Genomic DNA, 57,671 nt, shown 5'->3' with positions numbered 1-57,671 from the left:
CTCACATCTTCAACCCGGCGAGGGGCTGAAGGTTCGCCTGGCGGCCCCTGAAACGGCCGGCCGGATTGGCATCACCACCGCCGCGCCACTCCCCGTCGGCGAAGAAGGCGCCGCCTGGCCGGGGCAGGTCGCCTTCAATCGCGACCGCCTGGCCCGCCTCTCGGCGCTGGCCGGCGGCGCCGTGCGGAAGGTGCATGCAGGGCTGGGGGAGAGGGTCGCCGAAGGGCAGGCCCTGGCCGAGATCGCCGCTCCCGAAGCGGCGGGACTGCGGGCCGAGTTGTCGGCCGCGGAAAGCCGCCGGGGCCTCGCCGAAGCGGTCTACCGGCGCGAAAAGGACCTGCTGGAGAAGGGGATCACCTCCCGGCACGAATTCCAGCAGGCTGAAGCCGAATTCCATCAGGCCGAAAGCGCTGTCGTCCGGATTCGGCGACAGATGCACGATTTCGGCCTTGTCGACGGGGCCAGGGGGGCGGGGCTGCCGATCCGCGCCCCCTTCGCCGGCACCGTCATCGAGAGAACGGCGGTCGTCGGTGAGACGGTTGCCCCGGGGACGCCGCTCTTCGTCCTAGCCGACCTCAGTACCGTGTGGGTCGAGACCTCGGTCCCCGAGGAGGAGCAGCTTTCCGTTCGCCCCGGCATGGAGATCGTCGCCTCCTTCTCCGGGCTTCCCGGACGGGCATTCACGGGAGAGATCTTCTGGGTCGCCCCCGCCCTCGATGAGCAGACGCGCATGCTCAAAGTCCTGGCGCAGGTGGACAACGGCGAGGGGCTGCTGCGCAGCGGCCTTTTCGGCCAGGTGCGTCCGGCGGCGAAGACGGCCGGCGGAACCCTCGCCGTCCCCGCCGATGCCGTACAGACGGTGGACGGCAATCCCTTTGTCTTCGTGCGCCTGGAGGAAGATCTCTTCGAGTTGCGCCGGGTGACGACCGGGCGTCGGATTCGGGGGGCGGTGACGATTCAATCGGGTCTCCAGGCCGATGACCGGGTCGCCATGAGCCAATCCTTCTCTCTTAAGTCGGAGGTGCTGAGGGCACGTCTGGGGGCGTCATGCGCGGACCATTGATCCCGGGCCGCTCCGTAGAGCCGTCGGTCCTGTAAAAACCCTTGGGAAGAAGGATTTGCCATGCTTGAACGCCTGATCGATGTTGTGCTGAGGAACCGCCTGCTGACGGTTCTCCTCTTTGCTTTCGCCCTGAGCTTCGGCACCTGGGCACTGGCTAACCTGCCGGTGGACGCCTTCCCGGACACGACTCCCGTGCAGGTGCAGATCAATACCGTCGCGCCCAACCTGGGACCCGAGGAAATCGAGCGCCAGATCACCTTGGGCGTCGAACTCGCCATCGCCGGTCTGCCGGAGCTGCAGAGCGTTCGATCGATTTCCAAGTTCGGTCTCTCCCAGGTGGTCGCCACCTTCTCCGACGCCATGCCGGTCTACGATTCGCGTCAGCTCATCATGGAGCGGCTGGCGAGCGTCACGCTGCCGCCGGGGATTGACCGGCCGGAGATGGGGCCGATTTCCACCGGGCTCGGAGAGGTTTTTCATTATGTCCTGCGCTCGAAGGACCGCTCTCTCGATGAACTGCGCACCCTGCACGACTGGGTCGTCAAGCCCGAGATGCGAAAGGCCGCCGGCGTGGCCGAAGTCAATTCATGGGGTGGATTGGAGCGTCAGTATCAGGTGATTGTCTCCCCCGAACTGCTGGTCAAGTACGGCCTCACTCTCAAGGATGTTTTTTCCGCCCTGGAGGAAAACAACGCCAATGTCGGTGGTGGGCAGGTCACCTCCGGCGGCCAGACGATGCTGGTGCAAGGCCTGGGGCAGGTGACGGGTCTTGCCGAAGTCGGCAACATCGTCATCGCCGCTTTCGGCGGCGCGCCGGTGCGCATCCAGGATGTCGCCGAAGTTCGCTTCGGACACGAACTGCGCCTTGGCGCGGTGACGGCGCAAGGGGAAGGGGAGGTCGTTCTCGGTCTCGGTTTCATGCTCATGGGGGAGAACAGCCGAGCCGTGACCACCGCCCTCAAGGAGCGGCTGGAGATGGTACGGTCGGCCTTGCCCGCCGACGTGACGCTGGAAACCGTCTATGACCGCACCGATCTGATCGAGCAAGTCATCGACACGGTCAAGCATAACCTCCTTCTCGGCGCCCTGCTGGTCATCGCCATCCTCTTCCTGCTGCTGGGGAACCTGCGCGCAGGGCTCATCGTCGCCGCCGCAATCCCCCTGTCGATGGTCTTCGCCGCCCTGGGCATGCACGGCATGGGGATCGCCGCCAGCCTGTTGTCGCTGGGGGCCATCGATTTCGGCATTCTGGTCGACGGGTCCGTGGTCATGACCGAGGCCAACCTGCGTCGCCTCACCGAGCGACAGACCGAACTCGGCCGATCGCTGACGGCCGCCGAACGGACGGCCTGCATCGCCCAGGCGAGCAAGGAGGTGGTGCGCCCCATCTTCTTCGGCATGCTGATCATTCTCCTCGTTTTCCTGCCGGTGCTGACCCTTCAGGGGGTCGAGGGGAAGATGTTCAAGCCGATGGCCTGGGCTTTCATCTTCGCCCTGATAGGGGCGATGCTGGTGGCTATTTTTCTCACTCCGATTCTGTCCGAGCGTTTTTTACCGAAACGCCTGCGCGAGCGGGAAGGGCGTGTTGAAGGGGCGCTGCAAAAGAGTTATGGGGCGCTGCTGCTGCCGGTGCTGCGACGCAAGGGGGCGCTCTTCGCCGTCGTCCTCATTCTGGTCGCCGGCTCCGGAGGGCTCGCCCTGCGCCTCGGCGGCGAGTTCCTGCCTCGCATGGGGGAGGGGTCGCTGGTCGCCAGCGTGGTGCGCCTGGCAGGGGTCTCCGTCGACGAGTCGATCGCCTACAACACGCGGCTTGAAAAACTGCTGCGCGAGGAATTCCCTGACGAAATCAAGTACGTGTGGAGCCGCATCGGCAGCGCCGAGGTGGCCACCGACCCGATGGGGACCGAGCTGACCGATCTCTTCATGGCCCTGCATCCGCGCGACCGATGGACCAGAGCCGCAAACCAGACGGAGCTTGAGAAGCTGGTGGAGAAAACGATGACAGGCTTGCCCGGCATCCGCACCGTCCTCACCCAGCCCATTGAACTGAGGACGAACGAGATGCTCTCGGGCATTCGCGCCGATGTGGGGATCAAGGTTTACGGAGAGGATTTCGGCAATCTGGTCGCGTTGGGCGGAGAAGTCGAGCACCTGCTCGGCGACATCCGCGGGGCGAGCGACGTTTCGGTCGAACAGATCACCGGCCAGCCGGCGCTGCAGGTGCGCATCGATCAGGCGGCCATCGCCCGTCACGGCGTCGCCGCCCGCGAGGTGCTCGACATGGTCGCCGCCGTCGGCTCGCTGAAGGTCGGAGAGGTCTTCGAGGGGGAGCGCTCCTTTCCCCTGGTGGTTCGGCTTCCCGATGCCCAGCGTTCCGACGTGACGGCCTTGCTGGAAACCCTCATCCCGACCCGCAGCGGCGCGGTGGTACCGCTGGGAACGCTGGCCGAAATCACAGAGGAGGACCGCCCCTCGACCATCAACCGCGAATGGGGGCGGCGCCTGATCAAGGTGCAGGCCAACGTCCGAGACCGCGACATCGCCTCCTTTGTCGACGAGGCGCGGAAAAAGATAGCCGCCGAGGTGAGGCTCCCCGACGGCTACCTCATCGAATGGGGCGGTCAGTTCGAGAGCCTGGAGCGATCACAGAAGCGCCTGGCGGCCGTCGTCCCCATCACTCTGGCGCTGATCTTTCTGCTCCTCTATCTCAGCCTCAAAAATCTGCGCCATGTCCTGATCATCTACACCGGCATCCCCTTCGCCGCCGTCGGCGGCGTGCTCGCCTTATGGTTGCGCGGCATCCCTTTCAGCGTCAGCGCCGCAGTCGGCTTCATCGCGCTCTCCGGCATCGCCGTCCTCAATGGACAGGTGCTGGTAAGTGCCATCCGCCAGGGGGTGGAGCGGGGGGAGGACCTCTTCGCGGCGGTCACCGACGGCGCCCGCCGCCGCCTGATTCCGGTGCTGGCCACCGCCATCACCGATGCCGCCGGCTTTCTCCCCATGGCGCTCTCCTCCGGGGTCGGGGCCGAGGTGCAGCGCCCCCTGGCGACGGCGGTCATCGGCGGAGTTCTGACCTCGACACTCCTCACACTTTTCGTTCTGCCGGCACTTTATCTTCTCGTGGCGCCGAAACATGCAAATCAACCTATTCCACTGGAGGACGCATGAAGATGAAGATTCAAGTCGCCGCGATTCTCGCCCTCTCTTTTTTTGCGGGAGGGTGCGCTGCCTCGCGGCCCCTGGTTGAACCTGAACAGCAAATCCCGGTGGAAATTCGGCCGGCATCCCCGGTCGTCGTTTCCGAGGCTCAGGCGTTCCGTCAGGAGGGTGAAGTGCTGGTCAGCGGCAGTTTGAAGCGCCCGGTCCGGGTTCGCATGCCCGGTCATGTGGATGTGCTTTTCCTCCGATCCGACGGTTCTCGGCTTGACGAGCGCCAGATTAAAGTGGTCGGCCTGAATTCCCATCGCCACGGCCTGCAGGAGGTCCGCTTCCGAGCATCCTTGGACCTGGAGCTGCCGGCAGGTTCAAGCGCGGGTTTCTCCTATCACCGTTTTCCCCTGCCGCCGTTTTCCCCCTAATTCGGTTCCCGTCCGAGCCTTTCTCAACCAGGCGGCCAGCAGGGTGGTGTCGGCGGTGGTACATTCCAGGGTGAGTCCGAAATCCTTGCAGAAGGCCAAGGCCTTGTCCAGGAAGACCTTTCGATCCCCGACGCCGGTGTCGATGAAGAGCCCCCGCCGGTAATGGGTGAAAAGACGGCGGGCCATCTCCATGGGATCGCGGCCGTAACGGATGGCCCTGTCCAGCTTGAGTTCCTTGATCACCATATGGGCTCCGATTTCCGTCCATCCGGGAGGCATGAACCAGGTGCCGACCTCCCGGCGGACCTCCTCGGCGTAGCGCTCAGGGGTCAGCAGCAAGGAGATGCAGTCATCCACCTGGGGGAGGATGACTGGGAAATCGAACTCCTCGTCAATCCCGCGCAGGGATTGGCAGAAGCCGTAGCCGAGAAAGACGGCGTCCACCCGTTCCCCCAGCAGGCGGATCTCCTCCCTCAGCCGCTCCAGCATTTTCTGCGGATAACAGTGCTGGGCGGCGTCGAGGTAGATCACCTCGGCGGCTTCCGGAATCGACTTCAGAAGATGGTCGAGCTCTGGTTTCAGGGCAGTGCAGGCAATGATTCCCAGTCGCATGGGCACGCTCTCCTTCAGTAGGCCGGAACGCCGCTGGCGGTGGCCGTCAGCTTGATTTCCAGAAACACCCGATCCCCCCAGCCGCTGGCCAGCGGCATCACCGATTCCTCCTTCTCCACGCTGATCTCGATCTGCCTTCCGCCCCTCTCTTCGGTTCGCCTTCTGGCCGTCTGCCGGGAATGTTCCTCGCCGGCAGACACGGCTTCGGCCAGGGTCTCGAATCGGCGCCGCTCATCCGCGGAAATCAGCAGGAAACCTTCCGGTTTGTCGGGGCGGATGGTCACCTCCGCCCGCTCCACGACCCGGCCGGTGATGGCGCCGAAGGCGTTGGCGACCTCGGCGTGTTCGGGGACGATCAATCGTGTCCCCAGTCGGGCGGCAGCTTCGGGCAGAAAATCCTTGGCCGGCGCCCCGACGCCGATTACCGGGCGGTCCAGGCGAACCCCCATGCCGATCCCCGAGCCAGCCGGCAGCCGCAGCAACCTGTCGAGAAAATCAAGATTGCCGGAAGACCAGCAGCGGGCCAGGGGATCATGTTCATGAAGCGCCTTGGCCGTCATCTGCAGGCAAAGGGTCGCGATGATTTCACCCAGCATCCGATCGAGCAACTCTTCACACTCCATGCCCGCGCATTTCGCCAGAAAGTCCGCTCCCAGAGTGGAGGCTTCTTTATCCCAGAGATCGAGAGTCCCCCGGGCATGGAGGATATCCGTCGGGGTAAAGGCGACTTCGGCGAGAATGCCGAGGGCGGCCAGTCGGTCGAGGTCGATGAACGGTCCGATCTCTTCGGCAATCCGGTCGCGGTGCTGAAAGTTTCCGTCGAGGGCCTCGAATAGCGCTCTCTCATGGCGGGACAGGGAGTATCCGGGCCTTTTGACCAGGGTGAAAAAATCGAGAGCCATCGGTTTTTTTGCCCCATGGGGCTCATCGAGTTCCCTGATCCTCCGGAGAAACGGGGGCGAGGCCGTCGCCGCCGCGCAGAGCGGGATCGCTCGCCGCGGTCCGAGGCGTATCAGGCCGTCTCCCTGCACCACGATCCGGCTGTCTCCCCCCAATCCCACGGTCCACATATTCACTGCGCGAACCCGGGTCTTCCAACCGCCGACCACCGCCCCATCCATATCGACAGGGGTCCCGCCGCCTGTAACGACGGCGATATCGGTCGTGGTCCCACCCATGTCGACGACAACGGCATCCCGATGGCCGCTCAATCGGCAGGCCCCGGCAATGCTGGCCGCAGGGCCGGAGAGGACCGTCTCCACCGGCCGATCTTCGGCGGTCGCGGCACTGATCAGCGAGCCGTCCCCCCTGACGACCATGAGGGGGGCATGGATGCTGTTTTCTTCCAGCATCCGCCGCACGGCACAGAGAAGATCGCGAACGACGGGCATAAGCCGCGCATTGAGGGCCGCGGTGACCGCCCGCTCAACCATGCCGACCGACCCCGAGAGTTCATGACCGCACACCACGGGCAGGGAGCACCGCTGAGAGATCATCTCCTTCAGATGGAGTTCGTGCCGGGCATTGTAGATGCTGAAATAGCCGGAAACCGCGAAGGCGTCCACCTTCTCCGCCAACCGGGCGATGGCCTCCCCTGCGGCGTCGGCATCGAGATCCGTGGTAACTCTGCCCCGGCGGTCGTGGGCGCCGGCGATCACGACCGCCTCCTCGGCCGGGATGCCAGCCGGAAGGGAAAAACTGCCGGGGTTGGGGACGGCGGCGATCAAGCCCACCCGGGCCCCTTTCCCCTCGACGATGTTGTTGGTGGCCAGGGTGGTGGAAAGGGACACGAGTCTGACCCGGGAGAAGAGAGACCGCTCGAGGCCCTGAAGCGCATTGCCGATCCCCTGCCTGAGATCCTGCCGGGTGGTGGCGGACTTGGCCTTGGCGAGTATCCGGCCGGACGCCATATCGATGATGACGGCGTCGGTGAAGGTGCCGCCCGTATCGATGCCTATGCCGAGGTCCATGGAGATCGCCCTGATCGGTAGGAGGGGTTCAGAAGCCGAGGCAACGGACGAAGACTCTGTCGAAGTCCGGGAAGTTCGCCAGTTCGATGACCTCGACGTTTTTGACGACCGCGGCCATTTCGTCGCGTAAGCCGCGGTTGAGGAGAAAGGTCTGTCCCCCCGATTTGGACGTATTGCCGACGAAATCGACTTTCCCGGCAAATTCGCGCGGGAGGAGTCCGAGACTGAGGAGGCTTTTTTCCTGCAAGTGGTAACCGAAGGCTCCGGCGATCAGGACCTTGTCCACCTCGCCGGCCCCGATGCCGGAATCCTGAAGCAGGAATTCGATGCCGGCGCGAATCGCCCCCTTGGCCAGCTGCACCTGGCGGATATCCTTCTGCGAAAGGAACAGATCCTCCGTCACCCCAAAGGCCGTCTTTCCTTCGTGCTTGACCAGCCTTTCTTTCAGGAGGGACGGCAGAACCGATTTTTCGGCATCGACGAACCGGCCGTTGCCGCCGATCACGCCGTGATCGACAAGTTCTCCGACGATATCGAGCAGACCGCTGCCGCAGATACCTGCCGCCGGAGCGCCGCCGATGGTTTTGACCGATATTGCCCCGTCTTCGGCGATATCGAAAAATTCCACCGCACCACGGCTGGCCCGCATGCCGCAGGAGATGTTCATCCCTTCGAAGGCGGGGCCGGCGGCGGTAGAGGTCGCCCGGAGGCGACCGCTTCGGCCCAGGACCATTTCGCCGTTGGTGCCGATGTCGACCAGCAGGGTGGTGCCGTTATGACGGTGAAGTGCCGTGGCCAGGATGCCGGAGGTGATGTCCGCACCGACGTACCCGGAGATGACAGGCGGCAGATAGACGAGTCCGGAGCCTGCGATCGCCAGGCCGTGCAGGGCCGCGGAGAAGTGATTGCCCCCGGACAGGGCGGATGTATAGGGATATCTGCCCAGCGAGACGGGGTTCCGGCCGGTGGCCAGGTGCAGCATGCAGGTGTTGCCGCTCAGCACCACCTCGTAGATGGAACCGGCGGCGATGCCCGACTCTCCGACAAGCTCGCCGGTCAGCCGGTTGATCTCCCCGATCAGTTCCCCATGCAGGGTGTTCAGCCCGGCCGCTTCGGAAGCAAAGCGGATTCGGGAAAGGACATCCTGCGCATACCGGCTCTGAGGGTTGAGGGCTGAGGCCGCAGCGATCTCCCGCCCCGTGGAGAGATCGACCAGAGAAGCCACCAGGGTCGTGGTGCCGATATCGACCACGATGCCGAAGTTTGTACTCCGGGTGTCTCCCGGCTCTTTGGCCAGAAGCCGACCCAAAGCGAAAACGCCCGTTACATCTTCCGCTTCCGAATAGGTCTTGCTGATGCACGGATCCAGGTCGAGGACGCCCCTTTCGCCATGACTCAGAACCTGAAGGGTGTCGGTCTGCTCGGCGGCAGGGAGCTCCACGACGATGTCCCCCCGAATTTCGGCCTGGCAGGAGAGGACCTTTGCCGCTTTCAAATCTTCCGGCAGGTGAGACCGGCTCCCCTTCAAGGAGATATTCTTCAGGGACTCGAAATCCAGCCGCACGGTGCATTTAAAACAGGTGCCCACACAGTTGCAGGGAGATTCGAGCATGACTCCCGCCAGGCGGGCCGCTTGAAGGATGGTGGTGCCCTGGGCGACTTCGATCGACCGGAGGTCGGGGAAGAAATGGACGACGGCCATGACTCTACGCCATCGTCCGGTAACGGCAGGCCGTCTCGGAGACGGCCAGGATGTTGTTGATCGGTGTCCTGGGGCTGATGCCGCAGGCCGGGGCCAGGATGTCGACCCCTTGGCTCAGGCACTGCTCACTGACCCTGGCCAGCTTCTCGGGGTCGCCCAGCTCAAGGAGATAAGTGCTGATGTTCCCCATGGTCACCTTTCCGGAGGCCAGGGCTTTTAACAGGGGAATGCCCACGACCGCATCGACGCTGACCGACTCGGCGGTCAGTTGCTCCAAAACGGTTCCCAGACTCTTCACGTCCCCGCAGATATGGACGATGGACGGCTTTCCATGACGCTGCCGGAAATGTTCCGTCATCTCGTTGAGGTAGGGAAGGACGAATTCCTCGAAGGCCCTGCGCCCGATCAATTCTCCGGTGGCGCTCGGGTCGGCGATGCAGATCACGTCCGCACCGGCTTCAACCAGGGCATCCCCGAAGGCCAGAGCGTTTTTCATCGAAAGCCTGTTCAACCTGTGGGCGGCCTCCTTGCCCCGGTGCAGTGCTCGGTAATACAGGAGAGGGTCGACCAGGGATGTGGCCAGGCTGACCGGCCCGCTGAGGTTGGCGATGATCGGCACCTCGGGTGCCTGCTCCTTGAGAATGCGGACGGCATCGGTGCAGACCCTGGCTCGCCCTTTGGTCACGTCGATCGAAGTCAGTCGGTCGATATCCGCCAGGCTTTCCATGGCATAGGCGGTCACGTGAGGCTCGCTCTCCCTGCTGCCGAGCCCCACCTCGGCTCCCATGGCTTCGGCTTCCACCGTCATGCAGAAGGGAAGGCCGAGGTTTTCGATGCCGGTCAAACGGTTGGCCCCGAGGGTGAGTTCGGCCATTTTTCTAGCATCGGCATGGGCCTGGGGCCAGAAACACTCCACGGCGTCCATGACCTCGGTCACGATCATGGTCATCATCCCTCCCGGGCAGATGAAGGGAGGGCGGTCGACCGCTTTTCCGGCTAGTGCCTTCAGCAGGCGTTCTTTCTCGGTCATGCCGTTCCCCCGTTCGAGCCGAAAAATTCTCGCACCCGGTTGCCGTCCAGATCGCAGCCGATCAGGGTGAGCCGCGACTGAACCTCGTCGTGAAGAGGGGTCACGGTCAGGGTCCGGCCGACGATCTGAAGATTGATCCAACCCCCGCCCGGCAGCGGCAGAAATCCTTTGCCGCGAAAGACCCGACCGAATCTCCCTTCGGAGAGCGCGGAGGTGAGGTTATTCAGTTGCTGCTCGGAAAGGGGCATCCCGGGAACCACGCTGACGCACTCCATCGTCGGTCCGGTCCGGCCGAAAGAGCGGAGTTCCCGATCCCTGCCCGAAGGGAGGGGCTCTTCCATCCGGCAAAAAGCGGTCTGTACCTCCAGGGCGGCCGGGTTCAGCTCGAAAAGGCGTTTGGTCACCTGCTCAAGTTCCGCCGGAGAAACGATGTCGGCCTTGTTGACGACGACCAGATCGGCGTTGATCACCTGGTCGAGAAAGAAAGTGCCGAAGGCCTCCGGGTCGGAAAAATCGAGAAAGGTCGAGGCATCGAGGATGGTGACGACGGCATCGAGGCGGATGACCCCCGCCAGGGTTTCGTCCGCCAGCACCTTGAGAACTTCCGAGACCTCGGCAATGCCGCTCGGCTCGATGAGCAGCCGGTCCGGGCGAATTTCTTCCCTGATCGTCCTGATGCTCTCCTGAAGCCCGTCCTTCCGGCTGCAGCAGATGCAGCCGCCGGGCAGTTCTACAACATCGATCCCCTCGGCGCAGCGGATCAGCGATCCGTCGATGCCGAGGGTGCCGAACTCGTTGACCAGGACCGCGGTTCTGCCCCGGGCGCTCTTGAGCTGTTCGAGGATGAAGGTCGTCTTGCCCGCTCCGAGAAAACCGCAGACCAGGAGGGTATTCAGAGGTGGTGATGCGGTTTCGGTCATCGGAGGAATCATCCCTGCTGATCGAACCGTCCGTATCGGCGGGCGGCGTTGATCAGGGCATCGACGTTCTCCGGGGGAGTGTTGATCGGCACCTCGCAGCCCGAGCCGAGGATAAAGCCCCGGGGACTTCCCATGGCCTTCTCGCAGATCAGCTTCGCCTCGGCATCGATCTGCTCCGGGGTGTTTTTCAGCAGATTGGCCGGGACCAGGTTGCCGACGAGGGTCACCCGGTCTCCGGCGAAGGCCTTCGCTTCGGCCATGTCGACGCCGTCCAGGCTCCAGATATCCCAGTCTGCATCGCGCATCGGCCCCCAGTTCGGCTTGGTCTTGCCGCAGATGTGCAGAACCGCCGGAAGCCCACCGCCGCTGGCATGGATGTGGTCGGCCAGCCGTTTCAGATAGGGGGCGACGAATTCCTTGAACATCCGCGGACCCACCAGGCTCCCCGAACCGATGGGCTCGACCACGATGGGAAGAGAGTTCCTCTTCAGGATCTCGTCGATAAATTTCAGCCCTGCCTGACAGCAGAGCTCCAGCAGTTCATGCACCCATTCCTTGTTCTTGTAGAGGTCCTTGACGAAGACGTCGGCGCCGCGCAGGGCCGCGGCGGTGGTGAAGGGTCCGGCAAAAACGGTGCTGACGCAGACCTCCTTGCCGACCTCCGCCACTGCGTACTCGGTCGCCTGCAGGTAGATCGTAAGCCGACCGTCCCGGCTGAAATCGGGGATGTGCACCCGCTTGAGGTCATCGAGTTGCTGAAGCAGCGGCTCGGCGAGCTGCGGGGCGTCTTCCTCGATGAAGTTCATTTTCTGCCCCATCGCCTCGGCAAGGGTGGAGGTGGTGGACAAAAAGGTGATCAGGTCGTTTCCGTAACGGCGATAGGCGGCAACGTGGGCCTGGCCGAACAGCTCGGCGTTCTGAATGCACTGGGCCACCGGGACATCGATGGCCCGGGCCGCATGATTGAGGATCAGGGGGAAACAGGCAATCCGCTGTGGTTTGACTCCTTGCAGATAGCACAATACCCGCTCCAGGGAGGTCTGAGTGTCCTCGGGAACTTGCGTTTTAATCATCGAGCTTCTCCTCAAGCGGCCTTGGAACCGACGCAAAGCTGTTTGGCGACCCGCACGGCATTGGCGGCGTTGTCGGCATAACCGTCCGCCCCGATCCGATCGGCAAAGGCCTGTGAAATCGGCCCGCCTCCGACCAGCACCTTGAACCTATCCCGGATGCCCTCTTCCTTGAGCATTTCGACAACCGTGGACATCCCGTCCATGGTTGTCGTCATCAGGGTCGAAAGACAGATCATCTGCGCACCAACCTCCTTGGCCTTCTCGACAAAATCGGCAAGGGGGACGTTCCGACCGAGGTCATGAATCTCGAACCCGGCGACGTCCAGCATGATCTTGACCAGATTTTTGCCGATATCGTGTGTGTCCCCTTCGACGACACCTATCACGCATCCGATCTTTTCCTCGTCTTTCTGGAGCTTGATGTGCGGCTTGAGAATGTCCAGAGCGGCATACAGGGCGTCGGAACAGATGAGCAGCTCGGGAACGAAATATTCTTCCTCGTCATAGAGATTACCTGCTTTGTTCATACCTACGACCAGGCCGTTGGTGATGGCGTCAAAGGCATCCAATCCGGCATCTATCGCCTCCCGAGCCGCAGAGACGGCAAGGTCCTCGTCTAAATTGAGAACACCGTCCGCCAAGTCCTGCAGAATATCTTCCCTGTCTCTCGCCATTTACGAACTTCTCCTCAAGATAAATAAAAGCAAATTGTCAGGATAAAAAGACTGATCCATGATAGATAGGTGGAGCCGATGAGTCAAATTTGAAATTCCGATAAATTGCAAGGAACGGATTGATGATTCCAATCGGGTGTATTTACCCGGGAAGCTCAATCCTTTTGACCTGGGAAGCGGCCTGAGCTAAGCTCCTCCGTTTTGCCAGATACATCAAAATGTGGGGGGCAAGCACATGAAAAGGGGCGAATTTCTCTGGAGAAAATGATCGGAGAGGGAGGGGCGAACAGCACGCGCCCGTTAGGTGAGGCGTCGATTTTCTGCTCTTAATCCTTTTTTCCAGCATTCATCTGGTTGAGAAAGGCATCAAGAGCCTCGGCATGCTCCCTAGTTTCGTGGGCCAGGGCCTGGAAGGAGGCGGTCAGGTCGAGGAGGTCGGGCACATCCATGCGCTGGGCGGCCTTCATCAGCCTCTTGGTCAGGCGCAGAGCCTGGGGGGGCTTGGCGGCGATCTGCAGGGCGAAGCTACGGACCCGGTGGAGCAGTTCCCCGGGGGCGACCACGTCGAGGAAGATGCCGAGTTCGAGCGCCTCGTCAGCGCGCAATAACCGACCGGTGAAAGCGAGTTCGCAGGCCCGTTGGTATCCGACGGTGCGCTGCAGAAACCAGGCGCCTCCCGCCCCGGGGACGATGCCGAGGTTGAGGAAGGTTTCGCCAAGCATGGCGCTGGTCGAGCCGAAGCGCACATCGCACAAGCAGGCCAGGTTGAACCCGGCCCCGATCGCCGGACCGTTGACGGCGGCGATGATCGGCAGTTCGGCGCGATGAAGCGCGAGGGCCATGCTCTGGATGCCGCGGCGGTATTTGTCCTGCACCTCCACCGCCGACCCTTCGAAGATACCCGTACGTTCCTTCATCTCCTTGATGTTCCCGCCAGACGAAAAGGCTTTCCCCTCTCCGGTGAGGATCAAGACCGAAATGTCGGCACTGCTGTTCGCCCACTCGACGGCGGCCACGATGTCCTCCACCAGGGCCGTGCCGGTGAGAGCGTTGCGCACGTCATCCCGGCAGAAGGTGAGCAGGCCGACGCGGTCGTTGAGTTTCAGGGTGGAGTCGATCAGCTTGGGGAAAGATATATCCATACCTAAATTCATAATGGAAAAATCGTCGAAATCAAGCGAAGCGGCCGAATAGTGCGAGCCATCCGCAGCAGGCCAGGTAGCCCCCGGCGACCGGCAGCGCGTTCCAGCGCCAGACCCGGCCGATGGGGAAGCTGTAGCGCCCGGCGAGCAGCAGATGAATGCCCGAGATAGGGCTGATGAGAACCCCCAGTCCCCACCCCATGAGCAAACTCATGGCCAGGAGGTCGGGACGGATTGGCAAGGGATTGAGCATGGCTGCGACAGCCGTCGCCCCGGCCACGGGGTGGATGCCGGTGCTGGCAAGCAGGATGATAAAGGCTAATCCGAGAGCCACGGCAGTCACCTCGGAAGCGCCGGCGGGCAAGGGGATCAGCCCCTTGCGGATCATGGCCGAGCAGCCTGCGCCGGTCATGCCGGCGGCAAGAAAGAGAACCAGCTCGGGACCCATGCGCGTAAGGTCCTGTTGCACGTACCCGATGAGGCGCGACGGAATCCGATGAGGGCTGCGGGCGAGCAGACCATAAAGGGGGGCGGCTAAGGTGACAAAAGTCACCACGGGAACGACTGGGGAAAGGGTATGGGCGGTGAAGACGCTTGCGGCCAGAAACACCGGTCCGATGAGGGTGGCGGGAGTGAAAGGATACCCCGTAAATCCCTCCCCCAGACAGGAGGCCGACCGGGTCATGAACCAGGCGACGGCGGCCAGCATCAGCTGACTGAGGGGGAGTCCCCAGAGCACCAGGGTGTTGACATGAGCCCCCGGCACGAGGGTGAGTGCGACTCCCATGGCGACGAAAAACGGGGACCACAGGGCGGCCAAAGCGAAGCCCCGCGCCAGCGTCAGAGACTGCAGGGGGGAGAGGGGACGAATCGCCCCGGACGCCATCTGGTCACCGAACAGGACGATAGCCGATACGTTGGTCACCGATCCGAACCAGTGCACACCAAACAGGGTCTGCCAGACGCCGCGGCCGTTTTTAAGGGGCGGAACGGCCCCGGGAGAAACAGCGGCTAGCCGCAGGAACCCGACCGCCGCCAGCATGGCGATCATCCCCTGGTTCTGGGCCAGGGCCTCGAGCCATATCCCGTAATCGGCCCCCGCGGCCAGTAGCGCCAATGATCCGGCACACGCCAGAATGACGCTCTGGCGCAGAAGCCTCGGCGCCACCCGCCGCCAGAGCAGCAGAGCCGCCATCCATTGGAGGCAACCTGCGACCAGGGGGGGAAAGCCAAAAAAACCGGTTCCCAGGGCGGCCACGATGGAGGCGAAGAGCAGCCATCCGGCCAGGACCTCGGCTGTCTCTCGTAAGCGTCCCTTTGACACTTCTTTCCCGCTTATCACCGATTTTTATATGTGACTGAGAGCCGTTCTGACATTCCCGACCAGATTGAGCAGCCTCGGCCCGATATCCTCCTCCATGACCTGCTGCCGCAGCTGGAAGGAAGCGCCGCTGCAACTGAAGACCATGACTTCCGCCCCGTCTTCGGGAACCAGTGGCACGGCGATGGCGTGAACCTCTTTGCGCCAGTCTCCCAGGGAGAGGCAATACCCCTTTTCGTGGTATTCGGCAACTGCCCGATCGATCCCCTCCTTGACCTGGGGCCAGTTCTGCACGTCGCTCTCACGGATCTGCTCCATTAACGCCGCTCTCTCCTCCTCGGGAATGGCGGCCAGGTAGGCCCTGCCCATGGAAGAGGTCGCAATCGAAATCTGGGAGCCGACGTCCAGCTGTACCGAATAGGTCGAGGCGTTACGATAGGTATCTATGTAAACCATGCTCAACCGGTCCCGGACGCCGAAGTTGACGGCAGCCTGGGTATGTTCGGCCAGGGCCTGCATCAATGGGCGGGCGATGCGGCGAACATCCATCTGCCCCAGCAGGGAATAGCTGAGACTGAGAACGGCCGTCCCCAGACGATATTTATTGAGACTCGGCGAATAGTGCAAGTATCCCATTTCAGTGAGGGTATAGGTCAGTCTGGATACGGTCGACTTCGGCAGGCCGGTTCGTTCGGCAAGCTGATTGTTGCCGAGGAAACGATCGCCGGCATGGAAGCAGCTCAACATCTCAAGCCCTCGTGCCAGGGCAGTGACGAGACTTGCGTTCTTCTGCTGAAGATCCATGTTGTTTTCAGAATTCATGACTGTCCTGGCGAGGGTGAATGGTTATCCCGTGATAATGGCGGGGCGGAAGCATCTGGTGCAGCGGAATAATGGGTCACGCATGTCGCTACCGGGTATCAGCCAATGATGGCGAGGACATCTCCTTCATTGACCGCGTCGCCTTCCTTGACCCGCAGTTCGGTGATGGTGCCGCTGTCGTCGCTGAAGATGGGGGTTTCCATCTTCAGGGCCTCGAGGATGATCACTTCATCGTCCATCTCGACCTTGTCGCCGACGGCCACATGGATTTTCCAGACGTTTCCTGCGATCGGTGAAATCAGCTCTGCCATGGCGCATCTCCTGTTTGAAAGAATCGATTGAAAGAAATTATCATATGAATGAAGTTTTGCATTGCGAAAATTCTTTTCCACCGCCCGTTCGCTTTCGCTCACTCAAGGCGCAAAGCTCGCATAGAAAAAACCGCAATCGAATAGAGCTTTTCTTTGCGTCCTCTGCGCCTTTGCGGTGAATGACTTTGCTTCGAATTTCACCCCAGGTTCTTCAGCAGGATGGCCGCGGCCACCACGGTGCCGATGACGCCGGCGACGTTGGGGCCCATGGCGTGCATGAGTAGGTAGTTGCGCCGGTTGGCCTCGGAGCCGACCTTGTGCACGCAGCGCGCCGCCATCGGCACGGCGGAGACGCCGGCGGCGCCGATGAGCGGGTTGATCTTCTCCTTGAGGAACAGGTTCATGATCCGGGCCATGAGCAGCCCCGAGGCGGTGCTGACGACGAAGGCGAACAGCCCCAGGAAGAAGATGAACAGCACCTTGGGATCGAGGAAGGTCGAGGCGGTCATCGTGGCCCCCACGGAGAGCCCGAGGAAGATGGTGACGATGTTCATCAGCTCGTTGGAGGAGGCCTTGGTGAGGCGCTCGACCACGCCCGACTCCTTGAACAGGTTGCCCAGCATGAGCATGGAGATCAGCGGCGCCGCGGGCGGCACCACCAGCATGATGGTCATGGCGGTGATGATGGGGAAGCAGATCTTCTGCAGCCTGCTGACCGGACGCATCTTGCCCATGACGATCTTGCGCTCATCGCCGGTGGTGAGCAGCTTCATCATCGGCGGCTGAATGATCGGGACCAGGGCCATGTAGGCGTACGCCGAGACCGCCGTGGCGCCGAGCAGCTGCGGAGCGAGCTTGGACGTCAGATAGATGGTGGTGGGGCCGTCGGCTCCGCCGATGATGGCGATGGAGCCGGCCTCCTTCAGGTCGAAGCCGAAGAGGATGGCGGCGAAGAAAGTGACGTAGAGGCCGACCTGGGCACCGGCGCCGAGCAGCAGCGTCTTGGGGTTGGCGATCAGGGGGCCGAAGTCGATCATCGCCCCGAGCCCCAGGAAGATCAGCGGCGGGATGATGTCGAGTTCGATGCCGTAGCGGTAGAAGAACCAGATCAGCCCGTGTTCGGGCTCCATCAGGAAGGTGAGCGGCAGGTTGACCACCAGGATCCCGAAGGCGATCGGCAAAAGCAGCAGCGGTTCGTACTGCTTTTTGATGGCCAGATAGAGCAGAACGAAGGCGACCAGCCACATGACCAGGTTCCCTCCGGTCAGACTGAGCAGGCCGCTTGAAAAAATAAGGTCGTTGAGTATGTCGAACATGGGGGCTCCCTCAGGGCTTTTCTTTGGCTAGCGCGGCTTGCGACTTCGGTTCCGGCTGCTCATCCTTGTTCCAGTTTTTTTCGATCAGGTCGATGATCTTGGTGCTGAGCTGGGTCAGGAGCATCAGCAGGAACATGACCGTGAAGACGCCGATCACGCCGCTGCCGAAAACTTCAAAAACCTTGGACCAGTCGATGGCCATTTCCTCTACTCCTATGCGTTGACAAGTTCGTCATGAAAACCATGCAAACAGGGATGAAGGGGATAAAAGGGATAAAGCTTAAATCTCGAGCACTTGGTTCTTACTATCCCCTTCATCCCCTTTATCCCTGTAAAATTACCCTTGCGAGACCTCAGCGGTTGGGCACGTCCCCGAGGCTGAAGCCGGCGATGATGGTCTTCTGGATGTTGCTGGTCCCTTCGACGACCCGCAGGGAGTGGGCATCGCGCAGGAAGCGCTCGGCCGGATACTCGGTGCTGTAGCCGTAGCTGCCGAAGATCTTCATCGTTTCGCTGGCGGCGTGCACGGCGGCCTCGGAGGCGAAGAGCTTGGCCATCGAGGTCTGGTGCTGGTTGGGCAGCCCCTGATCCTTGAGCCAGGCGGCCCGGTAGACGAGAAGCTGGGCCGCCTCGTGCTCGGCGACCATCTCGGCGATCTGGGCCTGAACCATCTGGAAGGAGCCGATCTTCTTGCCGAACTGGGTCCGCTCGTTGGCGTAGCCGATGGCGGCCTCAATGGCGCCGCCGGCGATGCCGAGGGCCCCGGCCGAGCAGCTGATGCGGGTGTTGTTGAGCTGCCACATGCAGATCTGGAAACCCTGGCCGATCTCGCCCAAAACCGAATCCTTGGGGATCCGGGCATGGTTGAAGGCGATCTCCCCCGTGGGGGCGCAGTGCAGTCCGAGCTTGGTATGGATCGGGGCGGTGGCGATCCCCTCGTTGTCCTTGAGGTTGACGATGAAGCAGGTCATCCCCTTGTACTTCTGGCTCTTGTCCGTATAGGCGTAGACCAGCCCCCAGTCGCCGACATGGGCATTGGAGATCCACATCTTCTGGCCGTTGAGTTCCCAGTGGTCGCCGCAATCGGTCGCCGTGGTCCTCATGCCGGCCACGTCGGAGCCGGAGTTGGGCTCGGTGATGGCGAAGAAGCCGAAGGAGTCGGCGCTGATCCAGTCGGGAATGAAGCGGCGCTTCTGCTCCTCGGTGCCGAACTTGTTGACCGTGCAGGCGGGCCCGATGTTCTGCATGTTGAAGGGCAGACGCCAGGAGCCGCTGACCTTGGCGATCTGCTCGGCCAGAAGGACCGACTCGAGGAAACCGAAGCCGTTGCCGCCGTACTCCTCGGGCAGGGCGCAGCCGAAAAAGCCCAGATCGGCCATCTTCTTGACCCGCTCGGGGCGGTAATTATGATTGGCCTCATCCTCCTTGAGGGTGGGGAGGATTTCCTTCTGGGCGAAATCCTTGGCCATTTCCTGCATCATCTTCTGTTCGTCGGTCAGTCCGAATTGCATCTGCAGCCTCCAATGCGCTCTGTTTTTTATATAGTATTTTGCGCTTTCAAACACTGTTTTTTTTGCAGCGGAGTCAAGCTCGGCATCCCACTGCCCAGCCGCTCTCGGGAGTAAATAAGTACCACAATACCATTTTTCTGTCAAGGTAAAATTCACCGGAGGCTGTTTGTTCTCCCGAGCCTGAAGGACGATACCCCACCAAAAAATTCAGAAGATATCTGGGAAATCAATCGATGTTTTTGCTTAGAACAAGCCGTTGTGACGGTCCGAACCCGCACGCCAGCAGAAACCGTTGAAGGACGAAATCCTCCCACCGGACCAATGTACTCACGGTTTCGACTTGAAGTGTCGCGAGGTTGACCAACAGTTGGGACAGAAGGGCATGTCCGATGCCGGTCCCCCAGTAAGCGGGATGGACGCCTATCGCGTCGATCACCGCAGCTTTTTCGACCTTGCCGAATTCACCGAAATCGACCCGCGCCATGATGAACCCGGAGACCATTCCGTCATCCTCGGCTACCAGCGATACGCGGATTCCTGATTCAGTCAGCATTTCCTGGAACTTGGCGCCGTAATACGCCGAACGGTCAAAGCCGATGAGTTTTTCATCGATGCGGACAACGGCCGAAAGGTCGTTCTCCTTGAGGGAGCGGATCACCATGCGGTCCCTGCTCAGACTCTCATAATCGTTTCCCGTCCCTCGGTGGACCCGCCACATGCCGTCCATTTTCACTGATTTCACTTCAGCTATCTTCTCTCTCAGCGGTGAAGTGTCGCGCTCGATAATCTGAATGGGCGCCAGCTTCAAGCCGGCGGAAGAAAAGAAACCGGTCACCCTCTGATTACTCCAGACGGCCTGAGTTCTCAGGGTATGAATGTTCTTCCTTTTCATCCGCTGTTCAATTCCGGACAGGATGGCCTTGCCGATCCCCCTTCCCTGTGCGTCAGGATCCACCCCGACGGTATCAAGAACCGCGACCGCGGAGGGATTGCCGAAGTCTCCTTCATAGAGCCGGGCGATGCCGTATCCCATCAGTTTTTCGCCTTCCACCGCCGCACACGCAATGAAGTACTCCGGCGTTCCCGTGGCCATGGCGAGGCGTTTTTCCAGAAAGACTTTTCTCGGACGGCCGGTTATCCGGCTTTCAATTTCGGCAACCCGGTCAAAATCATCGGGACGGAGTGATCGAATCGTAATCTCTGGCATTGCTTTTTCTCCGTTCTGGTCGGGCGAGAGGGTTAAGACGCTTTCGGCAGCAGGCCGCGCTCCTTCAACTTCTCATACCGGAAGCCTCCCCACAGGGCCGCGCCGATGGCGCCGGCGAACAGAGAATCCGGGTGGGAGGCAATGGTAGCCGCCATTTTGTGCTTGGCCAGACTGTCCTGCATGGCTTTGACCAGGCCGGTGTCGAGCGCCAGTCCTCCGGTCATCATCACCACCCCTTGGGCGCCGATGGCCTTGAGCAGCTTGGCAAGGCGGTCGGCCATCGATTCGTGGATGCCGCGCAGGATGTCGCTGGGCGGTATCGAACGCGAGACCATGTTGATGACGTCGGTTTCGGCCAGGACGGCGCAAATGCTGCTGACCGGCTCGGGGTTGGTCGATTGCTGCGAGAGCTCACCGATCTCATCCTGAGAGATCCCCAGATAGCGGGCGATGTTCTCGAGGAATTGTCCGGAGCCCGAGGCGCACTGGCTGGTCATGCGGTAGTTGAGCACCTTGCCTCTCTCGTCCATGTTGATGGCTCGGCCGTTCAGAGCGCCGATGTCGAGCACGGCCCGGGCCTCGGGGTTGAGGTAGAGTGCGCCGCGGGCGTGGGTGGTCATGGAGTAGAAGTGCCCGGTAGCGCTCTTGACGTTCTCGCCCTCGCCGGTGGTGGCGATGTAGTGGATGTCGCCGCGCTTGAGTCCGGCCTGCCTTGTGACCTCGTCAATGGATTCTTCGACGAGCTGATAGGCGTCGCGCTGACGGATGCGGGCATCGTAGCGGGCCAGCCATTCGCTGTTCCCCTCTTCTTCTCGAAAGAGTGCGGTCTTGATGACGCCGCTGCCGACGTCGATGCCGATGGATAGGGTCATGAACTTTCTCCTTTTAGCCTGCAAGGTGCTAGTCAAAGCCTGGGATTGAACATCTTTCCACATCGCCTTCGGTGGCTGTGCTCAGGCGTTAAACCGCCCGGTACGCGAAAGCTGCTCCACCGAGGGCGCCGGTGTAGATCGATTCGTCGCTGATGTTGATGGTGAGCTCGCCGTAGTTCTCCCGGATCAGCTTACGAAGCTCATTGACAGCGGATTCGTTTTTTGCTACCCCGCCGGTGAAAGTGAACTGATCGGTAACCCCGCCGCTGCGGGAGAGGATCGACATGGCGCGCAGCATGATTGCGCGGTGCAGCCCGGCCAGAATATCGGCGCGGTTCTCGCCCAGCGCGAGCCGGTCGCGCAGCTCGGCGCCGGCGAACACGGTGCATGTGGAGTTGATGCGAGTAGTCTTGGTGGCCTTCATGGCTATGGGGCCGAGCTCGTGCAGGCCGATTTTCATCTCGTCGGCGATGTAGCCGAGATAGCGGCCGCAACCGGCGGCGCAGCGGTCATTCATCTGAAAGTTGACGACGATGCCGTTTTCGTCGACCTGAATGCCCTTGGTATCCTGGCCGCCGATGTCGAGCACGGTACGGGTGCCCGGGAACATCATATGGGCCCCTAACCCGTGGCAGAGGATCTCGGAGCGGATGTGTTCCTTGGGAAACGGCAGTCGCACCCGGCCGTAGCCGGTGCCGACGACGTAGGTTTCCTCGAGTTCGAGATCGATCACTTTTTTGAGTGCCGCCTGGGCGTCGGCTTCGCTGACCTCGACACCCTCAAGCTCCTTGAGCGCGCGAGAGAGCCCGTTCATAAGTTGGCGGGAGACGACCTCGTCGGAGTGCACCAGGCTCTCGACGTCGATGATCGACTTGTCGTAGATGTTGAGCAGGGACTCGAAGCTGATCCCGGACTCACGCCCGATGCGCTCGGCGATGTCCATGAAGCGCGAGCCGGCGATGTCGCGAAAGAAGTCCGACTTGCGGTCGGCCTCGGGGGCGTAGATCGCGGGCGCTTCGGTTTCGATCTGCCGGAATACCGCGCCAAGGGCTTCTCTGAGGGCGCTTTTCATGTCCTTGAAGCGCGGATGGTCAAGGTAGTTCTCGCAGGTCTGCTCGAGCTGGTTGAGTTCGGAGAGAAACTGCTCAAGGCGAAAGTTGCGCTCGAGGTCTTCGAGCAGGATCTCGGCGCCGCCGCCGGAGCCGAGCGCATTCTTGAAAAGCGTGAAGCGGGCGCCGATCTTGGCTTCCTGCTTACACACCGCCGCGGCCACGTCATAATTGGAGCGGGAGTTGGTGATACCCCGGCCGAGGACGGCTTGATTCTCATCCATGAGAACCGCCTTGGTGGTGGTTGATCCCAGGTCTATTCCGATAAATGTACGCATGAGGCTCTCTCCCTTAAGCGAGGGTGGTGGCTGAACCACCGGCCCGGCGCTTCTGATCGATCATCTGGAAATAGCTCTCCAGACGGTTCTTGACGTTGGCCGCGGAGAAGTAACGCGGATCCACCAGGTCGGTCTCGACAAAGGCGCCCGGCTTGCCGGTGAGCTTCTCGACTTCGCGCATCAGTACCAGCTGTCCGGCGGAAAAGCTGTTGCAGCTCTTGATGGAATTGATGAGCAGGCCGTCGGCCTCGTACTCCTTGATATTGCGCGCCAGCATATCGACTCGCGTCGGCAGGTTCCGGTTGGTGTAGACGCCCAGGCAGTAGTCAGCCAGGCTCTCCAGCGGATGGTCGGGGTCGTGACGGAAGTTGTCGTAATCGTAGACTCCGCCGACCTTCGTGTAGGAGCTGGCGACGACCACCGCCCCCGCCTCGTGGAACATCTTCCAGAATTCGCGGAACGAGGTCCAGTTGGGGGGACCTTCGACCACCAGGCGATATTTCTCCTCGCCCATCTCCCCTTCCGGGGTTTGCACGCCAAGACCCTTGTCGATGCGCTCCTGGATCTCTTCGCGCAGCATCTGATAGTACGTGATAGCCTCGTCTGTACCGCGAAAAGCCGTGAAGATCGGTCCCATATAGTATACACCGCCGAAGTAGCAGTCGATGGGAGAGGGCTTACGCTTGGACTGCTCAAGCATCCAGACCAGGTCGTCCTCGGCCTTGGCCGATTTGCGCAGATACTCCCTCAGGCGGTCGATGTCGAACTTGATCCCCGAGATCTTCTCCAGGGTCGGAATGACTTCTTCCTTGAGCTGCTTGACGATGTAGTCGCGATGGTTCTTCGTCGGCTGCCCATCGGCGGAATAGGGAACCTGCAGCATCACCGTAGGACACTTGTACTGCTCGCGCAGGAGTTCAAACCACTTCAGGAAGGTGAAGCACCCGGTGTAGGACAGAAGCAGCACGTCAGGATCGGGGAAGGGCTTGCCGTTGGGGGCGATGTTCCCCTTGGCCATCATGCCGATGTCCGCCTTGACGTAGGTGCACACATCCTCCGAGTGACCGCTGCGCTCGGCCTCCATGATCATCTCGCCCGACTTCTTGCGCATGGCGTTCTGGATGGCGTTGATCTCCGGCAGGTTGTTGGCGATATCGAAGCACATGAGAAGTTCGTTGAGGTTGCCCGGAACGAATGTCGACGAAACCTTGACCTCTCCGCTGGTGATCTTGTCGTAGTTGCGGGCGATCATCTCTTTCTGTAAGAGCATCGAACGAGATTTTATGACGTCTTGTTGGCTCATGCTACACTCCATAGTTTGATGGAATCGGCAAAGGTGCCGGATTGTTCGCGAATCGGCTGCATCTGTCCCGAGTTCTCGGCATACTGCATGGTGATATAGGGGATCTTGTGTGCCTCGAGACGGCTGACAAGCATCGGCTGGTCCAGCAGCGCCGGATCGCAGAAACTCGGGGCGGCGAAGATGACGCCGTCGGCGCGGCGCTTGCGGATGGTCTCCAGCAGATAGCTCCCCTTGCCTTCGACGGTGTCCTCGAACTTTGCCGCCGTCTCGGCGCTGTGGTGCAAAAACGCCTTCGAGAGATTCTCGATGGGATCACCGTCGGTGGGCACATCCTCCAGCAGCCAGCGGGTGACCAGCATGAAGTCGTCATCGACGATGTAGCAGCCCGAAAGCTCCAGTGACTTGATCAGGTTGAGCGGCGGCTGCTCGCAGAAGGCTCCGGTCAAGGCGATGCGGCAGTTGTCGCGCATCGGCCGGTCCTCTCTGTCGGCGGCGGCCAGATAGTCCTTCATCAACTGGGTATGTTCCTCGGGCGGCAGCACCATCCCCGCGCGCATCAGCAGGTAGACCTCCACCGACGGAGCCTTCCAGGGGGTTGCGGACCGGTAGTCATAGACCTTGTTCACCCACTGGCGGTTCTCGTTGTACACCTCCACGGAGTGGCGCAGAGCCTCTTCGGTGATTTCGCGGCCGCCCAGTTTCTCGAGACCTTCCTTGAGCTCCCGAAGTTCGTTGGCGTAGAAGACCCCGCCGACCTCATCCTTGAAGTTCTGGGGCACATCGAAGTAGCGCACGTACTTGTCCTTGAACAGCAGCTGCCAGATACCGGAGAGGTTGCGCATGACGTCGCAGATGGAGGGGAACATCATCCCGTCTACGAAGTCGAGCTTGCCGGTAATCGCCAGCTCGACGGTAGAGCGCGGAATGCGGCAGATGTAGCTCTGGTAAAAGGCGTCACCGTGGATCACCTCCAGGTCGGCTCCGCCGCCCAGGATACCCAGGGGCAGCATGCCGGCGGCGTGAATAATCTCGCGCGGGACATACACCGGCATGTAACCGATCACCTTGCGCCCGGGCTCGGCGTCCTTCCATTCACGCGCCTTTGTGAAATCGAGGTCCTCGAAGATTCCCTGACAGAAATCGACGATCTCTTTGACGGAATCAGCACTCATAATCAGTAGCTCTCCCCTATAGTTATGGTCGACGTGAGTGTCGACAGTCCGTACCTATTATTATAATTATAACCGCGAGGCGGCCACCGGCCTCCTCTTTTCTTCGATTTTTATGGTATAATCGTACCTTAATACTATAATTTGGTCAAGCAAAAAAGTGACCCCTTTGGTATTATTTTTAAAATATTCAATGATTGAGGCTATTTAGGTCGTCAGACGGGCAGTCTCTCAGCCCCGCGCCTCCTGCCTGGCGCGGCGCCGAGTGTTGTTGAGAGCGGTTTCCAGCGTGATCGTGTCCAGCACCGCCTTGGTAAGGTCGTCGATCTCATTGGCGATGCTCTGCAGCTCTTCCACCACGGGTGCGCCGTCCTGACTCCCCGTCGTCGGCATATCGAGCTCCGACTCCAGGGATTCGAACAGCTCGATGACATCGAGCAGCGTCGTTCGATTGACGATGCCTGCAAACCGATAACCGCCGCCGACTCCTCGCACTGCCTGCACCAGCCCGGCGTGGACCAGATTACGCATCACCTTTGCGAGATGGTGGGGGGAGATCCCGTATCTTTCAGCGATGTCGGTGGTGGAGAGTTGCCGGTCGGGATCACTGCTCAGCTCAAGAACGGCATAGAGGGCAAAGAGACTCGCCTTTTGCAGCTTCATAGCAAGATTCCTCGGAAGATTGGCAGGTTAAGTACGATGCACTCAGATGGTCAGATGGCTACGCCATCATTCGATCTGTTTCTCCAGTTCGATATACCGGCCGGTGCGCAGACCCTGCGTACGAAAGAACGATAACGTCAGTTTATCATCACGATCCATCATCGTCCTCACCGTGGTGACGCCGGCCTGTTTCAGACGCGCGCACATCTCCTCGAACATTCGCTGGCCTATACCCAACTCGCGCCTCTTCGGTGAAACCTCCACCGCGAACACCCAGCCGCAAGGCGCCGAGCCGAACTCCCAGGCGCGGACCTCCCCGACGATGAAGCCGGCGATCGTGCCCCCGGCTTCGGCGACCAGAAAATATCGATCTTTTCTCCCACCATTGACGTAGCGGTCGAAGACCCCGCTCCAATAAGCCGTCTTTCTCTCCCTGGTAACCACCTCATCCAGAGCGATCACCTCGTCGAGGTCGGCGGGTATCGCATCGCGGATAGAAACCTGGTCTGTCTTTTGGATATTCATCAGCCCTCATCAACCTTCATTGGTAACTCGGTACCAGAATACCTTAATTGTGGCGTAATTACAAGCCCTCGGAAGTCGTTTTTCTCCTGGAGGCCGCGGAGGCAAGCCCTGACCCCGACATCAGAGTGCAACAGACGGTAGTCTATCGGCGGTCGATGCTCAGATGTACTGGCCGGCATCGACCCGAATCACTTCCCCGGTGATCATACGCGCCCCATCGGAAAGCAGGAACAATACAGCATTGGCGATGTCTTCGGGGAGCGCCAGTTCAGGCAATACGCTCTCGGCTCTGGCCTTGGCAAGAAACTCTTCCGGGAGCGCCTTGGCCATTTCGGTCATCACCATGCCGGGGGCCACGGCATTGACGGTCACCCCCCTGGGTCCGAGTTCCCTCGCCAGGGTCTTGGTCAGCCCGATCAGCCCCGCCTTGGCTGCGCTGTAATTGGCCTGGCCGAACTTGCCGCGGATGCCGTTGATCGAGGTAATATTGACGATCCTTCCGTACCCGGCCTCCCGCATCGTCGGCGCCAGGGCGCGCACGACGTTGAATGCTCCGGTCAGGTTCACCGAGAGCACCGACTGCCATTCGTCGTCACTCATCTTGACGATGCTGCGATCGCGCGTAATGCCGGCGTTATTGACCAGCAGCGTAACGTCCTCCGGCAGACTGGCGACGGCCGCGTCAACACTCGAGGAGTCGGCAATGTCGACCTTGTGGAACTGGTGCAAAGCATGATCGGCCTGTTCTCCCGGAGCCACATCAAAGACATGTACCTTAGCGCCGTTTTCGATCAAGGCCTGGGCAATTGCCGCTCCGATGCCGCGCGCGCCGCCGGTAACCACGGCAGACCGCCCTTCGAAATTCAAAAAATTTTTCACGTCTCCTCCACTTTTGTCTGCATTTATGTTTTACCGATGGAGCGGACTTCTCTTGCAACATCCGATTGCAGAAAAATCATCGACACCCTTTACATGCTCCGCCCAATTAAGTATTGTAGTACCACATTTCATGTTTTCGGTCAAGATTTCCTTGAAATGAGGGATGTCTCGGACCGCATCGCGAGAAAGGGTCCCACTTGTTTCCATGGAAAAACCTTCAGATTTGAGAGCATCACCAGGGATCGGGCTCTCGGCGCGGCTTCCATTTCACTACGGTTGGGTGATCGTCTTTACCGGCGTACTGACTCTGTTTGCGTGCCTTGGCCTGGCCCGCTTCGCCTTCGGCATGCTGTTGCCAGGGATGCGCTCGGGGCTCTCCCTCGGCTACGACCAGATGGGCTACATCAGCACGGGTAATTTTGCCGGGTATCTGATCTCCGTCGCTTTGACCCCTCTGCTCCTCCGGCGGCTTCGCCCCAGCGTCCTGATCGTTTCCGCCCTGCTGCTGATCGCCGTTTGCATGCTCGGCATCTGCTACAGTCAGGGGTTTGCCACGGTCTGGATTCTGTATGCCTGCATCGGCCTGGGGAGTGGATTCGCCAACATCCCCATTATGGTCCTGGTATCCCACTGGTTTCGGCCGGAACGACGGGGGCGGGCTGCCGGCTTGATGGTCATGGGGAGCGCACTGGGCATCATTGTTTCGGGTTATCTCATCCCCCGGCTCGGCCCGGCGATGAGCCTCGAGGCGTGGCGTGTCGGTTGGCTGATCATCGGGCTGATCGCGTTGGGATGCGCAATTGCAGTGGCGCTCCTGATCAGCAACGACCCCGAAGACCTGGGCCTTGAGCCCCTGGGGCGCAAGTCGTCTCTGCCGCCGGCGGCGATGATGCCGCGTACCCCGCCGGGGAGCGCACGGACTCTGCTGGGACTCGGCGTGCTTTATCTGATATTCGGAGCCACCTACATGATTTACGGCACATTCATCGTGACCACGATGGTGGCCGAATTCGGCTTTTCCGAGACCAAGGCGGGCATGTACTGGTCATGGGTGGGATTTTTCGCCCTCTTCTCAGGGGTAATATTCGGTGCGCTCTCCGACCGCATCGGCCGCAAAAGAGGGTTGATGGTGGTGTTCGGGATTCAGACAGCCGCCTACCTGCTGGCCGGATCCGGACTGGGCGCCCTCGCCCTGATCTTTTCGGTGGCTCTTTACGGCCTGGCGGTCTTTTCGATTCCGACCATCATGGCGGCGGCCGTCGGCGACTACCTGGGGCTGTCCCGGGCCGCGGCGGCATTTTCCCTCATCACCTTTTTCTTCGCCATCGGCCAGACGATCGGACCCGCCACAGCCGGTGTCATCGCCGATGCGAGCGGAACATTTACCACAAGTTTTCTCGCCTCGGCGGCGCTGACCGGCCTCGCCATACTCCTCGCGGCCTTCCTGCCGAAGCCGGAAACCGGAAGCTGTAAGCTGTAAGCTGTAAGCTGTAAGCTGTAAGCTGTAAGCCATCAGAAAACACAAACACATGGAAAGGTATTCAGAAATGCGATTTACAGGAACGGACTCTTACATAGCAACCGAGGATTTGAACCTTGCGGTAAACGCCGCGGTCACCCTGGGCCGGCCCCTGCTCATCAAGGGGGAACCGGGAACGGGCAAGACCATGCTGGCCGAGGAAGTGGCCCGGGGGCTCGGCATGCCCCTGTTTCAATGGCATGTCAAATCGACCACCAAGGCCTGCCAGGGCCTCTATGAATACGATGCCGTATCGCGCCTGCGGGACTCTCAACTCGGTGACGAGCGCGTCCAGGACGTTTCCAACTACATCATCAAGGGAAAGATGTGGGAGGCCTTCGAGTCGGAGAAGAAGGCTGTCCTGCTGATCGACGAGATCGACAAGGCGGACATCGAGTTCCCCAACGACCTGCTTCAGGAACTCGACCGCATGGAGTTCTACGTCTACGAAACCCGGCAGCTGGTAACCGCCAGGCACCGGCCGGTGATCATCATCACCAGCAACAATGAGAAGGAACTCCCGGACGCCTTTTTGCGCCGCTGCTTCTTCCATTACATCCGCTTTCCGGATGCCGCCACGATGGAGCAGATCGTCGAGGTCCATTATCCCGGAATCAAAAAATCCCTTCTCAAGGGAGCCCTCGAAACCTTTTTCGACTTGCGTGATGTGGCCGGATTGAAGAAGAAGCCCTCTACCTCCGAACTGCTCGACTGGCTCAAGCTTCTGGTCGCCGAAGACATCCCCGCCGAGGCTCTTCACGGCGACCGTCGATCGATCCCCCCCCTGCACGGGGCTTTGCTGAAAAACGAGCAGGACCTGCATCTTTTCGACCGGTTGGTCGGCATGGCCGGCCGCGGCCGCAGGGGCTGAGCATGCTGGTCGATTTCTTCATGCAGCTGCGACAGGCCAAGGTCCCCGTAACCATCCGGGAGTACCTGAGCCTGATGGAAGCGATGGACAAACAGGTCGCCTGGGGACGCGTCGAGGACTTCTATTACCTGGCACGCCTCTGCCTGGTCAAGGATGAGAGCCATTTCGACAAGTTCGACCGGGTCTTCGCCCACTACTTCAAGGGGGTGACCGAGATCGACGAAGAACTCAAGGCGCACATCCCCGAGGAGTGGCTGCGCCGGCTTTCGGAACTGGTCCTGACCGAAGAGGAGAAAAACCAGATCGAGGCCCTTGGCGGGTTCGAAAAACTGATGGAGACCCTGAAGAAGCGCCTTGCCGAACAGAAAGAACGCCACCAGGGGGGGAGCAAGTGGATCGGCACCGGCGGCCGCTCGCCTTTCGGCGCCTACGGCTACAATCCTGAAGGGGTACGCATCGGTCAGGACCGCTCCCGGCACCGCCGCGCAGTCAAGGTCTGGGACCGCCGCGAGTTCAAAAACCTCGATGGTTCTGTGGAACTGGGCACCCGCAACATCAAGGTCGCCCTGCGCCGGTTGAGGCACTTCGCCCGCGAAGGGGCGCCCGATGTTCTGGATCTGCCCGGCACCATCCGCTCGACCGCCCGGAATGCCGGCTATCTAGACCTCAAAATGGTTCCCCAGCTCCACAACAAAATCAAGGTGCTGCTTTTCCTCGACGTCGGCGGCTCCATGGACGATCACATCAAAATCTGCGAGGAACTCTTTTCCGCCGCCCGCAGTGAATTCAAATACCTTGAACATTTTTATTTCCACAACTTCGTCTACGAAAGCCTCTGGCGGGACAACCAGCGTTTTCGCGCCGTGCGCAACGACCTCTGGGACGTGATCCACACCTATGGGCCCGACTACAAGCTGATCTTCGTCGGCGATGCGTCCATGAGCCCCTATGAAATCACCGAGATGGGCGGGAGCGTCGAGCACTACAACAAGGAGGCGGGATATGTCTGGGGACAGCGCCTTCTCGAAGCGTATAAACACGCTGTCTGGTTCAACCCCGTTCCGCAGGAGTTGTGGCCTTATACTCAATCGATCGGGATGGTGCGGCAGATCATGGGCGGACGTATGTTCCCCTTGACCCTTGAAGGTCTGGATGAGGGGATCCGGCTGCTCAGCAAGTGATTCAAGCCCCCTTGACCTGCATCAAGGCGGGGAGCTCCCCTTCCCTGCTACTCTTTCATCAGGTTGCATCGGAGACCGTGGGCGGTCTCTCAAAAGATGTCCCCCCGCAAAGATGAAAGGAGCAGACTCATAACTCTCCATCCCGAAATAAATATTGGCCGGCTCGCCGCGGAATATCCCCTCGCCACCAAGGTCTTTGCCCGGCACGGCATCGACTTCTGTTGCGGAGGCGGCAGACCGCTCCGTGAAGTCTGCCGGGAACAGGACCTGAACGCGGACGAAATCCTGGAAGAGATCGGCCGGGAAACGGCTCAAAAAACCGCCTCGGCAGAGCGCTGGGACCATGCTCCTCTGGGGGATCTGATCATCCACATCCTGGCCGCCTATCACCGGCCGCTCGATGAGGAGCTGCCGCGCCTGGAAGCCCTGTCCCGGAGGGTCCTCGAAGTCCACCGGGACAAGCAGCCGGAGATGCTCAGCGAGCTGGTCTCCGTCTATGCCGGCCTGAAGGCCGACCTGGAAGACCACATGGGCAAGGAAGAGGAGATCCTTTTCCCGATGATCCGGCAGGGGCAGGGAATGATGGCCGACGGCCCTATCGCGATGATGGAGGAGGAGCATGAATTGGCGGGGGCGGCGCTGAAGCGGCTGAGGGAACTGACCAATGGCTACCAGGTCCCAGAGGAGGCCTGCAACTCCTGGCGGGCGCTCTGGCAGGGCCTTGCCTGGCTGGAAGAGTCGCTTCACCAGCACATTCACCTGGAAAACAACATTCTCTTCCCCCGCGCCCTGGAGGAGTGATATCCGCCTGATCCGCAGACTCCCCCCGGCCACAGGAATGCGTGCCGGGGGGGGCGACGCGATCCGGCCAACATGAGACCTTTGATCCGCGAGGGTGTTAAATCAAAAGCTACGCCAGGGGTGACCACCCCGATGGGGGCGCCCACCTCTCTGCTATTCCCTTGCCAGAGTTACGGGGACAGTGCCAGAGTTACGGGGACAGTATACAGAACCATTGCCTGCTTGGTTACGGGGACAGTATACGGAACTATTCAGCCTGCTTTCTTTTCGGGCCGGGTTTCTGCGGGCGAAGGGTGCGGCTCAATTCCGTTTCCAAACGCTCCACGAAAGATTCCTTGCCCAGCGGTCGGCCACTGCGTTCATGCTGCCGCAGTCGGTCAGCATCAACGTCCTTCGGGACGTCCAAAAACGGCCGCCAGTCGCCCGCAATCTCCAGAAGTGGAGTAACCTTCACCAACGTATCGTCTTTACCCTCAATGTGGGCGCGGGCGCTACTCCAGCGGTACTCCTCCGGACTTTTTGCCAACCCAGCTTGGACAGGATTGAGTTCGACGTAGCGAGCCGCCGCGAGCAGATGGGTTTCGTCCATCGGAAAAGAAGCGAATCGTTCTTGCCACAGGTGCCCCCGCCAACCCTCCCGGAAGTTGATTCGGCGAGTATAGCGCCGATGGGCCTCACCGATAGCGCGGGCGAGCCCTTCTTCACTCTGCGGGACGGCGATCAGGTGAACGTGGTTAGGCATCAGACACCACGCCCAGATATCGACCCGGCATTTCCTGCACCATTCCGCCATCAGATCGAGATAGGCCTGGTAGTCCTCGTCACAGAAAAAAGTTTCCTGCCGGCGGTTGCCGCGCTGGGTAACGTGATGGGGGAAACCTGGAGCAATGACGCGAGCGATTCTGGCCATGACGGAGAAGTTAGGCAAATCGGGCGTGAATGTCAATAATTTAATATACTGTCCCCGGAACTCGGACAGGCTGACACAATCAAGTAGACATTTTTCGTGAACCTGCACTGTGGCAACCATCCGGCTCAGCGCCTGGTTAAATGTGCTTATTCAAATAGAAAAATTGAAGATATTCCAAGAGCGATAAGGCTTAAAAAACCTACCGTGAAAACAATGCCGCAGACCTTCGCTCTTTTAAGTGATTTTGCATATTTTGAGTTTGGGTTGGCGCCAACAATATCCCTGGCATATTCAACCTCCATTCCCATCAGGAGGGCGGGCCACTTGTCCCACCCCTTAATTTGTTTGTCTTTGAAAAACATGATTTTCATTGATACATAATTCGCCAATCCAACGATCAAGGACAGCACCGTTGGGATGACGACAATTAGAACGAAGGCTTGGTATAGACTTTCATTCATTTTCATTCATTTTTTTCACATTTAACGGATTTATTTAAGCGGCAGCGCAGAGACCTTTGAGTATCAGAGAATTGCTCGGGAAGCACCGCTGTTGACCTGTCCGCTTGAAATATGGGTTGGGCGATGTATTGGGCTTCATAAATTGTAAATAGCCTTTAGCTCTCGTTGTAGAACATGAAACCCAGCTTCTATATTGTCTTTTGGAAATGGGATATATGCTACCCCAGATAAATTGGAAGGTATATTCACTCCTTCTTCATGGAGTAATATAACTTTCTTCCTGCCGTAAGAGCCTTGAAAAAAGCCAATTTCATGCATGACGTTTTCTCTGACTCGAGCCTCTTCTTCTTTGGTAAAGTCATCTCCCGTCATTACAATAACGGCACTATCGCAACGGATTGAGTTATCGATAAGTTTTTCAATAATAGTACGTCCAGCGTTTGGTTCTTGCGCCAGCTCAATGGTTTGTAGTTTCACGTCTTTTTCAATAAAAGGCTGAACCTTTCGCCATTCATCTGACTGGCCATGTGAAATAAAAACTCTTCGCTGTGATTCTATCTTTGGTTGTTCCAATTCACTATTAGCGCGTAACTCAAATATTTGCTCAATATCTCGAACTAATTTTTCAGTCTGACGGCGAGAATAATGCCATACAACTTTTTGTTCTGGACCGCTAGGGGCCATTTCAGTCTCAGGCTCTGTGTTTATGGTTTGAAAATCCCCATATAAACCTGGCAATAGTTTTTTTAATTTATCAACTAGCGCTGCTGCTTGTGTGAAGTAGTGTTCTACCAGGTCTGGTTGAAAATTTGCTCGAGTTAGAACTTCACCTCTTCCCCTGGCGCGACTAACATTTTCATTCATGACAGATTCTACAGCTTTTTGGATGCCTGAAAGTTTTGCCATTGTTGTGGAGAGCTCAGTCATATGATTTCCTTGTTATGCCCAACGGATAGCATCACCGGCAGAGCACCGACCAACAATCAAGTAGGCAGCTTTCGGGGACCACTGCCATCTCCCTGTCCGGTGGATGCGCTGGTTAAGCCTTCATTTGATTCTTTATTCTCATAGATTACTTTTCGTTTGTGCATTATCACAGATCTTTCCGTGAATCTACCTCTGCCATAACCAAACACCATGGAAACTATCGCTAGGAGAACTCCAAGAGTCGAAAAAAGAACAAACCAGTTTACATGCCAATTCGTAAAATTAATGAGATCCTGCTGGACCATAAATTTTAAACCGAGAAGAAACCATATAATAGCGAATACAAAACTAACAATCTCATTTATTTTCGAAACTGAGTATGTAATTTCAGGGTTTACTATTTTATACAGAGGGCCGGTAAATTTATCTTCAAGCAAGTCAACGTGAGCTTCCCAATTTCTTTGCCATGCCTTGCTGCCTTTATTTGTAAGTATCCAGGCGACTGACAAGCAAAAACCAATACAAATCAGGAAATAAACTTCTACATGCCCAAATTTATCAGATTTGCTGTAGTGCTCTGAACTAATAAGAGCAAAATACCCGACAAAGGTACTTGCTATGAATGCCCAAAAATACGTCGCCCTCTTCCAATACATTTCGATTTCAAAATTTCGGATTGCCCATGCCTTCTCAAATGCCTCTTTTGCCACAGTTTCATCTATTTCAAGGAAAATTCTTCTATAATCTTCTTCCTTAAGTGGTTCCAAGGCGGACTGTTCTAGGTTGATGAAATATTTCATAAACTTCTTGAACTTCTTAATCATCTTCTTTCCCAATCTTTGAGGCTTAACCATTTAATTATGCGACTTGCGCAGTCAATTTTTTAATCCGCGATGTTTTCCTGAATTTTGCATCCAAAATGCTCAACAAATGGGCAAATTGCCCTATGCAACACAGGTTTTTGCAACTATAATCCGCGTACGGTATACTTATGCGGCGTGTCAACATAAGAACGGGGGGTAATTATGCTGAACGAATTCCAAGTGGAGTTGTCTACCGACAAGTCATTGAGTCCGAAGCATCTTCCGCATTATATCCGCTGGGTTAAAGATTGCTATAGTTTTCTTCGACTCCCTCCGACCGAACGCCTGTCTTACGAACAAACACGCCTGTTTCTGTCCAATCTCGAAAAGTCCCGCGAACCGTGGCAGGTAAAGCAGGCCGAGCAGGCTCTGAGACGTTTCGATTTCTTTCTCACTCGCGTCCTTCCCACCTCAACCCCCGCCAATGCCGATCACGATGCCTGGACGTCGGTCCTCGACAAAACCCGAGATGTCCTCCGCGTCAAGCAGATGGCCCTGAACACTGAGAAGACTTACCTCGGCTGGCTCCGCCAGTTTCAATCCTTCCTCGGTGCGAAGCCGCCGCAGGAGTTGTCCTTCGACGATATGCGTCGCTACTTGTCGCATCTGGCCGTCGATCGTGATGTCGCGGCGGCCACTCAAAACCAGGCGCTGAACGCCATCTCATGTACCGGCATGTGCTTGACATTGACACCGGGGAGGCGATCGATGCCGTTCGGGCCAAAAAACGGCAACGTCTGCCGGTCGTCCTGTCAAAGGGGGAGGTGCTAAGGGTCTTTGACGCTATGCGCAGTACCATGCGACTGATGGCGATGCTGACCTATGGATGCGGTCTTCGACTGAGCGAATGCCTGAACCTCAGGGTCAAGGATCTCGACCTCGAACGGGGGCTGCTAATCGTTCGTTCAGGAAAGGGTGATAAGGACCGGCGCACGGTTTTGCCGGAGAGCCTGCATAACGACCTGGTCGCGCACCTGGTGGAGGTCAGGGCACTTTTCGACTCCGACCGACAGCAGAACCTGAACGGGGTCTATCTTCCCAAGGCGTTGGAGCGCAAGTATCCCAATGCCGGAAAGGAGTGGGGGTGGTTCTGGGTTTTTCCCGCACGCGGTGTGTCGACAGACCCGCGCAGCGGCATGGTGCGCCGTCATTATCAGCATCCCTCCCTCTTTCAGCGCACCTTTCGCGAGGCGACGCAAACCGCCGCCATTGCCAAGCGGGTCACCGTTCATGCCTTGCGCCACTCCTTTGCCACGCACCTGCTGGAAAGCGGCACGGATATCCGCACCATCCAGGACCTGCTCGGACATGCCGACCTGCGCACCACCATGATCTATACCCATGTCGTCAGCAAGAACCCCCTCGGCGTGCGCAGCCCCCTCGACCTTGGCTGATTCCCGAAAAAAAGGGGCCGCTCCTTCTCCGGAAGCGGCCCGTAATGATGAATATTGTTCTTCTATTCTAAAATGGCTGGATTCGTCTCGACCCGCGCTTCACGCACCCGCGCCAAGGCCCCCATGGTTAACGCGATCGCGCCTGAAACAACTCTCAACCAGGATTGATGCGCTCGCAAAAACTCAGAGGATGGCTAAGCAAAAATTTCGTGTGGTTTTTCAGGGGCGAAGGCATACATCAGGTATGCCGAGGTACTGAAAAACCGCCGTAACGCCGTAGGGCGGACTTTTTGCGACGCCATCAGGATTAAAACAAAAGCCTGTGCCGCACCTGCTTCGGCGCATGAGCCCCGACCGAGGCGATGAGGAAAACCAGCAGCACCGTTTCCTGCAGCGGCAGAAAGCCATGGTAAGCGGCTCCCAGGAGGATGATTTTCGCCAGGGTGACCACCCCCGACAGCTCCCGGCAGACCTGGCGATGCCTCCACCACTCGGCGAGAAGGAGCAGGCCGCCGCTGATAAACGCAACAACAACGTATGCCGGCGGCGGCTCGGGGATGACATCGAGAAGATAGGCCGCAAGAAAGACAGCCGCCCCAACCTGGTGTACCGCTCTCATTGGAATGGAAAGAATGAAAATCCAATAGGGGCGGTCGCCAATCCTCCCCATATTTACGCTTTTCTCACATTTTTTTTCGATCACTTCCCCCTTGGGTCGCATCAAAGATTTTCTCCTATCACTGCCTATCACTGCTGTACGCCGGTCCTCCCTGTACCATAAAAATAATTTGAAACACAAGCCATTTTCCCTCCGTCACTCCCCCGGTTGTTGCAGCCGCACCTCCGGTCCAGTGATTTCAATAAGATCCCGGGAAGTGCCCAAAGATCGCATGGGTGCACGCCAAAACACCCCTCTCAATATTTGCTTGACACACAAAAAGCATTGTGGTACCAATTTACTTGAAATAGCATTTGGCAGGAGAGAGAGTGTTATTCGTCAACTAGGCGGGGCATCCAAAATTACAGCGATTTCGCCTCAACGGGGTTTTTCAATGCCCAGTGGTTTTCACACCTGGCGGGCAAAAGGTCCGACGAACTGCTAAAAGGGGTCAGAACATGAGATTTGCAGAGACTGGGTTTAATTTGGAGATTGATCTCTCCCGAGGAAATATCGAGAAGGTAGCAACCGATCCGAGGGATACCGAGCTTTATCTCGGGGGGCTGGGAACAAACGCCAAGATAATTTGGGACAGGGTCTCGCCTGAAGTCGAGCCCTTTTCCCCTGACAATCTTCTGATATTCGGCGCCGGTCTTTTGTGCGGCACGCCCGCTACCGGATGCAATCGTACCATCGTCTCCACGATTTCCCCTCAGACCGGCCTGTTGGCGTTTTCAATGATGGGGGGTTTTTGGGCGCCGGAGTTGAAGTATGCCGGTTATGACAAGGTGGTGCTCCGCGGCAAGTCGCCCAACCTGGTTTATCTGTACATCCACAATGATAAGGTGGAAATCCGTGATGCCTCTCACCTTGCGGGCAAAGGGTCGATCGAGACCGCGGAGATCATCAAAAAAGAGCTGAACGAGCCGAAGGCTCAGGTGGCCGCTATCGGACTCGCCGGGGAAAACCGGGTCTACTACGCTTCGATCGAGCAGGGGCGCTCAAGTGCCAGCCGAGGCGGCATCGGTGCCGTCATGGGGGACAAGGGGCTCAAGGCGATCGTCGTTCGCGGGACGAAGGATCTTAGCGTTGCGAAGCCGGAAGAGTTCATGGAGCTCTGCAACGACGTACTGAAATACATCAAGGTCCGCGAAGACAACCCGATTCCGGGGGTCATGCCGATTCTGGCCGGGCTCGGGTCGCCGCAGGAAATGAAAGTCCATGACGAGAAGTGGCATACCGAGAACTTCATGTGGGGCAACTCCCGCACCCGGAGGAAGGATTTCTGGAACGAGGAGATCGAAAAGGAGTGGACCGAGACCCTTGAGAATGCCCGGACCCGGCTGATCAGCTGCTTCAACTGTCCGATGAAATGCGGCGCGACCATCTCCATGCCGGGGATGCCGACCTACATGATGAAATGCTTCACCAAGCTCACCTATACCATGGGCGCCTATTCGGATCTGGACTTCGGTCTGAGGATCGCCCAGAAGGCCACCGAGTACGGCCTGGACGGATTCTCCGCTCCGCAGGTCATGGCCTTTGCCCTCGAGCTGCTTGAAAACGGCATTCTGACTGCCGATGATTTCCCGGGGATGCCCGAAGACAACGAAGGCCGATTCTACTACCTCCTCGACATGATCGTCCGGCGCGAAGGGGTCGGGGATGTGCTGGCCAAGGGGACCTACTGGGCGGCCAAGGAGATCGGCAACGGCGCGGAAGCCTACGCGCACAACAATATCAAGAAGCACGAGCAGCTGCCTTTGAAGCTTTCGATGCTGAACCCCGTCTACTTCCTGATGTATGCGACCGGCGAGAAGATGAACATCACCCAGATCGAAGGGCAGTTTCCCCAGGCGCCGTTTGCCACAAAAGAGGAGCGGGAAGCGTTTGTCTCGGACTGGATCCAGGTTCCCGACGAAAAATTCAAGCAGATTCTGCTGGACTGGGAATTCCGCGGGGAGAACTCGAACCCCTACTACCCGACGGTTGAAATGTCCTGTGACATCGTCGACTGGCAGGAGACGATGCACTACATCGATGACGCCCTCGGTCAGTGCGCCGGGCTGTCCTCCTTCCCCCTGAAGCCTCCCTACCACATTCACAACTATCCGAAATTCATCTCGGCGGGGGCCGGGATCGAAATGGATAAAGAGAAGCTGACCCAGGCAGCCAGGAGATACCGCACGCTGGTCAGGGCCATCAATATCGGCAGGGGGATGAGAAGAGAAGACGAGAAGCCGCCGGAGAACCACTGGAAGAAAAGGTTCCCCGAACTGGAAGAGCAGCTTCTGGATTCATATTACAAACTCAAGGGGTGGAACAACAACGGCATTCCTACCAAAGAATCCCTCGAGGCGCTGGGCTTGGGTTATGTGAGCGAAGATTTCCTCAAGAGGGGGATCTTGACGGACGGCGGTGAAACCCCTTCCGAAGTAGCTTTGGCGGCAGAAGAGAAAAACTAGAGTGGAGGGCGTGAACCTTGAAAGATAACAAGAAGACGACGAAAACAGTAAAAACCATCAATATCGATGTCGACAAGTGCAATGGCTGCCGGGCTTGCGAGGTGATCTGCTCCGCCTTCCATGCCGCGCCGCGGTACAGCAGCAATAACCCCGAGCGCTCGCGCGTTCGCGTGATCCGCGATCCGCTCAGGGATGTCTACGTTCCCGTGTACGCCGGGGAGTATGCCGAGGCCGAATGTTCCGGCAGGGACCGGTACACCATCAACGGCAAGGAATACGACGAGTGCGGCTTCTGCAGGGCCTCCTGCCCTTCCAGGGACCTGTTCAGGGAACCCGATTCCGGCCTCCCGCTGAAATGCGACATGTGTGAAGGCGAAGAGGAGCCTCTGTGCGTCAAATGGTGCCTGGTGGATGCCTTGACCGTCTCGGTACGGGAAGTGGAAGTGAAAACCGAAGAGGTCAAGCGGGAGGAGATGGAGATCGGCCTGGAAGCCCTGGTCAAGAGGCATGGGATAGACAAAGTCCTCGATACGGTCGCGCATTTGTCCAAAACCTTGAAACCCTAAATCGAGAAGAGGATAGGTGATATCGTGGAGACCGTAGCCCCCTTCAAGGAAATAATCGAGGTCATCAAAGAGAACGGCGGCGACTCGTTCAAATACTGCTACCAGTGCGGAAGGTGCGATGCCGTTTGCCCGTGGAACAGGGTCACTAAGTTCAGCATGCGCAAGATCATCCGCCAGGCGACCTTCGGCCTCACCGAGATCGAGAACGAAGGGATCTGGCGCTGCTCCACCTGCGGGACCTGCCCCACCAATTGTCCCCGGGGAGTGGATCAGATCGAGGCCGGAGTGGCCCTGCGCAAACTCGCCGCCGAGTACGATGTCTATCCGGGTCACGTCGCTCCGATTCGTAATGTCGTGGCCAGTCTCACCTCCGAGGGCAACTCCCTGGGCGGAGATCGCGACAAGCGGGCGGAATGGGCCAAGGGCCTGCCCGTAAAAACCTTCACCGAGGACATGGAGGTTCTGTACTTCACAGGCTGCTACCTGAGCTATGATCCGCGGATGAGACAAGTGGCCGCCGCCACCGCCAAGGTCCTGAACAAGGCGGGCGTGGATTTCGGGATCCTCGGCTCCAGGGAAAGCTGCTGCGGAGAAAGCATCCGCAAGACGGGGAACGAAGAGCTGTTCAAGCGGCTGGCCAAGGACAACATCAAGGCGTTCGTCGATGCCGGCGTGAAGAAGGTTATCGTCTCCTCGCCCCATTGCTACCACAGCTTCAAGAACGAATATCCCGAGTTCATGGTGAACTTCGAGGTGGTCTTCATCTCCGAATTCATCGCCGAGCTGGTCAACGAAGGGCGGCTGCAGCTCACCGGGGAGTACGGAAAGAAAGTCACCTATCACGATCCGTGCTACCTGGGTCGCCACAACGGCATCTACGACAAACCCCGCGAACTTCTGAACAAGGTTCCCGGTCTCGAGCTGAGCGAGATGGCCGATTCGCGCGAGAAGAGTCTGTGCTGCGGCGGCGGCGGAGGCAGGATCTGGATGGAAACGCCCAAGGAGGAGAGGTTCTCCGGCCTGCGCGTGAGACAAGCCGTCGATGCCGGAGCCGAGGTCCTGGTGACTTCCTGTCCCTACTGCATCACCAACTTCACGGACAGCAGCCTGGAACTGGACGAGGGTGCCCTGCAGATCATGGATATCACTGAAATCATCCAGGCAGTGATCTAGGGAAGTTGTTGGCCGGAAGAGCTGATTAAGGGAGAATAAAGTGGAAAACACTCCAGTCGCAAGACAACCGATTGATAAATCCGCGGGCAGAAACATGGGCGATGTGCTGGTTGTCGGTGGTGGGATAAGCGGCATTCAGGCCGCTTTGGACCTCGCTGCTTCCGGCTTCTATGTTTACCTGGTCGACAAGTCGCCCGCGCTCGGCGGAAAGATGGCCCAGCTGGACAAAACCTTCCCCACCGGTGACTGCTCCATGTGCATCGAGTCCCCCAAGTTCATCGAGTGCGCGAGGAATCCCAATATAGAGATCCTGACCTATACCGAAGTAGACAGAGTGGAGGGCGAGGCGGGGGACTTCAAGGTCACGCTCATAAAAAAGCCCAGGTACATCATCGAGGAGAAGTGCACGGGCTGCAACATCTGCGTGGACTACTGCCCGGTCAAGATCCCCGATGCGTTCAATCAGAACCTGTCTTCGAGCAAAGCCGTCCACATCCACTTTTCCCAGGCGGAGCCTCTGGTCACGTACGTGGATCCCGAGACCTGCCTGTACCTCAAAGAGGGGAAGTGTCAGGCTTGCGTGAACGTCTGCAAGGCAAAGGCCTTTGATTTCCATCAGAAGCCCGAGAAGGTGGAAGTGGAGGTCGGAGCGATTCTCCTCTCTCCCGGCTTCGACACCTTCGATCCGAAGCTTCGGAACGACTTCGGCTACGGCATCATGGAAAACGTCGTCACCAGTCTCGATTTCGAACGGATCCTGTGCGCGACCGGACCTTATGAGGGCGAGGTAAAGCGTCCCTCCGACAAGAAACACCCCCACAAGATCGCCTGGATTCAGTGCGTCGGCTCGCGGCAGGCCAACCTCGAGGGGGGCAACAGCTACTGCTCCGCGGTGTGCTGCGCCTATACCCAGAAGCAGGTGATCCTGGCCAAAGACCATGACGCCAGCCTCAACGCCACCATCTTCCATAACGATATCCGCGCTTTCAGCAAGGATTTCGAGCGCTTCTACCAGCGCGCGGAGAAGCTTTCGGACGTGCGCTTCATACGCAGCTACGTCCAGGTGGGCAGGGAGATCGAAGAATCCAAGAATGTCACCATCCGATACTCCACTCTCGATGACGGAGTCAAGGAAGAGGAATTCGACCTGGTGGTGCTCTCGGTCGGCTTGAATCCTCCGAAAGACTTCGAGGGACTGGCCCGGAAATTCGGCATCGAGCTCAATGACAAGGGATTCTGCAAGATCAATCCGAAAAATCCCATCCAGACCACCCGCGAGGGGGTTTTCGTCAGCGGGGCGTTCCAAGGACCTCTGGATATTCCCGAGTCCGTCGTCACCGCCAGCGGCGCCGATGCCCTGGTGGGAGAGCTTCTCAACTATCGACGCAACAGGTTGAGCAGGGAGAGGGTCTACCCGGAGGAGCGCGACGTCTCCGAGGAGGAACTCAAAATCGGGGTGGTCGTCTGCCACTGCGGCGCCAACATCGGCCGGACCGTCGACATCCCTGCCCTGGTGGAATACGCCTCCACCCTGAAGGGAGTTTCCTGGGCCGGTGAGAACCTTTTCGCCTGCTCCACGGAAAACGCCAAGCAGATATCGGACGCCATCGTTGAAAAAGGCCTCAATCGCGTGGTGCTGGCGGCCTGCACGCCCCGGACCCACGAACCGCTCTTCCGGGACACCTGTCGTGAAGCGGGCCTCAACCAATATTTCTTCGAGTTCGCCAATATCCGGGAACATTGCTCCTGGGTCCACTCGCGCGAGAAGGAAAACGCCACCCAGAAGGCCAAGGACATCGTCCGGATGTCTGTTGCCCGCGCCGCCCACCTGGAGCCTCTGGAGGAGTTCGAGCTGCCGGTCGACAAGACGGCGTTGGTGATCGGAGGCGGCCTGGCCGGCATGACCAGCGCCCTGAACATGGCGCAGCAGGGTTTCGAGGTTCACCTGATCGAAAAGGATGCGGACCTCGGAGGAATGGCCAGGAGAATCCATTCCACCCTGGAAGGGATGGATGTTCAGGAGCATTTGAACTCTCTGATCCGCAAGGTTTACCAGCATCCCCTGATCCGTGTGGCGACCGAGTCCACCATCACCAAAGTGAGCGGTTATGTCGGGAACTTCACGACCACGGTCGACACAAAGGGAAGGAAACCCCGGAAGATCCTCCATGGGATTGCCATTATCGCCACCGGCGCTCAGGAGTATCGGCCCACCGAATACCTTTATGGTCAGGACGACCGCGTCTTGACTCAGCTGGAACTGGAAGGCGGAATCTCCAGCCAGGACGAAAAAGTGCTCGGCGCCCAGAGCCTGGTGATGGTCCAGTGCGTCGGCTGCCGGCAGGAAGACAGAAATTACTGCAGCCGCGTCTGTTGCAGCCATGCCATAAAGAACGCCCTGAAGCTCAAGGAGATCAATCCCGAAATCGATATTCACATCCTCTTCAGGGACATGAGAACCTACGGCTTCAAGGAGGACTTTTACCGTGAGGCGGCGAGCAAGGACATCAAGTTCATCCGCTTCGAGCCGCAGGACAAGCCGCTGGTGGAAGCCGCGGGAGACGCTCTGCAGGTGACGGTGACCGATCCCGTTCTGGGGCAGAGGATTGAACTGGAGGCCGATCTGGTCGTGCTGTCCGCCGCGGTCCTTCCCGCCGAAACCACCCAGGACGTGGGCCGTCTGTTCAAGCTTTCGATGAATCCGGACGGCTTCTTCCAGGAGGCCCATGTGAAGCTGCGGCCCGTCGACTTTGCCGCAGACGGGGTCTTCCTGTGCGGTACGGCCCATTATCCGAAGCATATATCGGAAACGATCAGCCAGGCCTACGGGGCCGCGGGCCGCGCCGTCTGCATCCTCTCGGGGGATTCGGTCACCGCCTCAGGGTCTGTCTGCGACGTCAAAGAGCATAACTGTGTAGCCTGCGGAGCCTGCATCACGGCCTGCAAATACGGCGCCATCGACTTCTATGAGACGCCGCAGGGGAAAAAGGCCCGGGTGGAGGCGGTACTGTGCAAGGGCGACGGCCTGTGCAACGCCAAATGTCCGACCGGTGCCATCTACCTGAAGCACTATACGGACGAAGAGATCTTCGCCCAGATCGACCATGCGGTTGAGAAAACGACCCACTGACCGGAAAGTGGATTTTGACGACTGACTAGAAAGGAGATCAATATGGCTGCGGGATTCGAGTACAAGCCCAGCGTCATCGGCTTTCTGTGCACTTGGTGAGCGTACGGGGCTGCGGACCTGTCTGGAGTTTCCAGGCAACAATATAGTACAGAAACAAAGATCATCCGCGTCATGTGCACCGGCAGGGTTGACATCGCCTTCGTGCTCCGGGCTTTCTCAAAAGGAGCGGACGGGGTGTTTATCGGCGGTTGCTGGCTTGGCGAATGCCATTACGTGACCGAAGGAAACTACGATGCATTATTTAACATGCATCTGGGCAAGAAATTGCTGGAGTACATCGGCGTGAACCCTGATCGTTTAAGGCTGGAGTGGATTTCCGCCTCCGAAGGGATGCGTTATGCCGAGATCATGAATGACTTCGGCAAGCAGCTCAAGCAGCTGGGGCCCCTCGGCAAAAGCGAGGGCATAACCGACAGCGCATTGAAGCTCAAACTGGAAGCGGTATCGAAACTCCTCCCTTATGCCAAGCTGGTGGAGCGGGAGAGGTTGCGGGTGCGTTTCAAGACCGAGGAAGAGTACAAAGAGTATTTCGCCAGTGCCAAGTTCAATCAGCTCTTCAAGGAACTGGTGACAGATAAATTGGCCATAAGCCAGATCATGCTGCTCTTGCAGAAGGATCCCCTCTCCGCCCGGGACATTGCCGAAGGGCTTGGCCTTGAAGCGGCGGAAGTATCCAGGCATCTCAGCATGTCTTCAAGACTCGGTCTGGTCCGCTTCGATGAGGAGCTGAAACGTTACGCTCTGGCCAGTTAAAAGTTGGATCTACACTTATTCGCAGCAGAGAGATAAGGACGACGACATGGATATCGGCAGAGTCGATCAGATTATTGAGGAGCATCACGGCGAAGCCAGTTCGCTGATACAGATATTGCTGGACATCCAGAGCGAAAACAAATGGCTCCCCAAAGAGGCGTTGACGCGTGTCAGCGAGAAATTGGATGTTCCCTTGAGCCGCATCCAGCATATCACCACATTCTACAAGCACTTCAGTCTCACTCCCAAGGGTCGGCATGAGATTCACGTCTGTGTGGGGACGGCCTGCCATGTTCGTGGCGCCCAGGGCATCATCGAGACGGTCGAGGAAGTGACGGGAGTCAAACCCGGTGAAACCGACTCCGACTTGAACTTCAGCGTGGAGACCGTAAGCTGCCTCGGCTGCTGTGCCTTGGGACCGGTGATGGTCGTGGATGGCGAAATCCATGGCAACGTGGATAAGCCCGAGACGGCAGAAGTCCTGAAGCAACTGGAACAGGCCGGGACAGCTGATGTCTTGAAAAAATGTGCGTGTGAGTAGGGAGCGATTATGCCAAGAATAAATTCACCTGCCGAATTGGAAGATTTCCGGAAGGAGATCCTCTCCCAAAGAGATCCGAACAAGCCTTGCATTACGCTCTGTTCCGGGAGTGCCTGTCATGCGACCGGAACCGGAAAAGTTGCCGCGGCGCTTGAAGAGGAAATCAAAAAGCAAGGCGTCGAGGCTGAAGTTGTCAACAGAAGGACCGGCTGTCACGGCTTTTGCGAGCAGGGGCCCATCGTTGTCATCTATCCTGAGGGGATCTGTTACCTCAAGGTGCAGCCGGAAGACATGGCCGAAATAATTTCGGAGACGATAAAAGAGAAGAGGGTTATTGAGCGCCTGCTCTATGTCGATCCGAACACCGGTGAAAAAGCAATCAAAGAAGAAGATATTCCTTTCTACAAGAACCAGGAAAGGCTTGTTCTCGGTTCCAATCGAAAGATCGATCCCAAAAGTCTGGAAGATTATCTCGCTGTCGAAGGTTATCAGGCTCTGGTCAAGACGCTCTTCGAGATGACGTCCGAACAGGTCGTCGGTGAGGTGAAGAACGCAAAACTGCGGGGGCGAGGCGGCGCGGGCTTCCCGTCGGGAGTGAAGTGGGATTTTGCCCGTAACGCTCCGGGCGATCAGAAGTACGTCATCGTCAACTGCGACGAGGGCGACCCGGGTGCCTACATGGACCGTTCGGTGATGGAGGGCAACCCCTTTGCCGTGCTCGAGGGATTGATGATCGGCGCCTATGCCATCGGTGCGAACGAGGGATATGTCTACGTTCGCCAGGAATATCCCCTGGCCGTATCCAATCTGGCGATCGCCATCAAGAAAGCAGAGGAGTACGGTCTTCTCGGCAAAAACATCCTTGGTTCCGGTTTCGATTTCACCGTCAAGGTGCATCGGGGGGCCGGAGCCTTTATCTGCGGCGAGGAAACATCGCTCCTCAATTCTCTGGAAGGCAAGCCGGGAGAACCGAATGCGAGACCGCCCTTCCCTGCGACCAAGGGACTCTGGGGGAAGCCGACCAATATAAACAATGTCGAGACATGGGCCAATATTCCTCTGATCATAAATAAAGGAGCCGATTTCTTCAGTTCGATCGGCACGGAAGGAAGCAAGGGAACCAAGATCTTTTCGCTCGTCGGCAAGGTGAACAACACCGGCCTGGTCGAGGTGCCCATGGGTGTCTCCATGAAAGACATCATCTTTAAGATCGGCGGCGGGGTTCCCGGCGGCAAAAAGTTCAAGGCGGTGCAGACGGGCGGACCGTCGGGAGGCTGCATCCCGGAAAATCTCCTGGACATCAAGGTCGACTTTGACGAGCTGACCCGGGCCGGCGCCATGATGGGTTCAGGCGGGATGATCGTCATGGACGAGGATACCTGTCTGGTCGATATCGCCAGATACTTCCTGGCCTTCCTCAGCGACGAATCCTGCGGCAAATGCACTCCCTGTCGCGAAGGCATCCGGCAGATGCTGAAGATCCTGACCAACCTGACCAAGGGGTTGGGGAAAGAGGGGGATATCGAACGTTTGGAGGAGCTGGCCGAGGCCACCAAGGGATCTTCCATGTGCGCCCTGGGTAAAACCGCCCCAAACCCGGTCCTCAGCACCTTGCACTACTTCAGGGATGAGTATGAGGCGCATATCAACGAGAAGAGGTGTCCGGCGCTCTCCTGCAAGGAGCTGATCGCCTTTCACATCGACGTGGAAAAATGCAAGGGCTGCGGTGCCTGCTTCAGGAAGTGCCCGGCGGAAGCGATCGAAGGCGGAAAGAAGCGGATCCACGTCATCGACCAGGACAAATGCACCAAGTGCGGGGCCTGTATCGAAGCCTGCCCCAAAGCCTTCGGCGCAGTGAGAAAAATTTCCGGCGAACCCGTGCCGTCTTCCATCCCTGAAGAAGCAAGAATCATAGGATGATGGCGTCGCAAAAAGTCCGCCCTACGGCGTTACGGCGTTTTTTCAGGACCTCGACATACCTGATGATATGCCTTCGCCCCTGAAAAACACCAAGCCTTTAGGACGAAATTTTTGCTTAGCCATCTGAGTTTACTGAGAAGGTGATATCATGAATGAAATCAACTTGCAGGTTGATGGAAAAGAAGTTTCCGCCAAGGAAGGAACGACCGTTCTGGAGGCGGCACGGAGCGTGGGTGTCTCGATTCCCACCCTCTGTGACCATGAGAGATTGTCGCCTTATGGGGCCTGCCGGATCTGCACGGTTGAGGCGGATGCCAATGGGAGGACAAATCTCATCGCCGCCTGTCAGCATCCGGTGGAAAAAGGCCTGGTGGTCAGGACCAGAACCGCGAAGATAGACAAGATTCGCAAGGTGCTGGTGGAGCAGATGCTGGCCCATGCCCCCGATTCTGAACAATTGCAGGAACTGGCCCAGGAATATGGCGCGGACAGGAATCGTTTTGAACAGGAGTCCTCGTTCTGCATCCTCTGCGGTCTGTGCGTGAGATATTGCGCCGAGGTCAAGAAGAAGTTCGCCGTCAGCTTTTTTGACCGGGGAGCGAAGCGGGAGATCGCCTTCATCCCGGAGATCGCCGCCAAGGAATGCTGGGACTGCAAGGAATGCTTTCCGCTCTGCCCCACTTCGGCTCTTCAGGCGGCATATGTGCTGACCGAGGCGCTGACCTCTCCCCCGAACCCCGAAGCAGGGGAATAGTCGGACGTATACAGCGGCCTTGAAATAATCGGCGCCATCTGCTGTTAATAAAAAGGAGACAAAGGAATGTCCGCTCTCACGCTTCGATCACTCCGCCCCAACGATCTGGACCGGATTTCGGAAATTGAAAGCCGGATAGCCGGTCGACCGCGTAAGGCATTCTTCGAAAAGCGTCTCGCCGTGGCGACGGCGACTCCGGAGAGCTTCATCACCTGCGCGGCTCTCGACGGGGAGAAGATTGTCGGCTACGGTTTCGCCCGGCTCCAGGCGGGCGAGTACGGCGCGACCCGGCCGGTGGCCGTTCTGGATATCATCGGCGTCGATCCCGATGTCCAGCGCAAGGGGATCGGCAAGGCGGTGCTCTCCGGCATTGAACAGCGGATGGACAAGAAGGGGATCGACACCTTGGGCACGCAGGCCGCCTGGACGGATCACGTGATGTCCAGCTTTCTCTCCTCCAGAGGGTTCAAGCTGGCGCCCAGTCGCATCATTGAGCGCGACACGTCGCCGCTGGAGGAAAAAATCACCGAGGTGAATCCGGTGAAAATGGACAGCGTCTGGCGGGTTCACGGACCCGGAGGCGATGATTACAGTCTTCTGTCCAGGGACAGGTACCTGGTCCGCTCCCTGCGTGAGGAGGATCTGGACGCCGTCGTTCGCATCGACAGCAAACTTACGGGGAGGGACAATTCCTCCTATTATGAGCTCAAGTTCAGGGAGATGCTGGTCGAAACGGGGATCCGGGTATCCCTGGTGGCCGAGGATTCCAACAACGTGGCCGGATTCATCATGGCACGGCTCGATTACGGCGAATATGGCAAGGCGGATCAGGCGGCGGTCATCGATGCCATCGGCGTCCACCCGGTCTTCAAAGGAACCGGCGTGGGGCATGCCCTGCTCTCCCAGCTGCTGATCAATCTGTCGAACCTGAAGGTCGATTCGGTGCGGACCCAGGTTTCGTGGAAGAACTTTGACCTCCAGAAGTTTCTGTTTGCGAAGGGATTTGCGCCATCACAGAGACTGGTTCTGATCAAGACCTGCAAGTGACGAAGAAGGCCCAAGGCATGGAACAGAATCGCCGCCACTTGGTTCTGCGCTACAAGCAGGGCTCTCTGACCCATGTAGAACGCCAGGTTGTCCAGGAATATCCGCTGCGCCTCGAAGTCAACGGCCGGGATCTCGCCACCCTGATCGCCTCCCCCCATCAACTCAACTTTCTGGTTGTCGGGTTCCTGCGCCTGCAGGGATTCATCCGGAGCCTGGATGATATCCTGAGCCTTGGCGTCTGCGACGACTTCGGGACGGCCAAGGTACGCATCCGCGGCGAGGTCCCCGAGCGACTTGGTCTCACCCTCACCTCGGGCTGCGGAAGCGGAATCACTTTTCAGCTCCCCACCCCGCCAGATAAAAGAGCGGACTCCGGTGAAACCCGCGTCCGCTTCACCCCACAACAGATCTTCGCCCTGATGCGGGAGCTGGCCGAAAGAGCCGAGAACTATCGGGCCCATGGGGGCATCCACTCGGCGGCAGTGGGCGACGGACAGCAGCTGCTGATCTACTCCGAAGATCTCGGCCGTCACAACACCCTTGATCGCATCGCCGGTGAGGCGCTCTTTAAAAACCTCGACCTGCACGGGAAGCTTCTCGTCACCTCGGGGCGGGTCTCCACCGAGATGGTCGCCAAGGCGATACGGCTCGGCATCGTCCTGATCGCCTCGCGCACCTCCCCCACCGACATGGTCATCAAGATGGCCGAGCAGGCCGGCATCACCCTGGTCGGCTATGTGCGCGGAGACGCCTTCGAGGTTTACAGTCATGCGCAAGCCCTCGCTATGGCCGCCCAGCCTGAAATCCCCTGATCTCCTGAGTCCTTCCCGCAGCGGACAATGCCGCAGTGCCTGCACCCGCTGCCTATCATCGAGGAATCGAACACGTGTGGACTTCTGAAAACCTCGATTACGAAGGCGCCATTTACCGGCCGCCCAGCGAAGCCCGGTCGATCATCCTGCAGGCCACCGTCGGCTGCGCCCACAACCGCTGTACCTTCTGCGCCAGCTACAAGGACAAACGGTTCAGAATCAAAGACCGCACAACCCTCGAGGCGGACCTGAAAAAGGCCGCCCGGCTCTACCGGGGGGTGAAGCGGCTCTTCGTAGCCGACGGGGACGCGCTGATCATGCCGATGGGCGAATGGCGCTGGCTGCTTCCCGCCATCCGTAAGTACCTGCCATGGGTCGAGCGGGTTGGAACCTACGCCACGGGAATCGCCGTCCGGAAAAAGAGCGCAGATGACCTGCGCTGGCTGCACGACAACGGCCTCAATATCGTCTATCTCGGGGTCGAAAGCGGCGACCCCGAGACGCTGGCCACCATAAGGAAGGACTCAACGGCCGAACAGCTGATGGAGGCGGGGCAAAAGCTTAAAGCCGCGGAAATTTCGGTATCGATCACCGTCCTTCTCGGGATTGCTCCTCCGGGGCGCAGCCCCGCTCATGCCCGGGAGACCGGGCGTCTGCTTACGGCCATGGATCCGGATTACGTCGGGGCCCTGTCGGTTATCGTATGCGAAGGGACCGAACTGGCCAGGCGCGTGTACGGGGGAGAGCATTCGGTGTCCAACCCCCAGGAGCTTCTCCGGGAACTGCGGCAGATGCTGGCTCACACCCACCTGAGCGCAGGTCTTTTCATGGCCAATCACGCTTCCAACTACCTGCCGCTCAAGGTGGAGATGCCCGCAGGCAAGGCCCGGGCCCTGGAGCTGATCGACGCCGCCATAGAAGGTAAAACACCGCTGCGCCCCGAATCCTACCGAGCCCTGTAGTGCCGGTCTCCGGGTCTAATGGCCGAAAAAATTCAAGCTTTTCAAGTTTGTCCCCTGTATAATCAATCATTAATGCCAAAGTCAGCACAGAAGTCCTCAAGACTACAGAGGCAAGTCTATGATTTTACCCAGCGCGATTTTTTTTCAGGAAGAGTTCGACAAGCTGGCGCAGTCGTGTCAGGAAACCCCCTATGCGCTTGCCGTCCTGGATCGGGATTTACGCTATGTGCAGGTCAACGAGCCAATGGCGGCCCTCAATGGAAAACCTGTCGAACAGCACAGGGGGAGAACCATCAGGGAAATCGACCCGGGAGTCGCTTCAGCGGTGGAGCCTTTGCTCCGGCATGCCATGGAAGAGGGAAAGCCGCTGCTGAACCTTGAGTCCGAAGTGTCCAGGTCGCCTGCGGCCGATGCTCCCGATATCCATTACTGGCTCATCAGCTGCTACCCGCTCAAGAGCGAGGATGGGACAGTGGTTGGGGTCGGTGCCGTCGTCCGGAATATCACCGAGCAGAAATTAAAGGATTCCATTCAGAATGAGCGCCTGAAGTTCGAAGCGCTGCTCTCGGACCTCTCGGCCGCGTTCATCAATGTCCCTGTCGGCGAAGTGGACAGGAAGATCGAGCAGGGGCTGGAAAAGATCGCCGAATTTCTGGAGTTCGACCGGTGCAGCATCTGGCAGTTTTCACCGGAAGACGGGCCGCTGCGCATGACCCATTCTTATGCCCTTCCGGGAATCAGCCTGCCCCCCCCTGTTGTTGATGAGCAGGTACCCGTTTGGACCAACATGGTGCGCCGGGGAGAGATGTTCAAGGTTGCAGACGTGGACCAACTGCCGGACAAGCTGTGGCGGGAGAAAAAATACTGCCGGGAGCAAGGCGGCATCAAGTCCTTTCTGTTTATCCCGCTGAACATAGGTGGAACTGTTTTCGGTCTCCTCTCCTTTGCCTCTTACCGAGTCAAAAGAACCTGGCCCGATGTGCTTATTCAACGACTTCGGCTCTTGTGGGAGATTTTTGGCAATGCCCTGGAACGAAAACGGGCCGATCAGAGAATGCAAACTGCTCTTGCTGAAATCGAGCAACTGAAAAACCGCCTGGAAGCCGAGAATCTCTATCTTCGCGACCAGATTGACATCGAGCAGAAACACGAGGAGATTATCGGACAGTCCGTTGCCATACGAAAAGTCCTTCTGCAAGTGGAGCAGGTGGCCAATACGGATGCCACGGTGCTCCTTCTCGGGGAGACCGGTACCGGCAAGGAGTTGCTGGCCCGCGCCATTCATAATCTGAGCGGGCGCAGGGCCCGCGCCATGATCAAGCTGAATTGTGCGGCCTTGCCGTCGACGCTGATCGAAGCTGAACTGTTCGGACGCGAAAAAGGGGCTTATACCGGAGCCATGGCTACCCAGATCGGCCGGTTTGAAGCCGCCAACGGCTCGACCATTTTTCTCGACGAGATCGGCGAAATCCCTTTGGATCTGCAGGCCAAGTTGCTCCGGGTCCTCCAAGAAGGTCAATTGGAACGCCTGGGAAGCCCGCAGCCCATCGAGGTGGATGTCCGGATCATCGCCGCGACCAACCGCGACCTGAGCAAGGCGGTCAAAGAAGGCCGATTTCGGGAAGACCTCTACTACCGTTTGAATGTTTTTCCCATTTCGGTCCCGCCGTTGAGGGACCGCCGAGAAGACATCCCCCTGCTGGTATGGGCCATCGTCAGGGAGTTCGGCTCTGTTTTCGGGAAAACCATCGAGCGCATTCCGAAGAAAAACATGGAGGCACTGGAGTGCTACCTGTGGCCGGGTAACATCAGGGAACTGCGCAACATGATCGAGAGGGCCATGATTCTCAGCAATTCCTCAACCCTGGTAGTCGACCTGCCGGACAACTCTCCCACCTCGACATCACAGAACATGTCGCTCGAAGAAATGGAGCGGATGCATATCGTCTCCATCATGGAGAGAACAGGCTGGCGGGTCCGGGGGAAAAACGGCGCGGCGGAAATTCTGGACCTTAAACCCACCACCCTTGATTCGAAAATGAAGAAATTGGGGATTAAACGCACAGTCGGACGCTACGAAATATCATAGGTCCTCCGAAATATCGCTCATTCCACCACTCGCCAATTTTTCCAACACTTCCAAATACTTAAAAGCGAACAGCCCCGCCGGCAAAGAATGTTCCCCAATCCGTCGGTCCGCTATATCATAGATTTTGTGCTCCACCCACTCCTGCTTAAAACATATCCCAGAAAAAAACCGCTTTCACATCAGCACCTTAAGACAATCTTTCTCTTTTGGCACCCGAAGTGCAAACATTGTTTTATCTGGCAATACCAAGGATACCCCCTTCTAAGCTGCCGGTGCAGGCGTGCCCCACGGCATGCGCTGAGTCATCATGGCTTGGCGGATTCCCGATGCAATTCCGGGGGGGGGGCGGTTTTCATTTTTCGATTTTGGGAGGTACATGGCGTGAGCGAAATAATGAAAGTGCGTACAACGAGTTGGTCGGCCGGACCGGGCTGCCACGGCGGATGCGGAGTTATCGCCCATATTAAGGACGGCAAACTCCTCAAAGTCGAGGGCGATCCGGAACACCCATGGAACCATGGCCGTCTCTGTGCCAGGGCTTTGGCCATGACCCAGTACGTCAACCACCCCGACCGTCTCACCCGACCGCTGAAACGAGTAGGGGAGCGCGGGGAGGGAAAATGGGAGGCGATCTCCTGGGACGAAGCGTACGACCTGATCGAGACCCGGATGAAGAAGATCCGTAGCGAGTTCGGCGCCGAAAGCGCGATTTTCGCAATGGGAACCGGCCGAGATATCGGCGCCTGGATTTCCGTTCTCGCCTATGCCTACGGCAGTCCCAACGTCACTTTTGCCCTGAGCGGCAACGCCTGCTACGCCACAAGGATCTCCGCCACGAAAGTCGTGCAGGGGGATTACTGCGTGTTCGATGCCGGGCAGTGGTTGCCGGACCGTTACGACGATCCCCGCTACCAGGTTCCCGAGTGTATCGTCATCTGGGGCTACAATATCCCCGCCTCATGCCCGGACAACCTCTTCGGGCACTGGATCATTGATCTGATGAAGCGTGGCACCAAGCTCATCACCATCGACCCGCGCCTGTCGTGGTTTGCCTCGCGTTCGGAGAAGTGGCTGCAGGTCCGACCCGGCTCCGATGCGGCGCTGGCCATGGGGTTTCTGAACGTCATCGTGAACGAGGGGCTCTACGACCGGGAATTTGTAGAAAAGTGGACCAACGCCCAACACCTTATTCGCACCGACACGGGGAAGATCCTTCGGGAGAGCGAACTGACTGCCGGAGGTGATCCCGGGAGCTTCGTCGTCTGGGACGAGCGGAGGAATGCTCCGGCCGTATGGGACACCCGCCAACAGGCCTATCGTCCGGGCTCGGACGAGGTTGCTCCGCTCCTTGAAGGAGAGCGTGAAGTCCGTCTCGCCGACGGGTCCAGGGTCCGCTGCGAGACGGTGTGGTCTGTCTTCCGCCGGGAAATCGATAAGTATCCGCTCGAGCGGGTAACCGAGATCACCATGGTGCCGGCAAAGGACATCGCCGAGGCGGCCCGCTTCTACGCCAGGGCAAAGCCGGCCGCCATCCAATGGGGGGTGCCGATCGATATGACCCCGAACATGACTCCCACCGCCCAGGCGATCAATGATCTCTGGTGCATCACGGGAAACCTCGACGTCCCCGGTGGGAACGTCATCTCCCGCTTCGCTTTCAACGCCGTTTCCTACGCCCTCCCCGGCACTAAGAGCGTTTTCGCTCCATCCGTGGAACAGGAAGAAAAACGGATCGCCACCGACCGTTACCCCATGTTCAAGAATTTCAGCCTGCGGTCCCAGACCGACGTCACCTTCGAGCAGATCTTTACCGGCAAGCCGTACCCGATAAAAGCCATGTGGATGGCGGCCTCCAACCTGATCGGTGGGCTCGGTCTCGATCCCCGGCGCTGGGTGGAGGCGATCAAATCACTTGACTTCGTGGTGGCGGTGGATCTCTTCCACACACCGAGCACTCAGCTGGCCGATGTGGTCCTGCCGGCGGTAAGTTTCCTCGAAAAGGACAGCGTCCGTTCCTGGTGGGTCCCCCTGCAGACCATCAATAAGGCCATGAGCGTCGGCGAGTGCAAGTCCGATGCGGAGATTGCGATAGAGCTGGGGCGGCGCTTCGACCCGGAATTCAAGTGGAACACGACTCACGAACTATTCGATGACATTTTGAAGCCCTCGGGCATGAGCTTCGCCGAGCTCCAGGAGAAGGGATGGGCATTCCCGCCGGAAGGACACCCGACGGCGCCTTACCGGCGCCACGAGAAAGGACTTTTGCGTCCCGACGGGAAGCCTGGTTTCTGCACCCCGTCGGGTAGGGTGGAACTCTATTCGACATTGCGCGAGGAGTGGGGGCTGGAACCCCTGCCGCTGCATGAAGAGCCCCCCTTTACGCCGGTGAGCCAGCCCGAGCGGTTCAAGGAATATCCCCTCGTTCTCTCCACCGGTCGCCGCTCGCCGGTCCTCTACCACACCGAGCACCGCAATATTCCCTGGCTCCGGGCTCTCGACCCGGATCCGATCGTGGAGATCCACCCGGACACCGCCTCTTCCCTGGGAATCGGCAGCGGCGAGTGGGTGTGGGTAGAGAACTGGTTCGGCAAGTGTCAGCTTAAGGCCAAGGTCACCCTGGAGGTGCCGCGCTACATGGTAATGGCCGCCCATGGCTGGTGGTTTCCGGAGAAGGACGGGGCCGAACCGTCCCTGCATGGCGCATTCAAATCCAATATCAATCAGCTTCTCCCCATGGGCTACCAGGGGAAAGACGGCCAGGGTGCCCCGATCAAGCACGGACTGTGCAAGGTCTATAAAGCAACCCCGGCGGAGGTGCAACAATGACGAAGAAGCAAAGATTCGGTCTCCTCATCGACTACGAATACTGCACCGGATGTCACGCCTGCGAGGTGGCCTGTGCCCAGGAGTATGGCTGGCCTCCGGGCATGGGCGGCATGCGGGTGATCGAGGTAATCCAGCGGCTGCCGAAGGATAAGGCTTACCTGAATTTCATCACCTTCCCCACCGAGTCCTGCGTGTTGTGCGCCGGGCGCACCCGAAAGGGGCAGAAGCCCTCGTGTGTGCACCACTGCTTGGCCGGCGCCATCAAATACGGCCCAATCGAAGAGCTGGCGAAAGAGATGGAAAGAAAGCCGCGCATGGTGCTCTGGGCACCAAAGTAAAACGCAGCTCCCTGTTTCATCCGAAATATAGTACATCATACGAAATATCGTATAAAATGCTATTTGCGAAAATAATAATAATTCTAGGCACTTGGAATGCAATAATACAATCTCTTGATTCACCAGCCTGCCAATGTCTCCGATATTTCGGATAAAGCACGTTTAATAAAATTGATTTAAAACACTTTAATATTAATAAAACACACGATATTAAAGGCTTAGATCAGGCAAAAAGGGACCCAGACTGTATGGCACAGTCCATGCAAAACAATGTTTTACAACGTCAACAGAAAACGAAAAGCCATGCCTCGTTCAATCATTTTCCCATGGAGCGGCGACAGCTCGAAGCGAACAAAGGGAGAGCAACACATGTCCGCAACAACAAGCGATCGATTGTTAAGCAGGATTCGCAGGCCCGACCTTCATCGAAAAATAATGCGGGCCGCGCAGACCATCCCTTTTTTCAAAGACGGGATGTATCTGGGTTTTTCAGGCTTTGCCGAGGGGCACCCGAAAACGGTGCCGGCGGCTCTGGCAGATCATATCGAGAACAACCATCTTATGGGGAAAATGCGTTTCCATGTGTATACCGGCGCCTCCATCGGGACGGACGTCGATGACCGCTGGGCGAAACTCGGCATGCTAGGCAAGCGCTGGCCGCATCAGCAGGGCACCGCCATTCGCAAGGCCATCAATGCCGGCGAAGTCGCTTATGGGGACCGCTATCTGTCCCTGTACGCGCAAGATTTCGGCTACGGCTTCTACACCATGGAAAACGGCGGGAAGATCGATATCGGCATCATCGAAGCGAGCTGCCTGACCGAAGAAGGGGGGATCGTCCCAACCCTCGCCATCGGCATCGTATCGGAAATCGTGGCACGGGCGGAAAAGATCATCATCGAAATCAACACCAAGATCCCCTCTCTCGAAGGACTCCACGACTGCGTCGGGGTGGAACTGCCGCCGAACAAGAAAGCCTACAACATCCACAACGTGCGAGACCGGATAGGCACCACCAGCATCCCCTGCGATCCCGACAAGATCGTGGCCATTGTCGAATCCTACAAGGATCCGGTCGGACGTCCCCTGGGGCCTCCCGACGAGAGGTCCAAAGAGATCGCGGCGCACCTCATCGATTTTCTGCAATTCGAAGTGAAACAGGGGCGCCTGCCCAAGAATCTTCTGCCGCTGCAATCGGGCGTGGGGTCCATCGCCAATGCCGTCATCGGCGGCATCCAGGACAGCCCCTTCACCAACCTGAGCGTGTGGACCGAGGTTTTCCAGGACAACCTCCTCGATCTGTTTGATTCCGGCAAGCTCGATTTTGTGACGACCGCCTCCTTTTCCCTCTCCGACCAGGGTATCAAGCGCCTGCTGGCCAACTGGGGAAAATACACCAGTCGGACCTTGCTGCGGCCGATCCAGATCACCAATCACGCCGAACCTGTGCGGCGGCTGGGACTGATTTCCATGAACACTCCCGTCGAGTTCGACATTTATGCCCACGTCAACTCGTCGATGGTCAACGGTTCGCGTCTGCTCAACGGCGTCGGCGGCTCTGGGGATTTCATGCGCAACGCCTATCTCTCCATCATGCACA

At 58.6% G+C, this 57,671-nt stretch carries 51 protein-coding genes (1 of these 51 running past the window's edge); 24 read left to right on the top strand and 27 right to left on the bottom strand.

Annotated features, from left to right (window positions below; translation table 11 throughout):
- The 3 genes in view from DTF_RS0111480 to DTF_RS26575 are tightly spaced (at most 60 nt apart) and all read left to right on the top strand, a layout consistent with a single transcriptional unit that may run on beyond the window.
- Window positions 1-1,063: the 3' portion of an efflux RND transporter periplasmic adaptor subunit gene (locus DTF_RS0111480; protein ID WP_027715441.1), read on the top strand. 440 nt of this gene lie to the left of the window's left edge; only the last 1,063 of its 1,503 coding nucleotides appear in the window; its start codon lies off the left edge, out of view; it ends in the stop codon at window positions 1,061-1,063.
- Window positions 1,064-1,123: 60 nt separating this feature from the next.
- Window positions 1,124-4,231 carry an efflux RND transporter permease subunit gene (locus DTF_RS0111475; protein WP_027715440.1) on the top strand — a complete coding sequence of 1,036 codons (3,108 nt, stop codon included), beginning with the start codon at window positions 1,124-1,126 and terminating at the stop codon, window positions 4,229-4,231.
- On the top strand, window positions 4,228-4,641 hold the full coding sequence (locus tag DTF_RS26575) for a hypothetical protein (RefSeq protein WP_155890798.1): 414 nt from the start codon (window positions 4,228-4,230) through the stop codon (window positions 4,639-4,641). Before DTF_RS0111475 ends, DTF_RS26575 begins: the two co-directional genes overlap by 4 nt.
- On the opposite strand, the gene DTF_RS0111465 is transcribed toward DTF_RS26575, so the two are convergent.
- From DTF_RS0111465 to fabG, 22 genes are all read right to left on the bottom strand, one after another.
- Window positions 4,588-5,253 (bottom strand): DUF1638 domain-containing protein, encoded by a 666-nt coding sequence (locus tag DTF_RS0111465; protein ID WP_027715438.1) that lies wholly within the window; start codon window positions 5,251-5,253, stop codon window positions 4,588-4,590. The genes DTF_RS26575 and DTF_RS0111465 overlap by 54 nt on opposite strands.
- A gap of 14 nt (window positions 5,254-5,267) precedes the next feature.
- Window positions 5,268-7,223 carry a hydantoinase/oxoprolinase family protein gene (locus DTF_RS0111460; protein ID WP_027715437.1) on the bottom strand — a complete coding sequence of 652 codons (1,956 nt, stop codon included), beginning with the start codon at window positions 7,221-7,223 and terminating at the stop codon, window positions 5,268-5,270.
- A 28-nt stretch (window positions 7,224-7,251) separates the two neighbouring features.
- A complete protein-coding gene (locus DTF_RS0111455; RefSeq protein WP_027715436.1) occupies window positions 7,252-8,925 on the bottom strand; it encodes an ASKHA domain-containing protein in 1,674 nt (557 codons plus the stop codon).
- A 4-nt stretch (window positions 8,926-8,929) separates the two neighbouring features.
- Window positions 8,930-9,955, bottom strand: coding sequence for a uroporphyrinogen decarboxylase family protein (locus DTF_RS0111450; RefSeq protein WP_027715435.1), 1,026 nt, complete (start codon window positions 9,953-9,955; stop codon window positions 8,930-8,932).
- Complete coding sequence (locus DTF_RS0111445) at window positions 9,952-10,875, bottom strand: GTP-binding protein (protein ID WP_027715434.1); 924 nt, start codon at window positions 10,873-10,875, stop codon at window positions 9,952-9,954. Before DTF_RS0111445 ends, DTF_RS0111450 begins: the two co-directional genes overlap by 4 nt.
- Before the next feature lie 8 nt (window positions 10,876-10,883).
- On the bottom strand, window positions 10,884-11,948 hold the full coding sequence (locus tag DTF_RS0111440; protein ID WP_027715433.1) for a uroporphyrinogen decarboxylase family protein: 1,065 nt from the start codon (window positions 11,946-11,948) through the stop codon (window positions 10,884-10,886).
- A gap of 11 nt (window positions 11,949-11,959) precedes the next feature.
- Window positions 11,960-12,622, bottom strand: a complete 663-nt coding sequence (locus DTF_RS0111435; protein WP_027715432.1) for a corrinoid protein — start codon at window positions 12,620-12,622, stop codon at window positions 11,960-11,962.
- A 326-nt stretch (window positions 12,623-12,948) separates the two neighbouring features.
- Window positions 12,949-13,764, bottom strand: a complete 816-nt coding sequence (locus DTF_RS0111430) for an enoyl-CoA hydratase-related protein (RefSeq protein ID WP_226989308.1) — start codon at window positions 13,762-13,764, stop codon at window positions 12,949-12,951.
- Window positions 13,765-13,795: 31 nt separating this feature from the next.
- Window positions 13,796-15,088: a hypothetical protein gene (locus tag DTF_RS0111425; protein WP_027715430.1), complete on the bottom strand. Its 1,293-nt coding sequence runs from the start codon at window positions 15,086-15,088 to the stop codon at window positions 13,796-13,798.
- 24 nt (window positions 15,089-15,112) lie between these two features.
- Window positions 15,113-15,907 (bottom strand): IclR family transcriptional regulator, encoded by a 795-nt coding sequence (locus DTF_RS0111420; protein ID WP_027715429.1) that lies wholly within the window; start codon window positions 15,905-15,907, stop codon window positions 15,113-15,115.
- 98 nt (window positions 15,908-16,005) lie between these two features.
- The gene (locus DTF_RS0111415; RefSeq protein ID WP_027715428.1) at window positions 16,006-16,218 is read right to left on the bottom strand and encodes an acetyl-CoA carboxylase biotin carboxyl carrier protein subunit; all 213 of its coding nucleotides are present in this window, start codon (window positions 16,216-16,218) and stop codon (window positions 16,006-16,008) included.
- Between the two features lie 197 nt (window positions 16,219-16,415).
- The gene (locus tag DTF_RS0111410; protein ID WP_027715427.1) at window positions 16,416-17,534 is read right to left on the bottom strand and encodes a sodium ion-translocating decarboxylase subunit beta; all 1,119 of its coding nucleotides are present in this window, start codon (window positions 17,532-17,534) and stop codon (window positions 16,416-16,418) included.
- Window positions 17,535-17,544: 10 nt separating this feature from the next.
- On the bottom strand, window positions 17,545-17,736 hold the full coding sequence (locus DTF_RS0111405; protein ID WP_027715426.1) for a hypothetical protein: 192 nt from the start codon (window positions 17,734-17,736) through the stop codon (window positions 17,545-17,547).
- Between the two features lie 151 nt (window positions 17,737-17,887).
- Complete coding sequence (locus tag DTF_RS0111400; RefSeq protein ID WP_027715425.1) at window positions 17,888-19,045, bottom strand: acyl-CoA dehydrogenase family protein; 1,158 nt, start codon at window positions 19,043-19,045, stop codon at window positions 17,888-17,890.
- A 226-nt stretch (window positions 19,046-19,271) separates the two neighbouring features.
- Window positions 19,272-20,252, bottom strand: coding sequence for a GNAT family N-acetyltransferase (locus tag DTF_RS26120; RefSeq protein ID WP_027715424.1), 981 nt, complete (start codon window positions 20,250-20,252; stop codon window positions 19,272-19,274).
- Between the two features lie 32 nt (window positions 20,253-20,284).
- Entirely contained in the window at window positions 20,285-21,124 is an 840-nt protein-coding gene (gene bcrD / locus DTF_RS0111390; protein ID WP_027715423.1) for a benzoyl-CoA reductase subunit D, read from the bottom strand.
- A gap of 88 nt (window positions 21,125-21,212) precedes the next feature.
- Window positions 21,213-22,511 (bottom strand): benzoyl-CoA reductase subunit A, encoded by a 1,299-nt coding sequence (gene bcrA / locus DTF_RS0111385; protein WP_027715422.1) that lies wholly within the window; start codon window positions 22,509-22,511, stop codon window positions 21,213-21,215.
- A gap of 13 nt (window positions 22,512-22,524) precedes the next feature.
- Window positions 22,525-23,814: a benzoyl-CoA reductase subunit B gene (gene bcrB, locus DTF_RS0111380; protein WP_027715421.1), complete on the bottom strand. Its 1,290-nt coding sequence runs from the start codon at window positions 23,812-23,814 to the stop codon at window positions 22,525-22,527.
- Window positions 23,811-24,986 (bottom strand): benzoyl-CoA reductase subunit C, encoded by a 1,176-nt coding sequence (gene bcrC, locus DTF_RS0111375; RefSeq protein WP_035056923.1) that lies wholly within the window; start codon window positions 24,984-24,986, stop codon window positions 23,811-23,813. Before bcrC ends, bcrB begins: the two co-directional genes overlap by 4 nt.
- Before the next feature lie 228 nt (window positions 24,987-25,214).
- Entirely contained in the window at window positions 25,215-25,646 is a 432-nt protein-coding gene (locus tag DTF_RS0111370) for an Rrf2 family transcriptional regulator (protein ID WP_027715419.1), read from the bottom strand.
- Window positions 25,647-25,712: 66 nt separating this feature from the next.
- A complete protein-coding gene (locus tag DTF_RS0111365) occupies window positions 25,713-26,171 on the bottom strand; it encodes a GNAT family N-acetyltransferase (RefSeq protein WP_035056920.1) in 459 nt (152 codons plus the stop codon).
- A gap of 159 nt (window positions 26,172-26,330) precedes the next feature.
- Window positions 26,331-27,050 (bottom strand): 3-oxoacyl-ACP reductase FabG, encoded by a 720-nt coding sequence (gene fabG, locus DTF_RS0111360; RefSeq protein ID WP_051361242.1) that lies wholly within the window; start codon window positions 27,048-27,050, stop codon window positions 26,331-26,333.
- Window positions 27,051-27,273: 223 nt separating this feature from the next.
- Between fabG and DTF_RS0111355 the strand changes: the two genes are divergently transcribed.
- The 4 genes from DTF_RS0111355 (at window position 27,274) to ric (ending at window position 31,422) form a co-directional block, all read left to right on the top strand.
- Window positions 27,274-28,530 carry an MFS transporter gene (locus tag DTF_RS0111355; RefSeq protein WP_304412874.1) on the top strand — a complete coding sequence of 419 codons (1,257 nt, stop codon included), beginning with the start codon at window positions 27,274-27,276 and terminating at the stop codon, window positions 28,528-28,530.
- Between the two features lie 67 nt (window positions 28,531-28,597).
- On the top strand, window positions 28,598-29,440 hold the full coding sequence (locus DTF_RS0111350) for a MoxR family ATPase (protein WP_027715415.1): 843 nt from the start codon (window positions 28,598-28,600) through the stop codon (window positions 29,438-29,440).
- Window positions 29,441-29,442: 2 nt separating this feature from the next.
- Window positions 29,443-30,621 carry a VWA domain-containing protein gene (locus tag DTF_RS0111345; protein WP_027715414.1) on the top strand — a complete coding sequence of 393 codons (1,179 nt, stop codon included), beginning with the start codon at window positions 29,443-29,445 and terminating at the stop codon, window positions 30,619-30,621.
- A 96-nt stretch (window positions 30,622-30,717) separates the two neighbouring features.
- The gene (ric, locus tag DTF_RS0111340; RefSeq protein ID WP_051361241.1) at window positions 30,718-31,422 is read left to right on the top strand and encodes an iron-sulfur cluster repair di-iron protein; all 705 of its coding nucleotides are present in this window, start codon (window positions 30,718-30,720) and stop codon (window positions 31,420-31,422) included.
- A gap of 247 nt (window positions 31,423-31,669) precedes the next feature.
- Here the strand turns inward: ric and DTF_RS0111335 are convergent, their stop codons facing one another.
- The 4 genes from DTF_RS0111335 to DTF_RS23190 all read right to left on the bottom strand — a co-directional run bounded on the left by DTF_RS0111335 (window position 31,670) and on the right by DTF_RS23190 (window position 34,544).
- The gene (locus tag DTF_RS0111335; RefSeq protein ID WP_027715412.1) at window positions 31,670-32,332 is read right to left on the bottom strand and encodes a transposase; all 663 of its coding nucleotides are present in this window, start codon (window positions 32,330-32,332) and stop codon (window positions 31,670-31,672) included.
- A gap of 146 nt (window positions 32,333-32,478) precedes the next feature.
- Complete coding sequence (locus DTF_RS0111330) at window positions 32,479-32,799, bottom strand: hypothetical protein (RefSeq protein WP_155890797.1); 321 nt, start codon at window positions 32,797-32,799, stop codon at window positions 32,479-32,481.
- Between the two features lie 129 nt (window positions 32,800-32,928).
- Window positions 32,929-33,720, bottom strand: a complete 792-nt coding sequence (locus tag DTF_RS0111325) for a TIR domain-containing protein (RefSeq protein ID WP_027715410.1) — start codon at window positions 33,718-33,720, stop codon at window positions 32,929-32,931.
- Between the two features lie 56 nt (window positions 33,721-33,776).
- Complete coding sequence (locus DTF_RS23190; RefSeq protein WP_193352699.1) at window positions 33,777-34,544, bottom strand: hypothetical protein; 768 nt, start codon at window positions 34,542-34,544, stop codon at window positions 33,777-33,779.
- 201 nt (window positions 34,545-34,745) lie between these two features.
- Between DTF_RS23190 and DTF_RS27780 the strand changes: the two genes are divergently transcribed.
- Together DTF_RS27780 and DTF_RS26565 are read left to right on the top strand one after the other, a co-directional pair.
- Window positions 34,746-35,354: a site-specific integrase gene (locus DTF_RS27780; RefSeq protein WP_155890796.1), complete on the top strand. Its 609-nt coding sequence runs from the start codon at window positions 34,746-34,748 to the stop codon at window positions 35,352-35,354.
- Entirely contained in the window at window positions 35,249-35,977 is a 729-nt protein-coding gene (locus tag DTF_RS26565; protein ID WP_155890795.1) for an integron integrase, read from the top strand. Before DTF_RS27780 ends, DTF_RS26565 begins: the two co-directional genes overlap by 106 nt.
- 307 nt (window positions 35,978-36,284) lie before the next feature.
- Here DTF_RS26565 and DTF_RS0111310 read toward each other — a convergent pair whose 3' ends face one another.
- A complete protein-coding gene (locus DTF_RS0111310; protein ID WP_035056913.1) occupies window positions 36,285-36,698 on the bottom strand; it encodes a hypothetical protein in 414 nt (137 codons plus the stop codon).
- 395 nt (window positions 36,699-37,093) lie between these two features.
- On the opposite strand from DTF_RS0111310, the gene DTF_RS0111305 reads away from it, so the two are divergent.
- The 15 genes from DTF_RS0111305 to DTF_RS23175 all read left to right on the top strand — a co-directional run.
- Window positions 37,094-39,100, top strand: a complete 2,007-nt coding sequence (locus DTF_RS0111305) for an aldehyde ferredoxin oxidoreductase N-terminal domain-containing protein (RefSeq protein ID WP_027715408.1) — start codon at window positions 37,094-37,096, stop codon at window positions 39,098-39,100.
- A 17-nt stretch (window positions 39,101-39,117) separates the two neighbouring features.
- Complete coding sequence (locus DTF_RS0111300; RefSeq protein WP_027715407.1) at window positions 39,118-39,666, top strand: hypothetical protein; 549 nt, start codon at window positions 39,118-39,120, stop codon at window positions 39,664-39,666.
- Window positions 39,667-39,690: 24 nt separating this feature from the next.
- Window positions 39,691-40,839 (top strand): (Fe-S)-binding protein, encoded by a 1,149-nt coding sequence (locus DTF_RS0111295; RefSeq protein ID WP_027715406.1) that lies wholly within the window; start codon window positions 39,691-39,693, stop codon window positions 40,837-40,839.
- Window positions 40,840-40,933: 94 nt separating this feature from the next.
- On the top strand, window positions 40,934-43,969 hold the full coding sequence (locus DTF_RS0111290) for a CoB--CoM heterodisulfide reductase iron-sulfur subunit A family protein (RefSeq protein WP_035056908.1): 3,036 nt from the start codon (window positions 40,934-40,936) through the stop codon (window positions 43,967-43,969).
- 42 nt (window positions 43,970-44,011) lie between these two features.
- On the top strand, window positions 44,012-44,782 hold the full coding sequence (locus DTF_RS0111285) for a hydrogenase iron-sulfur subunit (protein WP_081702927.1): 771 nt from the start codon (window positions 44,012-44,014) through the stop codon (window positions 44,780-44,782).
- Window positions 44,783-44,828: 46 nt separating this feature from the next.
- Entirely contained in the window at window positions 44,829-45,323 is a 495-nt protein-coding gene (locus tag DTF_RS0111280; protein ID WP_027715403.1) for an NAD(P)H-dependent oxidoreductase subunit E, read from the top strand.
- Between the two features lie 9 nt (window positions 45,324-45,332).
- Window positions 45,333-47,243: an NADH-quinone oxidoreductase subunit NuoF gene (gene nuoF / locus DTF_RS0111275; protein WP_027715402.1), complete on the top strand. Its 1,911-nt coding sequence runs from the start codon at window positions 45,333-45,335 to the stop codon at window positions 47,241-47,243.
- 148 nt (window positions 47,244-47,391) lie between these two features.
- Window positions 47,392-47,997 (top strand): 2Fe-2S iron-sulfur cluster-binding protein, encoded by a 606-nt coding sequence (locus DTF_RS0111270; protein WP_027715401.1) that lies wholly within the window; start codon window positions 47,392-47,394, stop codon window positions 47,995-47,997.
- Window positions 47,998-48,063: 66 nt separating this feature from the next.
- Window positions 48,064-49,044, top strand: a complete 981-nt coding sequence (locus DTF_RS26115) for a GNAT family N-acetyltransferase (RefSeq protein WP_035056905.1) — start codon at window positions 48,064-48,066, stop codon at window positions 49,042-49,044.
- Between the two features lie 17 nt (window positions 49,045-49,061).
- Window positions 49,062-49,856, top strand: coding sequence for a formate dehydrogenase accessory sulfurtransferase FdhD (gene fdhD, locus DTF_RS0111260; RefSeq protein WP_035056902.1), 795 nt, complete (start codon window positions 49,062-49,064; stop codon window positions 49,854-49,856).
- A gap of 74 nt (window positions 49,857-49,930) precedes the next feature.
- Entirely contained in the window at window positions 49,931-50,818 is an 888-nt protein-coding gene (locus tag DTF_RS0111255; protein ID WP_035056899.1) for a radical SAM protein, read from the top strand.
- Window positions 50,819-50,936: 118 nt separating this feature from the next.
- Entirely contained in the window at window positions 50,937-52,907 is a 1,971-nt protein-coding gene (locus tag DTF_RS0111250; protein WP_027715398.1) for a sigma 54-interacting transcriptional regulator, read from the top strand.
- Between the two features lie 393 nt (window positions 52,908-53,300).
- Entirely contained in the window at window positions 53,301-55,733 is a 2,433-nt protein-coding gene (locus DTF_RS0111240; protein ID WP_035056897.1) for a molybdopterin-dependent oxidoreductase, read from the top strand.
- A complete protein-coding gene (locus tag DTF_RS0111235) occupies window positions 55,730-56,071 on the top strand; it encodes a 4Fe-4S dicluster domain-containing protein (protein WP_027715396.1) in 342 nt (113 codons plus the stop codon). The genes DTF_RS0111240 and DTF_RS0111235 overlap by 4 nt, the downstream gene beginning before the upstream one ends.
- A gap of 369 nt (window positions 56,072-56,440) precedes the next feature.
- The coding region (locus DTF_RS23175; protein WP_226989301.1) for an acetyl-CoA hydrolase/transferase C-terminal domain-containing protein at window positions 56,441-57,671 on the top strand (1,231 nt) is incomplete at its 3' end.

Source organism: Desulfuromonas sp. TF (assembly GCF_000472285.1).
Taxonomy (GTDB): domain Bacteria; phylum Desulfobacterota; class Desulfuromonadia; order Desulfuromonadales; family ATBO01; genus ATBO01.
Note: the sequence above shows the minus strand (reverse complement) of the source record. Positions and strands in the feature narration are given on the sequence as shown.

Excerpts from the sequence above, each read along its gene's own strand:
- DTF_RS0111475 (WP_027715440.1), top strand. The coding sequence starts at position 1,124 with ATGCTTGAACGCCTGATCGATGTTGTGCTGAGGAACCGCCTGCTGACG.
- DTF_RS26575 (WP_155890798.1), top strand. The coding sequence starts at position 4,228 with ATGAAGATGAAGATTCAAGTCGCCGCGATTCTCGCCCTCTCTTTTTTT.
- DTF_RS0111465 (WP_027715438.1), bottom strand. The coding sequence starts at position 5,253 with ATGCGACTGGGAATCATTGCCTGCACTGCCCTGAAACCAGAGCTCGAC.
- DTF_RS0111460 (WP_027715437.1), bottom strand. The coding sequence starts at position 7,223 with ATGGACCTCGGCATAGGCATCGATACGGGCGGCACCTTCACCGACGCC.
- DTF_RS0111455 (WP_027715436.1), bottom strand. The coding sequence starts at position 8,925 with ATGGCCGTCGTCCATTTCTTCCCCGACCTCCGGTCGATCGAAGTCGCC.
- DTF_RS0111450 (WP_027715435.1), bottom strand. The coding sequence starts at position 9,955 with ATGACCGAGAAAGAACGCCTGCTGAAGGCACTAGCCGGAAAAGCGGTC.
- DTF_RS0111445 (WP_027715434.1), bottom strand. The coding sequence starts at position 10,875 with ATGACCGAAACCGCATCACCACCTCTGAATACCCTCCTGGTCTGCGGT.
- DTF_RS0111440 (WP_027715433.1), bottom strand. The coding sequence starts at position 11,948 with ATGATTAAAACGCAAGTTCCCGAGGACACTCAGACCTCCCTGGAGCGG.
- DTF_RS0111435 (WP_027715432.1), bottom strand. The coding sequence starts at position 12,622 with ATGGCGAGAGACAGGGAAGATATTCTGCAGGACTTGGCGGACGGTGTT.
- DTF_RS0111430 (WP_226989308.1), bottom strand. The coding sequence starts at position 13,764 with ATGGATATATCTTTCCCCAAGCTGATCGACTCCACCCTGAAACTCAAC.
- DTF_RS0111420 (WP_027715429.1), bottom strand. The coding sequence starts at position 15,907 with ATGAATTCTGAAAACAACATGGATCTTCAGCAGAAGAACGCAAGTCTC.
- DTF_RS0111415 (WP_027715428.1), bottom strand. The coding sequence starts at position 16,218 with ATGGCAGAGCTGATTTCACCGATCGCAGGAAACGTCTGGAAAATCCAT.
- DTF_RS0111410 (WP_027715427.1), bottom strand. The coding sequence starts at position 17,534 with ATGTTCGACATACTCAACGACCTTATTTTTTCAAGCGGCCTGCTCAGT.
- DTF_RS0111405 (WP_027715426.1), bottom strand. The coding sequence starts at position 17,736 with ATGGCCATCGACTGGTCCAAGGTTTTTGAAGTTTTCGGCAGCGGCGTG.
- DTF_RS0111400 (WP_027715425.1), bottom strand. The coding sequence starts at position 19,045 with ATGCAATTCGGACTGACCGACGAACAGAAGATGATGCAGGAAATGGCC.
- DTF_RS26120 (WP_027715424.1), bottom strand. The coding sequence starts at position 20,252 with ATGCCAGAGATTACGATTCGATCACTCCGTCCCGATGATTTTGACCGG.
- bcrD (WP_027715423.1), bottom strand. The coding sequence starts at position 21,124 with ATGACCCTATCCATCGGCATCGACGTCGGCAGCGGCGTCATCAAGACC.
- bcrA (WP_027715422.1), bottom strand. The coding sequence starts at position 22,511 with ATGCGTACATTTATCGGAATAGACCTGGGATCAACCACCACCAAGGCG.
- bcrB (WP_027715421.1), bottom strand. The coding sequence starts at position 23,814 with ATGAGCCAACAAGACGTCATAAAATCTCGTTCGATGCTCTTACAGAAA.
- bcrC (WP_035056923.1), bottom strand. The coding sequence starts at position 24,986 with ATGAGTGCTGATTCCGTCAAAGAGATCGTCGATTTCTGTCAGGGAATC.
- DTF_RS0111370 (WP_027715419.1), bottom strand. The coding sequence starts at position 25,646 with ATGAAGCTGCAAAAGGCGAGTCTCTTTGCCCTCTATGCCGTTCTTGAG.
- DTF_RS0111365 (WP_035056920.1), bottom strand. The coding sequence starts at position 26,171 with ATGAATATCCAAAAGACAGACCAGGTTTCTATCCGCGATGCGATACCC.
- DTF_RS0111350 (WP_027715415.1), top strand. The coding sequence starts at position 28,598 with ATGCGATTTACAGGAACGGACTCTTACATAGCAACCGAGGATTTGAAC.
- DTF_RS0111345 (WP_027715414.1), top strand. The coding sequence starts at position 29,443 with ATGCTGGTCGATTTCTTCATGCAGCTGCGACAGGCCAAGGTCCCCGTA.
- ric (WP_051361241.1), top strand. The coding sequence starts at position 30,718 with ATGTCCCCCCGCAAAGATGAAAGGAGCAGACTCATAACTCTCCATCCC.
- DTF_RS0111335 (WP_027715412.1), bottom strand. The coding sequence starts at position 32,332 with ATGGCCAGAATCGCTCGCGTCATTGCTCCAGGTTTCCCCCATCACGTT.
- DTF_RS0111330 (WP_155890797.1), bottom strand. The coding sequence starts at position 32,799 with ATGAAAATGAATGAAAGTCTATACCAAGCCTTCGTTCTAATTGTCGTC.
- DTF_RS0111325 (WP_027715410.1), bottom strand. The coding sequence starts at position 33,720 with ATGACTGAGCTCTCCACAACAATGGCAAAACTTTCAGGCATCCAAAAA.
- DTF_RS23190 (WP_193352699.1), bottom strand. The coding sequence starts at position 34,544 with ATGATTAAGAAGTTCAAGAAGTTTATGAAATATTTCATCAACCTAGAA.
- DTF_RS27780 (WP_155890796.1), top strand. The coding sequence starts at position 34,746 with ATGCTGAACGAATTCCAAGTGGAGTTGTCTACCGACAAGTCATTGAGT.
- DTF_RS26565 (WP_155890795.1), top strand. The coding sequence starts at position 35,249 with ATGTACCGGCATGTGCTTGACATTGACACCGGGGAGGCGATCGATGCC.
- DTF_RS0111310 (WP_035056913.1), bottom strand. The coding sequence starts at position 36,698 with ATGCGACCCAAGGGGGAAGTGATCGAAAAAAAATGTGAGAAAAGCGTA.
- DTF_RS0111305 (WP_027715408.1), top strand. The coding sequence starts at position 37,094 with ATGAGATTTGCAGAGACTGGGTTTAATTTGGAGATTGATCTCTCCCGA.
- DTF_RS0111290 (WP_035056908.1), top strand. The coding sequence starts at position 40,934 with ATGGGCGATGTGCTGGTTGTCGGTGGTGGGATAAGCGGCATTCAGGCC.
- DTF_RS0111280 (WP_027715403.1), top strand. The coding sequence starts at position 44,829 with ATGGATATCGGCAGAGTCGATCAGATTATTGAGGAGCATCACGGCGAA.
- nuoF (WP_027715402.1), top strand. The coding sequence starts at position 45,333 with ATGCCAAGAATAAATTCACCTGCCGAATTGGAAGATTTCCGGAAGGAG.
- DTF_RS0111270 (WP_027715401.1), top strand. The coding sequence starts at position 47,392 with ATGAATGAAATCAACTTGCAGGTTGATGGAAAAGAAGTTTCCGCCAAG.
- DTF_RS26115 (WP_035056905.1), top strand. The coding sequence starts at position 48,064 with ATGTCCGCTCTCACGCTTCGATCACTCCGCCCCAACGATCTGGACCGG.
- fdhD (WP_035056902.1), top strand. The coding sequence starts at position 49,062 with ATGGAACAGAATCGCCGCCACTTGGTTCTGCGCTACAAGCAGGGCTCT.
- DTF_RS0111250 (WP_027715398.1), top strand. The coding sequence starts at position 50,937 with ATGATTTTACCCAGCGCGATTTTTTTTCAGGAAGAGTTCGACAAGCTG.
- DTF_RS0111240 (WP_035056897.1), top strand. The coding sequence starts at position 53,301 with ATGAAAGTGCGTACAACGAGTTGGTCGGCCGGACCGGGCTGCCACGGC.
- DTF_RS0111235 (WP_027715396.1), top strand. The coding sequence starts at position 55,730 with ATGACGAAGAAGCAAAGATTCGGTCTCCTCATCGACTACGAATACTGC.